Origin of the sequence: Pseudomonas sp. GM30 (genome assembly GCF_000282275.2) — a bacterium.
Taxonomy (GTDB): domain Bacteria; phylum Pseudomonadota; class Gammaproteobacteria; order Pseudomonadales; family Pseudomonadaceae; genus Aquipseudomonas.
Window position 1 is genome coordinate 56396 of record NZ_AKJP02000003.1, and the last position, 57671, is coordinate 114066.

At 61.5% G+C, this 57671-nt stretch carries 47 protein-coding genes (2 of these 47 running past the window's edge); 29 read left to right on the forward strand and 18 right to left on the reverse strand.

What is annotated here, in order from left to right:
* The 3 genes in view from PMI25_RS02535 to PMI25_RS02545 are tightly spaced (at most 12 nt apart) and all read right to left on the reverse strand, a layout consistent with a single transcriptional unit that may run on beyond the window.
* Positions 1-469: the 5' portion of a DUF4136 domain-containing protein gene (locus tag PMI25_RS02535; protein ID WP_007963019.1), read on the reverse strand. Its footprint begins 143 nt before the window's first position; 469 of the gene's 612 nt are visible here — the first part of the coding sequence; its start codon is at positions 467-469; its stop codon lies off the left edge, out of view.
* Positions 470-481: 12 nt separating this feature from the next.
* Positions 482-1231: a methyltransferase gene (locus PMI25_RS02540; RefSeq protein WP_007963020.1), complete on the reverse strand. Its 750-nt coding sequence runs from the start codon at positions 1229-1231 to the stop codon at positions 482-484.
* A complete protein-coding gene (locus tag PMI25_RS02545) occupies positions 1231-1533 on the reverse strand; it encodes a MazG-like family protein (protein WP_007951009.1) in 303 nt (100 codons plus the stop codon). Before PMI25_RS02545 ends, PMI25_RS02540 begins: the two co-directional genes overlap by 1 nt.
* Positions 1534-1772: 239 nt before the next feature.
* On the opposite strand from PMI25_RS02545, the gene PMI25_RS02550 reads away from it, so the two are divergent.
* Both PMI25_RS02550 and PMI25_RS02555 read left to right on the forward strand, forming a co-directional pair.
* On the forward strand, positions 1773-2066 hold the full coding sequence (locus tag PMI25_RS02550; protein WP_007963021.1) for a hypothetical protein: 294 nt from the start codon (positions 1773-1775) through the stop codon (positions 2064-2066).
* Positions 2067-2217: 151 nt separating this feature from the next.
* On the forward strand, positions 2218-3567 hold the full coding sequence (locus tag PMI25_RS02555; protein WP_007963022.1) for an MATE family efflux transporter: 1350 nt from the start codon (positions 2218-2220) through the stop codon (positions 3565-3567).
* Here PMI25_RS02555 and PMI25_RS02560 read toward each other — a convergent pair.
* The 7 genes from PMI25_RS02560 to PMI25_RS02590 all read right to left on the reverse strand — a co-directional run bounded on the left by PMI25_RS02560 (position 3561) and on the right by PMI25_RS02590 (position 11129).
* Positions 3561-4436, reverse strand: a complete 876-nt coding sequence (locus tag PMI25_RS02560) for an alpha/beta hydrolase (protein WP_007963024.1) — start codon at positions 4434-4436, stop codon at positions 3561-3563. The two genes, PMI25_RS02555 and PMI25_RS02560, sit on opposite strands and share 7 nt — an antisense overlap.
* A 12-nt stretch (positions 4437-4448) precedes the next feature.
* Complete coding sequence (locus PMI25_RS02565) at positions 4449-5243, reverse strand: DUF4123 domain-containing protein (RefSeq protein ID WP_007963026.1); 795 nt, start codon at positions 5241-5243, stop codon at positions 4449-4451.
* Positions 5240-6577: a contractile injection system protein, VgrG/Pvc8 family gene (locus PMI25_RS02570; RefSeq protein WP_007963028.1), complete on the reverse strand. Its 1338-nt coding sequence runs from the start codon at positions 6575-6577 to the stop codon at positions 5240-5242. Before PMI25_RS02570 ends, PMI25_RS02565 begins: the two co-directional genes overlap by 4 nt.
* 230 nt (positions 6578-6807) lie before the next feature.
* Positions 6808-8721 (reverse strand): arginine decarboxylase, encoded by a 1914-nt coding sequence (gene speA / locus PMI25_RS02575; RefSeq protein WP_007963030.1) that lies wholly within the window; start codon positions 8719-8721, stop codon positions 6808-6810.
* A gap of 219 nt (positions 8722-8940) precedes the next feature.
* The gene (locus tag PMI25_RS02580; protein WP_007914613.1) at positions 8941-9312 is read right to left on the reverse strand and encodes a translation initiation factor Sui1; all 372 of its coding nucleotides are present in this window, start codon (positions 9310-9312) and stop codon (positions 8941-8943) included.
* 188 nt (positions 9313-9500) lie between these two features.
* Positions 9501-10058, reverse strand: a complete 558-nt coding sequence (locus PMI25_RS02585) for an NUDIX hydrolase (RefSeq protein WP_007963032.1) — start codon at positions 10056-10058, stop codon at positions 9501-9503.
* A 3-nt stretch (positions 10059-10061) separates the two neighbouring features.
* Positions 10062-11129: a DUF2333 family protein gene (locus tag PMI25_RS02590; RefSeq protein WP_007963034.1), complete on the reverse strand. Its 1068-nt coding sequence runs from the start codon at positions 11127-11129 to the stop codon at positions 10062-10064.
* A gap of 426 nt (positions 11130-11555) precedes the next feature.
* Between PMI25_RS02590 and gcbA the strand changes: the two genes are divergently transcribed.
* The 12 genes from gcbA (at position 11556) to PMI25_RS02650 (ending at position 27785) form a co-directional block, all read left to right on the forward strand.
* Positions 11556-13226, forward strand: a complete 1671-nt coding sequence (gene gcbA / locus PMI25_RS02595; RefSeq protein ID WP_007963036.1) for a diguanylate cyclase GcbA — start codon at positions 11556-11558, stop codon at positions 13224-13226.
* Between the two features lie 954 nt (positions 13227-14180).
* On the forward strand, positions 14181-15224 hold the full coding sequence (locus tag PMI25_RS29820; protein WP_443200886.1) for a methyl-accepting chemotaxis protein: 1044 nt from the start codon (positions 14181-14183) through the stop codon (positions 15222-15224).
* A gap of 252 nt (positions 15225-15476) precedes the next feature.
* The gene (aroQ, locus tag PMI25_RS02605) at positions 15477-15929 is read left to right on the forward strand and encodes a type II 3-dehydroquinate dehydratase (RefSeq protein WP_007963039.1); all 453 of its coding nucleotides are present in this window, start codon (positions 15477-15479) and stop codon (positions 15927-15929) included.
* Between the two features lie 48 nt (positions 15930-15977).
* Positions 15978-16442: an acetyl-CoA carboxylase biotin carboxyl carrier protein gene (accB, locus tag PMI25_RS02610; protein WP_024164417.1), complete on the forward strand. Its 465-nt coding sequence runs from the start codon at positions 15978-15980 to the stop codon at positions 16440-16442.
* Positions 16443-16459: 17 nt separating this feature from the next.
* Positions 16460-17818 carry an acetyl-CoA carboxylase biotin carboxylase subunit gene (gene accC, locus PMI25_RS02615; RefSeq protein ID WP_007961940.1) on the forward strand — a complete coding sequence of 453 codons (1359 nt, stop codon included), beginning with the start codon at positions 16460-16462 and terminating at the stop codon, positions 17816-17818.
* A gap of 236 nt (positions 17819-18054) precedes the next feature.
* Positions 18055-18933: a 50S ribosomal protein L11 methyltransferase gene (prmA, locus tag PMI25_RS02620; RefSeq protein WP_007961942.1), complete on the forward strand. Its 879-nt coding sequence runs from the start codon at positions 18055-18057 to the stop codon at positions 18931-18933.
* 30 nt (positions 18934-18963) lie between these two features.
* Positions 18964-20256: a DUF3426 domain-containing protein gene (locus PMI25_RS02625; RefSeq protein WP_007961943.1), complete on the forward strand. Its 1293-nt coding sequence runs from the start codon at positions 18964-18966 to the stop codon at positions 20254-20256.
* A gap of 185 nt (positions 20257-20441) precedes the next feature.
* The gene (gene dusB, locus PMI25_RS02630) at positions 20442-21452 is read left to right on the forward strand and encodes a tRNA dihydrouridine synthase DusB (RefSeq protein WP_007961945.1); all 1011 of its coding nucleotides are present in this window, start codon (positions 20442-20444) and stop codon (positions 21450-21452) included.
* Positions 21449-21769, forward strand: a complete 321-nt coding sequence (gene fis / locus PMI25_RS02635) for a DNA-binding transcriptional regulator Fis (RefSeq protein ID WP_003221275.1) — start codon at positions 21449-21451, stop codon at positions 21767-21769. Before dusB ends, fis begins: the two co-directional genes overlap by 4 nt.
* Before the next feature lie 82 nt (positions 21770-21851).
* Complete coding sequence (purH, locus tag PMI25_RS02640; RefSeq protein ID WP_007961946.1) at positions 21852-23459, forward strand: bifunctional phosphoribosylaminoimidazolecarboxamide formyltransferase/IMP cyclohydrolase; 1608 nt, start codon at positions 21852-21854, stop codon at positions 23457-23459.
* Between the two features lie 156 nt (positions 23460-23615).
* The gene (gene purD, locus PMI25_RS02645; RefSeq protein ID WP_007961947.1) at positions 23616-24911 is read left to right on the forward strand and encodes a phosphoribosylamine--glycine ligase; all 1296 of its coding nucleotides are present in this window, start codon (positions 23616-23618) and stop codon (positions 24909-24911) included.
* A 99-nt stretch (positions 24912-25010) separates the two neighbouring features.
* Positions 25011-27785, forward strand: coding sequence for a hybrid sensor histidine kinase/response regulator (locus PMI25_RS02650; RefSeq protein ID WP_007961948.1), 2775 nt, complete (start codon positions 25011-25013; stop codon positions 27783-27785).
* A gap of 21 nt (positions 27786-27806) precedes the next feature.
* Here PMI25_RS02650 and PMI25_RS02655 read toward each other — a convergent pair whose 3' ends face one another.
* Together PMI25_RS02655 and PMI25_RS02660 are read right to left on the reverse strand one after the other, a co-directional pair.
* On the reverse strand, positions 27807-28532 hold the full coding sequence (locus PMI25_RS02655; protein ID WP_007961949.1) for a hypothetical protein: 726 nt from the start codon (positions 28530-28532) through the stop codon (positions 27807-27809).
* Positions 28533-28589: 57 nt separating this feature from the next.
* The gene (locus PMI25_RS02660; RefSeq protein WP_007961954.1) at positions 28590-29381 is read right to left on the reverse strand and encodes a hypothetical protein; all 792 of its coding nucleotides are present in this window, start codon (positions 29379-29381) and stop codon (positions 28590-28592) included.
* 256 nt (positions 29382-29637) lie between these two features.
* Here PMI25_RS02660 and PMI25_RS02665 point away from each other — a divergent pair, with 256 nt between their 5' ends.
* The gene (locus PMI25_RS02665; RefSeq protein WP_007961956.1) at positions 29638-30234 is read left to right on the forward strand and encodes a MarC family protein; all 597 of its coding nucleotides are present in this window, start codon (positions 29638-29640) and stop codon (positions 30232-30234) included.
* A 99-nt stretch (positions 30235-30333) separates the two neighbouring features.
* Here the strand turns inward: PMI25_RS02665 and PMI25_RS02670 are convergent, their stop codons facing one another.
* The 6 genes from PMI25_RS02670 to PMI25_RS02695 all read right to left on the reverse strand — a co-directional run bounded on the left by PMI25_RS02670 (position 30334) and on the right by PMI25_RS02695 (position 42938).
* Positions 30334-37386 carry a glycosyltransferase gene (locus PMI25_RS02670; RefSeq protein ID WP_024164418.1) on the reverse strand — a complete coding sequence of 2351 codons (7053 nt, stop codon included), beginning with the start codon at positions 37384-37386 and terminating at the stop codon, positions 30334-30336.
* Between the two features lie 406 nt (positions 37387-37792).
* Positions 37793-39493, reverse strand: a complete 1701-nt coding sequence (gene cobJ, locus PMI25_RS02675) for a precorrin-3B C(17)-methyltransferase (RefSeq protein WP_007967898.1) — start codon at positions 39491-39493, stop codon at positions 37793-37795.
* Positions 39493-40227: a precorrin-2 C(20)-methyltransferase gene (locus PMI25_RS02680; protein ID WP_007967900.1), complete on the reverse strand. Its 735-nt coding sequence runs from the start codon at positions 40225-40227 to the stop codon at positions 39493-39495. The genes cobJ and PMI25_RS02680 overlap by 1 nt, the downstream gene beginning before the upstream one ends.
* Positions 40224-40850 carry a precorrin-8X methylmutase gene (locus PMI25_RS02685; protein WP_007967902.1) on the reverse strand — a complete coding sequence of 209 codons (627 nt, stop codon included), beginning with the start codon at positions 40848-40850 and terminating at the stop codon, positions 40224-40226. The genes PMI25_RS02680 and PMI25_RS02685 overlap by 4 nt, the downstream gene beginning before the upstream one ends.
* Positions 40843-42141, reverse strand: coding sequence for a precorrin-3B synthase (gene cobG, locus PMI25_RS02690; protein ID WP_338011271.1), 1299 nt, complete (start codon positions 42139-42141; stop codon positions 40843-40845). Before cobG ends, PMI25_RS02685 begins: the two co-directional genes overlap by 8 nt.
* A 158-nt stretch (positions 42142-42299) precedes the next feature.
* Entirely contained in the window at positions 42300-42938 is a 639-nt protein-coding gene (locus PMI25_RS02695) for a hypothetical protein (RefSeq protein ID WP_007967907.1), read from the reverse strand.
* A 266-nt stretch (positions 42939-43204) separates the two neighbouring features.
* Between PMI25_RS02695 and PMI25_RS02700 the strand changes: the two genes are divergently transcribed.
* The 14 genes from PMI25_RS02700 to urtA all read left to right on the forward strand — a co-directional run.
* Positions 43205-44416, forward strand: a complete 1212-nt coding sequence (locus PMI25_RS02700; RefSeq protein ID WP_007967909.1) for a bifunctional cobalt-precorrin-7 (C(5))-methyltransferase/cobalt-precorrin-6B (C(15))-methyltransferase — start codon at positions 43205-43207, stop codon at positions 44414-44416.
* Positions 44409-45506, forward strand: coding sequence for a cobalt-precorrin-5B (C(1))-methyltransferase (locus PMI25_RS02705; RefSeq protein WP_007967910.1), 1098 nt, complete (start codon positions 44409-44411; stop codon positions 45504-45506). Before PMI25_RS02700 ends, PMI25_RS02705 begins: the two co-directional genes overlap by 8 nt.
* Entirely contained in the window at positions 45503-46231 is a 729-nt protein-coding gene (locus tag PMI25_RS02710) for a cobalt-precorrin-6A reductase (protein WP_007967912.1), read from the forward strand. Before PMI25_RS02705 ends, PMI25_RS02710 begins: the two co-directional genes overlap by 4 nt.
* A 255-nt stretch (positions 46232-46486) precedes the next feature.
* The gene (locus PMI25_RS02715) at positions 46487-46777 is read left to right on the forward strand and encodes an addiction module antidote protein (RefSeq protein ID WP_003221244.1); all 291 of its coding nucleotides are present in this window, start codon (positions 46487-46489) and stop codon (positions 46775-46777) included.
* 98 nt (positions 46778-46875) lie between these two features.
* Positions 46876-47274, forward strand: a complete 399-nt coding sequence (locus PMI25_RS02720) for a DUF2946 domain-containing protein (RefSeq protein WP_007967916.1) — start codon at positions 46876-46878, stop codon at positions 47272-47274.
* A gap of 47 nt (positions 47275-47321) precedes the next feature.
* Positions 47322-47801: a copper chaperone PCu(A)C gene (locus PMI25_RS02725; RefSeq protein WP_007967917.1), complete on the forward strand. Its 480-nt coding sequence runs from the start codon at positions 47322-47324 to the stop codon at positions 47799-47801.
* 21 nt (positions 47802-47822) lie between these two features.
* On the forward strand, positions 47823-48269 hold the full coding sequence (locus tag PMI25_RS02730) for a DUF2946 domain-containing protein (protein WP_007967918.1): 447 nt from the start codon (positions 47823-47825) through the stop codon (positions 48267-48269).
* 85 nt (positions 48270-48354) lie between these two features.
* Entirely contained in the window at positions 48355-50475 is a 2121-nt protein-coding gene (locus PMI25_RS02735) for a TonB-dependent copper receptor (protein WP_007967919.1), read from the forward strand.
* Positions 50476-50628: 153 nt separating this feature from the next.
* Positions 50629-52002, forward strand: coding sequence for a PepSY-associated TM helix domain-containing protein (locus tag PMI25_RS02740; RefSeq protein ID WP_007967921.1), 1374 nt, complete (start codon positions 50629-50631; stop codon positions 52000-52002).
* A gap of 155 nt (positions 52003-52157) precedes the next feature.
* Positions 52158-54281 (forward strand): TonB-dependent receptor, encoded by a 2124-nt coding sequence (locus PMI25_RS02745; protein ID WP_007967922.1) that lies wholly within the window; start codon positions 52158-52160, stop codon positions 54279-54281.
* Between the two features lie 114 nt (positions 54282-54395).
* Positions 54396-55184 (forward strand): ABC transporter ATP-binding protein, encoded by a 789-nt coding sequence (locus PMI25_RS02750; RefSeq protein WP_007967924.1) that lies wholly within the window; start codon positions 54396-54398, stop codon positions 55182-55184.
* The gene (locus tag PMI25_RS02755; protein WP_007967926.1) at positions 55181-56128 is read left to right on the forward strand and encodes an ABC transporter substrate-binding protein; all 948 of its coding nucleotides are present in this window, start codon (positions 55181-55183) and stop codon (positions 56126-56128) included. Before PMI25_RS02750 ends, PMI25_RS02755 begins: the two co-directional genes overlap by 4 nt.
* Positions 56125-57135 (forward strand): FecCD family ABC transporter permease, encoded by a 1011-nt coding sequence (locus PMI25_RS02760; protein ID WP_007967929.1) that lies wholly within the window; start codon positions 56125-56127, stop codon positions 57133-57135. Before PMI25_RS02755 ends, PMI25_RS02760 begins: the two co-directional genes overlap by 4 nt.
* Positions 57136-57458: 323 nt before the next feature.
* On the forward strand, positions 57459-57671 hold the 5' end (the start) of the coding sequence (gene urtA / locus PMI25_RS02765; RefSeq protein ID WP_007967930.1) for an urea ABC transporter substrate-binding protein. 1053 nt of this gene lie beyond the right edge of the window; the window shows 213 of its 1266 coding nt (coding positions 1-213); its start codon is at positions 57459-57461; the stop codon falls past the right edge of the window.

Consider the following 57671-nt stretch of genomic DNA (forward strand, 5'->3'; position numbering starts at 1 on the left):
GCACCACCACGACCTGCTCCTGATAAGTACGCACAATCGGCACGGTGTTGTACATGCCGTAACCGCGACCATAACGATCATAGCCGCCGTATCCGCCGTAGTAGCCGTAGTCGTCCTGCACCTGACGCAACCGGGTTTCCAGACGCAGATTGGCGCTGACCAGCAAATCGGCCGGACGATTGTCGTGCAACGGGCGCAACCCACGCTGATCCAGCGCATTGCTCACCGCTTCGGCCACTTGCGCCGAATCGGCCCAAGCCGTGCCCGGCGGCAATTGCCCGTTGAGCCAGGCCCAACTGCGATAGCGCCCGTAATCGCGTGGCGGCGCCGGGTAGGCGCTGCGATCAAACGTATTGGCCGCTTGCGGCGGCGCCGGCGGCAACGGCCGCGACTGCGCCACGTAGGGGTTGCTGCCCTGGCAGGCGGCCAACCCCAGACAGGTCAGCAATAAACCGGATTGAGCTTTCATAGGGTGCTCCGATCAGATCGGCCGGCAGATCCAGTGCAAGTAACGCCCAAGCCCGGCGAAGCTTGGGTGGCGACGGTGAGCGAGCTCCATCTCCAGCAAATCCACCAGTTCGGCGCGGGCCTGGAATTCCACGGGCATGTAGTCGTGAAAAACCCGGATCCCGCTCTGGGTTTCGACCTGCCACAAGCCTGCGAGTTGCGTTGCCAATTCCCGCGGATCGAGCGGTTGCTGCGGGGTCAGGCTCTGCTTTTCACCGGCCATGGTGTTTTTGCGCATTTTCTTGAAATGGCCCTTGAGCAGGTTGCGATAAATCAGCGCATCACGGTTGTAGAACGCCAGCGACAGCCAGCCACCGGGTTTGGTCAACTGATGCAACACCGGCAGGATCGCGTGGGGTTCGGCCAGCCATTCGAGCACCGCGTGGCAGATCACCAGATCGTAGGGTTCGGTGAGCTGACCGAGCAGCTTCTGCCACGGCGCCTGAATGAACGTCGCGCTCTGCCCGGCTTCGGCGAAGCGCTGGCGGGCACCTTCGAGCATCGGTTCGGCCGGTTCGGTGAAGGTCACTTCATGGCCGCGTTCGGCCAGCCACAGCGACATGTGGCCCAGACCACCGCCAATGTCCAGAACGCGCAATGGCCGATCCGGCAGCGCTTCGGCTAGGTCGGCCTGCAGCACCGCGAGGCGAATCGCACCTTTGGCGCCGCCGTAGATTTTTTCGGCGAACCGGGTCGCCAACTGATCGAAATGCCGGTCGCTCATCAGCTGAACCGCCGTTCGCTGTCGGCGAGCTTGCTGCGCACCACTTCATTCATGTCCAGCCCCAACTCGCTGCACAGCAGCAACAGGTACAGGACGATGTCGCCGACTTCCTGCCCGGCATGCGCCAGTTTGTCCGCCGGCAACTGGCGCGACTGGTCTTCAGTCAGCCATTGGAAGATCTCCACCAGCTCGGACATTTCCACGCTGGCGGCCATGGCGAGGTTTTTCGGGCTGTGAAATTGCCGCCAGTCATTGCGGTCGCGAATGGCGTGCAGGCGTTCGGTCAGTTCAACAAGGTTCATCGGGTTCTCCTGAAGGCGTATAGCTTCGGGGGGTTGTGCGTTGAAGGCAAGGCCCATGTTGGAGCTGCCGCAGGCTGCGATCTTTTGATCTTGCCCTTGAAAATCAACAGCAAAAGATCGCAGCCTGCGGCAGCTCCTACAGATTTTCCGTTCGACGCAGCATTGGGCCATACTCCTGACAGGGAACTCGGCCACCTGCGTTGTGGCCCAAGGCTCAGCTCTTTCATCAGGATGAACACATGCAGGTAGAAAGCTTTTTCGAATGGCTCGGCCAGGCACTCGGTTCGATCATCCGTTTCATCGTCGATGGGCTCAGCGGCCTGTTCAACATTCTCAGCAACGCTGGCGGCAACTTTGTCGATGGCTTGGCGAAGACGCTGGGCATGGACACCTCGATCATCAGCATCCTCGCGCTGATCGTCGGTTTGATGCTGTTGTGGTCGGCGATTCGCGCGTTCATGAATGCATCGATCATTGCCGGGATCATCTGGCTGCTGCTGGGGTTGTGGTTGCTGAGCTGGATCATCCATTAGCCCTCGTAGGAGCGAGCCTGCTCGCGAAGGCGTCAGATCAGCCAAAACTGCTCTGAATGACACACCGCTGTCGCGAGCAGGCTCACTCCCACATTGGTTGCATCGCAGGCCGCACGAATCGCTACAATCCCCGCTCCCCCAAGGAGCCCGCATGTCCAACCTGATTGCCGACTGGCGCGACCGTCCGACTCACCGCAAGGTCTGGGCGCTCGCCGCGCCGATGATTCTTTCCAATATTTCCGTGCCGCTGGTGGCGCTGGTCGACAGCACCGTCATCGGTCACCTGCCCCACGCCCATCAATTGGGCGCGGTGGCGGTCGGCGCCAGCCTCTATACCTTTCTCGCCTGGGCCATGGGCTTTCTGCGCATGGGCACCACCGGGTTTGCCGCGCAGGCCGCCGGGCGCAGCGATGGCGCGGCGTTGCGGCAGATTCTGTTGCAGGGTCTGCTGCTGGCGCTGGGACTGGCGATCGTGCTCGGCACTCTCGGCGTGCCGTTGAGCGGCGTGGCCCTGCACTTCATGCAGCCCTCAGCCGAACTCGATCAACTGACCCGCGAGTTCTTCCACACCCGGTTATTCGGTCTGCCGGCCGCGCTGGCCAGTTATGCGTTGGTCGGCTGGTTTCTCGGCACCCAGAACGCCCGGGCGCCGCTGGCGATTCTGTTGAGCACCAACCTGATCAACATTGCTCTGAACCTGTGGTTCGTGATTGGCCTGCAATGGGGCGTGGTCGGCTCGGCCCGGGCCTCGGTGATCGCCGAGTGGAGCGGCGCCCTGCTCGGCCTGTGGCTGACCCGTGGCGCGTTGCGCGCCTATCCCGGGCACATCGTCTGGGGAGCGTTGAAGCTGTGGCGGAGCTGGCGCCCGTTGCTGGCGGTCAATCGCGACATTTTCATCCGCAGCCTGGCGCTGCAATCAGTGTTTTTCCTGATCACCGTGCAAGGCGCGCGATTGGGCGATGCCACGGTGGCGGCGAATGCGCTGCTGCTCAACGGCTTGCTGTTGACCGCGCATGCACTGGACGGGCTGGCGCATGCGGTCGAAGCCTTGTGCGGACATGCCATCGGCGCCCGCGACCGGCTCGCGCTGCGCCGTTCACTGGTGGTGGCCGGCGGCTGGTCGTTGCTGGCCAGCCTCGGTTTTGCCGCGCTGTTTCTGTTAGGCGGGCATTTGTTTATTGAGATGCAGACCGACATCCAGAGCGTGCGCGACACCGCGTTCATCTATCTGCCGTATCTGGCGGTACTGCCGCTGATTGCGGTGTGGAGCTACTTGCTCGATGGCCTGTTCATCGGCGCCACCCGCGCCCGGGAGATGCGCAACGGCATGCTGCTGACCGTCGCCCTGCTGCTGCCGTTCGCCTGGGCATTACAGGGACTGGGCAATCATGGGCTGTGGATAACGTTCCTGCTGTTTATGGTCTTGCGCAGCCTGACCCTCGGCGCACTGGCCCTGTGGCTGCGGCGCAACGACGGCTGGTTCAGCGGCACCGCTCACTGAGCCGGTGTGTGTTTGACGAATGCGACGACTTGATCGAGTACCGGCGCCAAGCGCCGAAGTGGCCGCGACAGGGCCGCCACCAGCGTCACATGATTGGGGCGCGAGTAGTACAGATCCTGCACCGGCACACCGGCCTCGCGCAGTTTGCGCGCCAGGCCTGCGGTGTTGCGCGTCGGGTTGACCAGATTGTCCCTGGTCGCGGCGATCAGCAGCGCCGGAGGCTCGCCCTGCCTGACATGGTTGATCGGCTGCGATTGCGGCGGTGAGTCCGGCCAGAAGAACACCGGACGCACCTGCGGATTCTCGATTGGCAGAAAATCATACGGCCCGGCCAGGCCGATCCAGCCGCTGAGGTCTTTTGGCGACATGCCCACCGCACCCAGCAGACCCGGATCCAGCGCCAGCATCGCCGCGTTGTAAGCGCCGGAACTGTGGCCCATCAGGTACAGGCGTTGCGGGTTGCCGGAGTATTCGCGGATATGCGCCCGGGTCCAGGCCACCGCCCGCGCCGAATCTTCAAGAAACAGCGGATAGCGCACTTGCGGATACAGCCGATAATCCGCCAGCACCGCGACAATCCCCCGCGACGCCAGCGCCTCGCCGACAAACGCGTAATCGCCGCGATCACCGCTGTTCCAGCTGCCGCCGTAGAAGAACACCACCACCGGTGCGCCCTCCAACGGCTGGCGTGGCACGTAGACATCGAGTTTCTGTCGCGGATCATCGCCATAGGTTATTCCGACGGTTCTGTGGAACGTGTCGTCGGGGGTCAGTGCATTGAGCACCTTGACCGGAGAACATCCTGTCAGCACCAGCAGCAGGAATCCGCCGAGGATTGCGCCGAACCGTTGCCAGCGAGGATTTGCCATGAATGCCGCACCTCAGGGTTGATCTGTCTGCCAGTGTTGTCGCACATGATCGAGGCGTTCCTGCTGGCTCAGCCCGTCCGGCACGCCGGGCAGTTGCGACCGCGGATGCTGCAAGCGTAGCCACAACCAGCCATCCAGCACCGCGCGGTCACTGAAACCCAGGCTCAGCCCCTCCTGCACATGGGAGGCCATGCGCGCGTAGTCGGTTCCCAGGGATTGGCACCAGCGCCAGATGTGTTGTTCCAGCAGGCAGCTTTGCAAACGTTCGCGCTGACGATGGGTGAGGCTTTCGTCGATCCCCAGCGGCTCGACCGCCCACTGCGGATTGCGCAGTTGCTGCCAGCCCTGACTGCCGATGGCGAGGTCGGCCCAGGTGCCGCCGAACCAGCGCAGCAGGCGGATCGGCCCGAGCCAGCGACTCAAGTCGGCGGCATCGCAGGCATCGAAGAAATAACTCGCTGTCTGCCGGTTGTAGTAACCGAGCAAGGCGCGGTGATTGAGTCCGAACGAAACCGTCAGCATCCGCCGCAGGTGACGCAGCAGTATCGGTGGCGAGGCATCGCTGGCAAGCAGCAGCCCCCGCCAGGTCTGCGGATCGCGATGACACAGTGCAGCCAGTGCCGGGCTCGCGTGCAATTCGACCAACAGCGGCCCTTGATCGCTCACCGCCTGAAACTCGGTGCCCTCGAACAGCCGCGTGCAATGTACACCGGCGAAGCCCTGACGCAGTGTCGCCAGCGCCTGCTGTGTATCGGCGCCATCGAGCAACAGCCACTGTGCCTGCTGGGCAAACCCGACGCCGCTCAAGTGGCGGTGCCCTGATCCAGCGAGGCGACCAGCCGACAACTGCAGATCGACGCCGTGCAGTGGTTGTAACTGCCACCGCCGGGCATCAGGCACAACAGCAACAGCGGTTCGGCGGACTTGAGCCATTGCGCCAGACCTGCGCTCGGCAGCACGTCCGGCAGTGCCAATGCCTCTGCGCAGTCCTCGATCAGCACCGGTTCCTGCAGCACGCCACTGATGACTGGCTGATCCGGGTCGCCCTCATGAAAACTCACCACCACCTCGACACCTTCACGCAAGGATGCCAGCGACGCGTCGCTCAACGCCGCCGCGAGCGGTAGCCAACAGTGGCTGGCGGCAGCGCCTTCGCCCTGATAGACCCAGTCGAATTGGACGGCCACCGGCCGCTGATCGTCGGGCTGCGGTTCATCGACCGTCACCACCCAGGCACGTTGCAGGCTGTGCATGCGCGGTCTGGCACAAGTGCTGGCCGGCATGGGCAGTGGCGCCTGGGCGCTGGCAACGATGCGGTTGCTGTAAGACGGCTCGCTGCCGGCGTCGGCACGATGTTCGATCCGGCTCAGCAACCAGCGGCGGTTGCACTCGGCAAGGGGATGCGCGGTCAGCGTCAGCCACTGTGCGCTGCGCAAGCTCGGCAGATCGCTGTGGCCATAAGCTTTGCGGGTGCCGACGGTTTGCACGTGCGCATCCGCGGCCTGCACCTCTATCTGCCAGCGTCTTACCGAAGGCGCGCTCGCGCCGGCGTCCACAGAGGCCGCACCAGACACGGGCAACCGCACCGGATCATCGGCGAAGACCAGACAGTGTCCGTTGGGACGATGTTCGAAGTAATAATGAATCCGTGCCTGCGCGCACAGCCGCTGCACAAATTGCAGGTCCGATTCACGGTATTGCGTGCAAAAGGTCCGCACCGGGTAGTCGCCGTGCAAATCAAAGCGGCATTGCGTGCCAGTGATTCCATGCTCCTTGAGCACCTGCGCGAGGATCTGCGGCACACACTGACTGCTGAAAATCCGCTGACTGAAACGCAGTGCCAGACAGCTCAGCTTCGGCTCCAGGGTCACTCGACACAATCGACAACCCTCACCGTGCTCATGCTGGACCACACTCTGCAACTGTCCGCTCAAGCCATTTGGCAAGGGGCCGAACTGCAGGAACGCCGAGCGATACAGCAGACCGGCCAGATTCAATTGCGGATCATCGATCAACAGATCGACGGTAAAGACAAAGGGTTCGCTGATGCCCTCACTTCCGGTAAAGGCCAGCACCTCGAAGGGGTCGGGCAGCCCCGCTACATCGAGACGAAACGACGGCTCGTTGACTGATTCGAACATGGGCGGATCTCTACAGGAGGGGCGGCCGGGGATTCTCGCCGAGAGCCAGAGCCGAGTAGAGAGCTGAAGTACAACTTAGGAAATGACCTACGCGAAAAGCAGACCGTATGACTCTACGGACTGTGCCAGGCAGTCATTTCTCGGGAAATTTGGGAGATGTCCCACCGGGTCATCCGAATTTTCCACAGTTTGAGGGAAAATTTCAGACAACCCGGTGCAACAGACCTGACTCAGGAAGACAGGTAGGAGGAACGGGTCAGACCCAGACGCAAGGCATCGAGGAACTGCGTGCGTTCGCTGGCACTGATCCGGGCACTGGCGCACTTGTCGCGGTAGTGGGTCATCAGTTCTTCCGGCGACAAGTGCACGTAACGCAGCATGTCTTCAATGGTGTCGTGGGTTTCGATACCGGCGTGGTACACGCTGCCATCGGCGTTCTGGTAGATGTTCACCGAGTCGGTGTCACCGAACAGGTTGTGCATGTCGCCGAGGATTTCCTGATAGGCGCCGACCAGGAACACGCCCAGCAGATAGTCTTCACCTTCATTCAGACCGTGCACCGGCAGGCTGGTCTCGATGCTCTGCTCGTCGACGTACTGGTTGATCTTGCCGTCGGAGTCGCAAGTCAGGTCTTGCAACACGGCGCGACGCAGCGGCTCTTCGTCCAGACGATGCAGCGGGATGATCGGCAGTACCTGATCGATCGCCCAGGTGTCCGGCAGGCTCTGGAATACCGAGAAGTTGCAGATGTACTTGTCGGCCAGCTTGTCGTTGAGTTCGTCGAGCACCTGACGGTGCGAACGCTGACGCGCCTTCAACGAGTTGTGCAGGCGGCGGCACACAGCGAAGTAGCATTGCTCGGCCAGGGCTTTTTCCGCCAGGGTCAGCTTGCCGTCGGCGTACTGCGAAGCCACGTCGCTCATGTAGTGGGTGGCGCGCCAGTAGGTTTCGGTGACCATTTCGATGTCGGTCGGGCCGAGCAGGTCCACCAGCCACTGCACGGTTTCCGGCAGCGCTTCCTTGTTTTCGATCTGCGGCACGTCGTCGTTGTGTTTCTCGACGTCGGTCACCTGCACCACCAGCATCGCGTGGTGCGCGGTCAGCGAGCGGCCGCTTTCGGAGAAGATGTGCGGATGCGGCAGGCTCTGCGCGTCGCAGAACTCCTTGAGCATGCCAACCACGACACCGGCGTAGTCGTCCATGTCGTAGTTGATCGAACTGGCATTGCGCGAGTGGGTACCGTCGTAGTCGACACCCAGACCGCCGCCGACGTCGATGTGATCGACCGGCAGGCCCAGGTTGCGCAACTCGCCGTAGTAACGGATGGCTTCCTTGAAACCGTGCTGGTAGTCAGCCAGGTTGGCGATCTGCGAACCCATGTGGAAGTGCAGCAGACGAATGCCCTGATCCAGGCCCGCGGCGCGGAAGCGCTCGACCACCGACAGCAGTTGCGCCGCCGACAGACCGAACTTGGATTTCTCGCCACCGGTGTCCGCCCACTTCGAGGACGCCAGCGACGACAGGCGCACGCGCAGACCGACCTGTGGCTTGACCTTGAGCGAGGCGGCTTCTTCGATCACCAGACCGACTTCGGATTCTTTCTCGATGACGATGAACACGTTGTGGCCCAGCTTCTGGCCCATCAACGCCAGACGGATGAACTCGCGGTCCTTGTAACCGTTGCATACGATGGTGCCGCCCTTCGGGGCCAGCGCCAACACCGCCAGCAGCTCAGGCTTGGAGCCGGCTTCCAGACCGATGGAAACGTTCTGGGTGGCGATGATGTTCTCGATCACCGCTTCCTGCTGGTTGACCTTGATCGGGTACAGCGCGGTGTACTTGCTCTGGTATTCCAGGCGCTCGATGTTCGAGTCGAAAGCACCGGTCAGCTGACGGACACGGTCTTGCAGGATGTCGGGGAAACGCACCAGCAACGGCAAGGACAAGCCGCTCTTGCGCAGTTGGTCGACTTGTTCGAACAGGTCGATGGGCGAACTGCTCGGGCCGTTCGGACGAACTTCGACGCGACCGGCGTCATTGATCGCGAAATACCCGGCCCCCCAATGGCGAATCCCGTAAACACTGCGGCTGTCCGCAACTGTCCATTGGCTGCCATCGTCTTTACGTGTGCGTCGTACGGACATCGAAGTCCCCTATAAAGAAGTCATAGTGCGTCGCCTGATCGCAGGCCGGCGCAGTCTAAAGAATGAAAATGACGGTTCGTCAGCGCGGCGGTAGACCGCGCTGACCGCGTGTAGTTTAGAAACCGGTCATGAACAGGCTCTGTGAAAACCATGGAGACGACGCCGGATCTGAACTGCTTCAGTGCCGGATCAAGCCGCAGATGGATTTCACAGAGGCTGCTAGCCGCCGGACTTCTTCGCTTTGAAACCGTGTTTGATCAGCTCTGCCAAGAGTAGCTCGACATGATCGCCCTGGATTTCGATGATCCCGTCCTTCAACGCCCCACCGGTGCCGCAACGTTTCTTCAACGTTGTCGCCAATTCCTTGAGGGCGTCTTCGGCCAGTGGCACGCCGGTGATGGTGGTCACCGTCTTGCCGCCACGGCCCTTGCTCTCGCGACGCACGCGGGCAATGCCGTCCCCGGCCGGGATCACGGTTTGTTTGCAGATACAGGCGTCCACCGGTTTACTGCATTCCGGGCAATGACGACCTGCGTCGGTGGAAAATACCAGGCCACCAAGGGCGGCGAAGGATGCGGCTTTTTTGGCCACCGGCAATCCTCTTGGGAGGACAAAGACTGATCGCGACCTTGGGCAAGGTCATCGACCGCGAAGCCCCACTCAGGCAGGGGCAGCGCTACTGCACCGTGCGCTTGAACAAAAGCAGGTCGGTGCAGCTTGAAAAGGTCGCGCAGTGTAACGGCAAAAAGCGCAATTGCTAAGAGCCAATCGGCGCCAATTTATGTGTTCTTTGCGACGTCGCTTTGCTGCGCCTTCAGATAGCGCTTCAAGGCTGCCAGAGAGTCCGGGCAGTAAGGCTTTTGCTGGATTTCCAGCAATACCTGTTCGACCGGAATAAAGCGTGCTTCCAGCACTTCTTCCGGCTGCAGTTTCAGCGGGCCGTCCCACACCGCGGAAAACGCCGAGCACCACAGTCGATTGCCGGTGTCCTCGAAGAAGAAATGATCGTGGGCGGTCAGTTCCACCCCGCTCACGCCCAATTCCTCTTCCAGCTCCCGCGCTGCGGATTCGGCGTAGGTTTCATCGGCCTGCACCATGCCGCCGGCCGCTACATCCCAGTAACCGGGATAGATCGCCTTGCTCAAGGTGCGCCGATGCACGCAAAGCTCACCGGCGCTGTTGAACAGCATGATGTAGGTGCCGCGCCCGATCAGCCCGCGCTCACGCAGATCGGCCCGCACCAGAGCGCCGAGCAGGTTGTCCTGCTCGTCGACCCAGGCGATCTGTTCGGCATCGGAGGCGGCGCGGTGGGCCGCCTCTTTGGCACTCTCGACCATGACTCAGCCCTGATTGAGCAGTTGACGCAGATCGATCACTGCGGCGTTGGCCCGGGAAATGTAATTGGCCATGACCAGCGAGTGGTTAGCCAGCACGCCGAAGCCGCTGCCATTGAGAATCATCGGACTCCAGACCGGCTCCTGCGACGCTTCCAGTTCACGGATGATCTGGCGCACGCTGACCGTGGCGTTCTTCTTCGCCAGCACATCGGCAAAGTCCACTTCGATGGCGCGCAACAGGTGCGACAGCGCCCAGGCCTGACCGCGTGCTTCGTAGAACACGTTGTCAATCTGCATCCACGGAGTCTCTACGACTTCCTCGTCAACTTGCGGGACTTCGCCAACCGCCGGCACTTCGGTTTTCAGCGCGGTGTTGAGTTTCACCCGGCCGACACTGGCGGACAGGCGTTGCGACAGCGAACCCAGACGGGTGCCGACATCGCCCAGCCAGTTGTTGAGGTTGTCGGCACGGGCGTAGAACAAGGCGTTTTTCTGCGTAGGATCAGACAGGCGCGCCTGGTAACGGCTCAGGGAATTGATGCCTTCCTGGTATTCCGATTCGCTCGACGGCAGGATCCAGCTCTTGTTGTCGAAGTTGAAACGCGGTTCGGCCTTGGCCAGATCAGCATCTTCGGCCGACTGCGACTGCGAGCGGGCGAAGTCTTTACGCAGGGCGCGAGTCAGGTCACGCACCTGCACCAGCACGCCGTATTCCCAGCTTGGCGTGTTGTCCATCCACAGGCCTGGCGGGAAACGGTCGTTGGAAATGTAGCCGCCCGGTTTGTTCAGCAACGTACCGGCAACGGTCTTGAGGGTTTCGACCGTGGTGTAGCCGACGACCATCTGCTTGCCTTCTTTCTCGGCAGCCGCCTGGGCGTTTTGTGCCACCGGAAACAGCGCCGGCTCCTGGCTCCAGTACCAGCCCAGGCCGATGGTCACCAGCAGATAAATGCCGATCAGCGTGGCCAGCGCGCGGCTGAACAACAGCCCGCCCACATAGCTGCGGGTGGCCGACTTCGGCTCAGCGGCACGTTCAGGCGCGCTGCCCGCGCGGTTCTTCCAGTCCAGCATGGCGATATCCTTTCAATCACTTGGGTTCAACGGTTCGACCACAACCATACAACAACGTGCCAAGGCCGGCACCCGCCATTGAAGAGAAGCAGAAAATCCACGGAAGGCCCGACATCGAACTGCGAATTCTCTAGGGGTTTCCCTGATACACCGTCACCAACTTGGCCCCGAATCAGACATTTGCAGATCAGCGCCTGTGCGCAGCACAGCGTTGTGCACAAAGGCTTTTTCACTTATTGAGCAGCACGACACGCCCGGTTTTCGGGAGTCTCAACGACGAACAGGTCCAATCCGAGACCACCCGGTCAGAAACTGAATTGTGCAGCGCCGCAGATTATTGACGCACGACACTCATATAAGGGAAAAGAGGTGCTAGCATAGAGCCACCAGTCGATCTCAGCATGCGCCCTAACTAGTAGTCAGGATATGACCGAGCCAGAAGACCCCAGCCGTGAGCGCCTCAAGCACCACTTTGCCCAGCGGGTAATTCATCAGGCACGTCAGATTCTTGAGATATGGCAGCGCCTGCAACGCAGTGAGTGGTCCACTGCCGATCTCGCCGAACTGAGCGAGGCCAATCTGCGCCTGCTGCGGTTTGCCGAGCGTTTCGAGCAGCCCGAACACACGCAACTCGCGCGTCATATCGGTCAGTCGCTGGAAGCGGTGGACGCCAATCGCGGACGCCTGAGCAGTGGCCTGATCACCGACCTCAATCGCTTGATGCAGCGCCTGTCACGCACCGGTCTGCGCCATGGCGATCAACTCGACCAGACCTTCCTGCCGCCGCTGCGCAAGCCGATCTACGTGATGTTGCAGGATCACGACCGCGCCGAGCGGCTGGCCAAGCAGCTGGAGTTTTTCGGCCTGACCGCGCAGGCGCTGGACAGTGTCGCGGCGTTTCGCTCCTCGATGGTTGAGCGCTTGCCCGCTGCGATCGTTATGGACGTGGACTTCAGTGGCGCCGGCGTCGGCCTGCAACTGGCTGCCGAAGCCCAGGTCGGCCTGGAAGAACCGCTGCCGCTGCTGTTTTTCAGCCTGCACGAAACCGACACCCCGACCCGCCTCGCTGCCGTGCGCGCCGGCGGCCAGGAATTCCTCACCGGCACCCTCGAAGCGTCGAGCCTGCTGGAGAAGATCGAAGTCCTGACCTGCGTCGCCCAGTATGAACCTTATAAAGTGCTGATCATCGACGACTCCCGCGCCCAGGCCTTGCACACCGAGCGCCTGCTGAACAGCGCCGGAATCGTCACCCGCACGCTGATCGAACCGATTCAGGCAATGGCTGAACTGGCGGATTTTCAGCCGGACCTGATCATCCTCGACATGTATATGCCGGCCTGCACCGGCACCGAACTGGCCAAGGTCATCCGCCACAACGACCGCTACGTCAGCGTGCCGATCATTTACTTGTCGGCCGAGGACGATCTGGACAAGCAGCTCGACGCCATGAGCGAGGGCGGCGACGATTTCCTTACCAAACCGATCAAGCCTCGGCATCTGATTACGACTGTGCGCAACCGCGCCGCCCGCGCGCGCAACCTCAAGGCACGGATGGTCCGCGACAGCCTCACCGGCCTGTACAACCACACGCACATCCTGCAATTGCTCGAAGACTGCTCGTTCCGCGCCCGTCGCGAGAACAAGCCGCTGAGCTTTGCCATGCTCGACATCGACCACTTCAAGCGAGTCAATGACAGTCACGGCCATCCGATGGGCGACCGAGTGATCAAGAGCCTGGCGCTGTTCCTCAAGCAACGCCTGCGCAAGACCGACTTCATCGGCCGGTACGGTGGCGAAGAATTCGCCATCGTCATGCCCGACACGGATATAGAAGCGGCGCACAAAGTGCTCGACGAGATCCGCCAGCGCTTCGCCGAAATCCACTACCCGGCGCAGCCGCACGATTTGTGGTGCACCTTCAGCGCTGGCGTGGTGGAAATGCACGATGATTCCGACAGCCTGATGATGGCCAGCCAGGCCGACGAAGCGCTGTACCGCGCCAAGGGTGCCGGACGCAATCGAGTACAAACCGCGCGCGACTCAAAGCAAAGTGCCACCTTTTCATCGGAATCCACTGATTCGGTCATAACCCTGTAACAGAACCGCAATAAATTCAGGCGCTTACCATTTCTGCCGTTGGTAGCCGTCATGCGCCTGAAGTTGCTCACCAATCTCAACACTTTGTTGCTGGTCGCCGTTTGCGTGGCGCTCGGCGCGACGCTGTGGTGGTCGCAAAAAGCCCTGGAGCGTCCGTATCTGTTGATGGAGCGCTACCTGGGCCTGTCGCAGCAATTTCAGAATGACGTGGCACGCAATGTCGAGGATTACCTCGCCAGCGGCGACGCCCTGCGCCTGAGCAGCGCCAGCCAGGCCATCGACGGCCTGCAGAAGGAGCTCGGCGAACTGCCGCCGACGCTCGCCGAAACCCTGCGCCCGAGCCTGTCGAGCCTGGAAGAATTCAGCAAGACCGACCTGCTCGCGGCCGGCAAACTGGCCGGTGATCCGCAGGCATTGTTGCTGCAGGCCGAACGCGAGCTGAGCGCCAGCCTCGATCAACTGAGCACCTACGCCAACGGCAACGCGACGTACCTGACGCCGCTGCTCGCCGCCTCCCAGCATCTGGGCAAGCTGTCGCTGGCCCGCGACAAACTGGTCAGCAGCGGCCGCAGTGAACTGGCGGCCGATGTCGAGCGTGAAGTCGACAACATCCGCACCCAGGCTCAAGCCATCGACGCTTTGCCTCTGCTCGGCGTGGTCGCCACGAATGAATCCGGCAGTGATGATTTCGCCGCGATGATGGGCATCGAAAGCACAGAAAAAGCCGCCGCCGAAGACGCCGGGGTCGGCCTCAAACGCGAACTCAACAGCCTGCTCGGTCGCTACCCGGCGGAGCTGGCACGTACCCGCGAGCAGATCCAGAAACGCACCGACCTGAGCACAGCCACCCACCTGAAGATCGCTGCCGTGCAACAGGCGATCGCCGGACTGGAGCCGGTAGTGCGCGCGCAGCACGGGCAGATCCAGAGCGAAGTGCGCCTGATGCAAGGCGTGATGATCGGCCTGATTCTGCTGATCGCGCTGTTGATCGACACCTTGCAGCGACGTCTGGCCCGCACCTTGACCAATCTTGCTCCGGCGCTGTCGACCTGGGCCGAAGGTGATTTCAGTCGCGACATTCAGTTGGGCAAGACCAACCGCGAACTGCATGACATCGAGGCTTCGCTGAACCGCCTGCGCGCGTATCTGGTGGATCTGGTCGGGACGATTCGCGGTAATGCCGAACAGGTGGCCGGCAGCAGCCGTACGCTGGCCGAACTGAGCAACGACCTGCACAGCGGCGCCGAGCATCAGGCGGGCGACACTGCGCTGATCCGCGATTCGCTGGGTGAGTTGGAAGCGACGATTCAGCAAGTCGCTGGCGATGCACGACAGGCCGCCGATGCCAGTCGCCATGCGGGCCTTGCCGTCGAGCACGGACAAGCTGTGATCGGCCAGAGCCTCACCGGCCTGCACGCGCTGGTCGGCGAAGTGCAAGGCAACGCGCAGATGATCGAGCATCTTGCCGAAGAGTCGGCGACCATCGGCGGCGTACTGACGGTGATCCGCTCGATCGCCGACCAGACCAACCTGCTGGCGCTGAACGCGGCCATCGAAGCGGCGCGGGCCGGGGAAATGGGCCGTGGTTTTGCGGTGGTGGCCGAGGAAGTGCGCTCACTGGCGCAACGCACGGCGGGCGCCACGGCGGAGATTCAGACGCTGATCGCCGGCCTGCAAACTGCTGCCCGACAATCGGTCGAAGGCATGCGCGCGCAAGTCGAACACGCCGAAGCCACGGCCAGTCAGGCACAAGCGGCGGACGGCGCACTGGATAAAATCGTCGGCGCGATCCAGACCATTTCCGACACGGCGATCCGCATCGCCGACATCACCGCCCAGCAAAGCGGCGCGGTCAGCGAGATCCGTGACCACAGCGAGCGGATCCATCAATTGGGCGGCGATAACCTGCTGCGCATCGGCGAAGGTCGCGAACAGGGCGAGAACCTGCTGCTATTGGGCGGACAACTGCATACCGCCGTGCAGGCCTTCCGCGTCTGATAAACCGCTATCGCGAGCAGGCTCACTCCTACAAGGGAACACATTTCAACTGTAGGAGTGAGCCTGCTCGCGATAGCGTCGTTCGCATCAGCGCAAATCTTGCGGAATGACCGGATCAAATCACTCAGTCACAAATTTCGCGCAAACATCGGTCATCGTGCTGGCTATTGCAGAGAACTGGACAGTCACAAAGTCTTTGCGGCATAGTCGCCGGGTTCTGACGACTGCTCATTCATAACAAGGAACACGCAGATGGCAACGCTACTGGTGCTGCACGGCCCCAACCTGAACCTGCTCGGCACCCGCGAACCCGCCACTTACGGTTCAACGACCCTGGCGCAGATCAATCAGGATCTGGAGCGCCGCGCCCGTGAAGCCGGCCATCATCTGCTGCACCTGCAAAGCAACGCCGAGTACGAATTGATCGATCGCATCCACGCCGCTCGCGGTGAAGGTGTCGATTTCATTCTGATCAATCCAGCAGCTTTTACGCACACAAGCGTCGCATTACGTGACGCGCTGCTGGGAGTGAGCATCCCATTCATCGAAGTGCATTTGTCCAACGTGCACAAGCGCGAACCTTTCCGCCATCACTCTTACTTCTCCGATGTAGCGGTGGGAGTGATCTGCGGCCTTGGCGCCAGCGGTTACCGACTGGCCCTGGAGGCCGCACTAGAGCAGCTTGAAACACAGGCAACGACTTGAACCACAAGCGTTAAACGCCCCTGACCGACCCTTGGGAGTTGATGATTCATGGATATCCGTAAAGTTAAGAAACTGATCGAATTGCTGGAAGAGTCCGGCATCGACGAGCTCGAGATCAAGGAAGGCGAAGAGTCCGTACGCATCAGCCGTCACAGCAAGACCCCGGCTCAGCAGTACTACGCTCCGGCGCCGATGCAGGCTCCGGCCGCTGCACCTGCCGCCGCTGCTGCTCCAGTGGCTGCTGCCGCTCCGGCTGCCGCTGCTGCTCCTGCACTGAACGGCACCGTGGCCCGCTCGCCAATGGTAGGTACCTTCTACCGTAAATCTTCGCCAACCTCGCCAGCCTTCGTTGAAGTCGGCCAGACCGTGAAGAAAGGCGACACCCTGTGCATCGTCGAAGCCATGAAGATGATGAACCACATCGAAGCTGAAACCAGCGGTGTGATCGAATCCATCCTCGTCGAAGACGGCCAGCCGGTTGAGTACGACCAACCGCTGTTCACCATCGTTTGAACTGCGGAGAGCCTTTGATGACTGCGAAGTTGGAAAAAGTTCTGATCGCTAACCGCGGTGAGATCGCCCTGCGGATTCTGCGTGCCTGCAAAGAGATGGGCATCAAGACCGTCGCCGTTTACTCCAAGGCCGACAAAGAGCTGATGCACCTGGGTCTGGCAGACGAGTCCGTCTGCATCGGCCCGGCGTCCGCCGCTCAGTCTTACCTGCACATCCCGGCCATCATCGCGGCCGCTGAAGTGACTGGTGCTACCGCCATTCACCCAGGCTACGGTTTCCTCGCGGAAAACGCCGATTTCGCCGAGCAGGTCGAGAACTCCGGCTTCGCCTTCATCGGCCCGAAAGCCGAGACCATTCGCCTGATGGGCGACAAGGTATCGGCCAAGCACGCGATGATCGAAGCCGGTGTGCCAACCGTTCCAGGTTCCGACGGCCCGCTGCCGGAAGACGAAGAAACGGCGCTGCGCATCGGTCGTGAAGTCGGCTACCCGGTGATCATCAAGGCCGCCGGCGGCGGTGGTGGTCGCGGCATGCGCGTGGTGCACAAGGAAGAAGACCTGATCGCCTCGGCTAAACTGACCCGCTCCGAAGCTGGCGCGGCGTTCGGCAACCCGATGGTCTATCTGGAAAAATTCCTGACCAACCCGCGTCACGTCGAAGTTCAGGTACTGTCCGACGGCCAGGGTCACGCCATCCATCTGGGCGACCGCGATTGCTCGCTGCAACGTCGTCACCAGAAGGTGCTTGAAGAAGCGCCGGCACCGGGCATCGACGAGCAGGCGCGCCAGGAAGTTCTGGCTCGCTGCGTCAAGGCGTGCATCGACATCGGCTACCGTGGCGCTGGTACCTTCGAGTTCCTGTACGAGAACGGTCGTTTCTACTTCATCGAAATGAACACCCGTGTTCAGGTGGAGCACCCGGTTTCGGAAATGGTCACCGGTATCGACATCGTCAAGGAGATGCTCAGCATCGCCGCTGGCAACAAGCTGTCGTTCACGCAGGATGACGTGGTGATCCGCGGTCACTCGCTGGAATGCCGGATCAACGCCGAAGACCCGAAAACCTTCATGCCGAGCCCGGGCACGGTCAAGCATTTCCACGCCCCGGGCGGCAACGGCGTTCGCGTCGATTCGCACCTGTACAGCGGTTATGCAGTTCCGCCGAACTACGACTCGCTGATCGGCAAGCTGATCACTTACGGCGCCACCCGCGACGAAGCCATGGCGCGCATGCGCAATGCCCTGGACGAGATCGTGGTGGACGGGATCAAGACCAACATCCCGCTGCACCGTGATCTGACCCGCGACGAAGGCTTCTGCAAAGGGGGCGTGAACATTCACTACCTCGAGCACAAGCTGGCTGGCGAGAAGCACTAAGCTTCAAGTCCGCACCTGACAAGGCCGCCTTCGGGCGGTTTTGTTGTTTCTACAGATTACAAAAAACCTGTGGGAGCGAGCTTGCTCGCGAAGGCGGCACATCAGTCAGCATCAAAGTGACTGGCAATCCGCTTTCGCGAGCAAGCTCGCTCCCACAAAAGCTTTGCGCTCGCGTAAACTTGCGCGCTTCTCGCTGGCCGCTAGGCTGCAATCATATTTTTTCAAAGGTGCCCGCCATGCCTTGGCTGCAAGTACGTCTCGCCATCAGCCCGGAACAAGCCGAAACCTACGAAGACGCTTTCCTTGAAGTCGGCGCCGTTTCGGTGACCTTCATGGACGCCGAAGATCAGCCGATCTTCGAGCCGGAACTCAACACCACCCCACTGTGGGCACACACGCACCTGCTGGCCCTGTTCGAGGGCGGCACCGAGCCTGCACCGGTGCTGGCGCACCTGGAACTGCTGACCGGCAGTCCGCTGCCCGAGCATCACAGCGAAGTCATCGAAGACCAGGACTGGGAACGCAGCTGGATGGACGGTTTCCAGCCAATGCGTTTCGGCCAGCGCCTGTGGATCGTGCCGAGCTGGCACGCCGCGCCCGAGCCTGACGCGGTCAATCTGTTGCTGGATCCGGGCCTGGCGTTCGGCACCGGCACCCACCCGACCACCGCCCTGTGCCTGGAATGGCTTGACGGTCAGGACCTGAAAGACTGCAACGTCCTGGACTTCGGCTGCGGCTCGGGGATTCTGGCGATCGCCGCCCTGCTGCTCGGCGCGAAAGAAGCGGTCGGCACCGACATCGACGTGCAGGCGCTGGAAGCCTCCCGCGACAACGCCGGGCGCAACAACATTGTCGATGAGCTGTTCCCGCTGTACCTGCCGGAAGATCTGCCGCAGGTCAAAGCCGACGTGCTGGTCGCCAACATTCTGGCCGGCCCGCTGGTTTCCCTGGCGCCGCAGCTGTCCGGCCTGGTGAAAACCGGCGGTCGTCTGGCGCTGTCAGGCATCCTCGCCGAACAAGGTGAAGAAGTCGCTGCCGCCTATGCGCAGGACTTCGACCTGGACCCGATCGCCAATCGCGATGGCTGGGTGCGTATCACCGGCCGTCGGCGCTAGAATGACCGCCTGTATAAACCGGATCGCCGCATGACCGACAGCTTCGTCACCCAGTGCCCGCATTGCCAAACCAGCTTCCGCGTCAGCCATGCCCAATTGAGCGTGGCCCGTGGGGTGGTTCGCTGTGGCTCCTGCCTGCAAGTGTTCAATGCCGCCAAACAGCTGCTGGAACAACATGCCGGCAAGGAAGCGGTCACCCCGGTGGCGCCGGCCATTGTCCAGCCAGCACTGTCCCAGCCGGTGGTCAGCGAGCCGCCGCCGGTAGTCGAAGCGCCCGTCAACGACGAACCGCCCGCGCCGCGCGCCATCAGCCAAAAGCAATGGAGTGCCAGCGAGCTGGACCTGGACAGCCTCGATCTGGACGAAGAGCTAGCCCGCCTCGAACAACGGGAAATCCAGCCGACCACCGAATTCGGTCGTCAGCGCGAGGAGTCCCTGAGCGCCCGCCGCGACAGCCCTGAAGCCGATGAAACGGAGTGGCGCGACAGCCTGTTCAGCGCCCGCGACGATGAACGCCTGCCCGAGCCCGAAGATGAAATCGAACCCGAAATCGTCGAAGCCGAACCGGTAAAGACCGAGCGCACCGAGCCTTCGTTGTCGCTGGAGCCGGTGGATCTGGACGATGAACCGCCGATCCCGCAACTGCGCCTGCACGACCCGATCGATCCGAATGCCCGCCGCGAACGCCTGTCGGCCAACATCGAGCCGGACGATGACGAGTTGCCATCGGTCGAACCGCTGCGCAAAAAACGTCAACGTGCCGAACCCGGCGTGCGCGCCGAAGTCCTGCAGGATCTGACTGACGACCCGCTGCAACTGGACTGGCAGAAGCGCCGCTCGCCCTGGGGCCGACGCCTGCTCTGGGGCCTGCTGGTACTGTTGGCCGCCGCCGGTCTGGCTGGTCAGTACATTGCCTATCATTTCGATGAGCTGGCGCGGCAGGATCAGTACCGCCCGTGGTTCCAGCAGTTCTGCCCGCAGATCGGCTGCACGGTGCCGTCCAAGGTCGACATCGGCAAAATCAAAAGCAGCAATCTGGTGGTGCGCAGCCATCCGGAATTCAGCGGGGCGCTGGTGGTGGATGCGATCATCTACAACCGTGCGACGTTCTCCCAGCCGTTCCCGCTGCTGGAGTTGCGCTTCGCTGACCTCAACGGTCATCTGATCGCCAGTCGTCGCTTCAAACCCGGCGAATACCTCAACGGCGACCTTGAAGGGATGGCGGAAATGCCGCCGCAGACGCCGATCCACATCGCGCTGGATATCCTCGATCCAGGCCCCAAAGCGGTGAATTACAGCCTGAGTTTCCACTCGCCCGAGTGAATCGCTTCATCGCTACAGGTTTGACGGCAGTTTTCTGACTTCGCCTGCGTTCACCAAACCGCTGGTAATAACAGAATAACTGTTCAGATTTTGTTCAATTCAGCCTTTATCCAGTCATCGAGAGCGGGTATCATGCCAACCCTTTTTCGAACTCTCATGATCCGGCCCCACTTCAGGGAAGTCCTATGTCGGCGGTACGCATCGGCCCATATACATTGCAGAACGGTTTGATTCTCGCCCCGATGGCGGGCGTCACCGACCAGCCCTTTCGTCAGCTGTGCAAGCGTTTGGGCGCAGGGCTTGTAGTCTCGGAAATGGTCACTAGTGACATGAGCCTGTGGAATACCCGCAAGTCGCGCATGCGCATGATCCACGAAGGCGATCCCGAGCCACGCTCGGTACAGATTGCCGGTGGCGACGCGCAGATGCTGGCGGACGCGGCACGGGCCAACGTCGAACTGGGCGCACAGATTATTGATATCAACATGGGTTGCCCGGCAAAGAAGGTCTGCAACAAGGCCGCCGGCTCCGCGTTATTGAAAGACGAAGCACTGGTGACCGAGATCCTGCAGGCCGTCGTCGCTGCAGTGGATGTGCCGGTGACCCTGAAGATCCGCACCGGTTGGGATCGCGACAACAAGAACGGTCTGACCGTGGCGAAGATCGCCGAGCAGGCCGGGATCACCGCGCTGGCCGTGCATGGCCGCACGCGCGCCGATCTGTACACCGGCGAAGCCGAGTACGACACGATTGCCGCAATCAAGCAGGCGGTGTCGATCCCGGTGTTTGCCAATGGCGATATCGATTCGCCGGAAAAGGCCCGTTACGTGCTTGACGCGACCGGTGCCGATGGCCTGCTGATAGGCCGGGCTGCCCAGGGGCGGCCATGGATTTTTCGCGAGATCGAACACTTCCTGCGTACCGGCGAGAAATTGCCGGCGCCGGAGCTGAGCGAAGTGGAACGCATCCTGCTGGAGCATCTGGCCGCACTTCACGCCTTCTATGGGGATGTGATGGGCGTGCGCATTGCCCGCAAGCATGTGGGCTGGTATCTCGCAACCTTGCCGGGCGCCAGGGAGTTTCGCGCCCACTTCAATCGTTTGGATGGTACGGAAACACAATGCGCCAACGTTCGGGAGTTCTTCGCCGAGCGTTACAAGAGCCTGACAGGGGACGAAGAAGGGGTGGCCGCATGACGATGATGACCGAGACTTTAGTGAGTGGAACAGCACCCGTGAGCGACAACGTGAATTTGAAACAGCACCTCAATACCCCGAGCGAAGAAGGTCAGACCCTTCGCGGGAGTGTCGAGAAGGCGCTGCACAATTATTTCGCCCACCTTGAGGGCGCGTCCGTCACGGATGTGTACAACCTGGTGCTCTCCGAAGTCGAGGCTCCCCTGCTCGAAAGCGTGATGAACTACGTCAAGGGCAACCAGACCAAGGCCAGTGAGCTGCTGGGACTCAACCGCGGCACGCTGCGCAAGAAACTCAAGCAGTACGATCTGCTGTAAGCATTCAATCAAACCAGAAAGGCGCCCGCGTAAAACCGGTCGCCTTTTTTGCTGACTTCCCTTGCTTTTGATGGAAATTGAGATGACCGACCAGACTACCCGCCTGCCGATCCGCCGCGCCTTGATCAGCGTTTCCGACAAGACCGGGATCCTCGAATTCGCCAAGGAGCTTGAAGCCCTGGGCGTCGAGATCCTCTCCACCGGCGGGACGTTCAAGCTGCTGCAGGACAACGGCGTTGCCGCAGTGGAAGTCGCGGATTACACCGGTTTCGCAGAGATGATGGACGGTCGGGTGAAAACCCTGCACCCGAAAATCCACGGCGGGATCCTCGGTCGTCGCGGCATCGACGACGCGATCATGAACGAACACGGCATCAAGCCGATCGACCTGGTTGCGGTCAACCTCTATCCGTTCGAAGCCACCATCAGCAAGCCAGGCTGCGACCTGCCGACCGCCATCGAGAACATCGATATCGGCGGCCCGACCATGGTCCGTTCGGCAGCGAAAAACCATAAAGACGTAGCGATCGTGGTGAATGCCAGCGATTACGCCAGCGTTCTGCAAAACCTCAAGGCCGGCGGCCTGACCTACGCTCAGCGTTTCGACCTGATGCTCAAGGCGTTCGAACACACCGCCGCCTACGACGGCATGATCGCCAACTACATGGGCACCGTGAATCAGGCTGCCGACGTGCTGAGCACCGAAGGTCGCAGCGAATTTCCGCGCACCTTCAACAGCCAGTTCATCAAGGCTCAGGAAATGCGCTACGGCGAGAACCCGCACCAGAGCGCGGCGTTCTACGTGGAAGCCAAGCCGGCCGAAGTCGGCATCGCCACCGCGACCCAACTGCAAGGCAAAGAGCTGTCGTACAACAACGTGGCCGACACCGACGCCGCGCTGGAATGCGTGAAGAGCTTCGTCAAGCCGGCCTGCGTGATCGTCAAGCACGCCAACCCGTGCGGCGTGGCCGTGAGCCCGGACGCCGAGGGCGGCATCCGTCAGGCCTACGAACTGGCCTACGCCACCGACACCGAATCGGCCTTCGGCGGCATCATCGCCTTCAACCGTGAACTGGATGCCGAGACCGCCAAGGCGATCGTCGAGCGTCAGTTCGTGGAAGTGATCATTGCCCCAAGCGTCAGCGCAGAAGCTCGCGCCATCGTCGCCGCCAAAGCCAACGTGCGCCTGCTGGCCTGTGGCGAGTGGTCGGCAGACCGCGCTCCGGCCTGGGACTACAAGCGCGTCAACGGTGGCCTACTGGTGCAGAGCCGCGACATCGGCATGATCGGCGCCGATGACCTGAAGGTGGTGACCAAGCGTGCACCGACCGAACAGGAAATCCACGACCTGATCTTCGCCTGGAAAGTCGCCAAGTACGTCAAGTCCAACGCCATTGTCTACGCCAAGAACCGTCAGACCATTGGTGTCGGCGCCGGCCAGATGAGCCGCGTAAACTCCGCGCGTATCGCCGCGATCAAGGCTGAGCACGCGGGTCTGCAAGTGGCCGGTTCGGTGATGGCCTCGGACGCGTTCTTCCCGTTCCGCGACGGTCTGGACAACGCGGCCAAGGTTGGTATCACGGCGGTGATCCAGCCAGGCGGCTCGATGCGTGACGCTGAAGTGATTGCCGCCGCTGACGAGGCTGGCATCGCGATGGTCTTTACGGGCATGCGCCACTTCCGTCACTGATTCCACTCGAACCAAATGTGGGAGCTGGCTTGCCAGCGATAGCATCCCCTCGGTCCAACTGATGAACCGAGTCGCCTGCATCGCTGGCAAGCCAGCTCCCACAGAAAAGCGCCCTTGCAGCGCTCAACAGAATTAGCGTCATCCGAGGTTTTTGAAATGAATGTTTTGATCATTGGCAGCGGTGGCCGTGAACACGCCCTGGCCTGGAAAGTGGCTCAGGATCCGCGCGTGCAGAAGGTTTTCGTCGCGCCGGGCAACGCCGGTACCGCGATTGAAGCCAAGTGCGAAAACGTCGCCATCGACGTGCTGGCCCTTGAGCAACTGGCCGACTTTGCCGAGAAAAACGTTTCACTGACCATCGTCGGCCCGGAAGTGCCGCTGGTGGCTGGCGTGGTCGATCTGTTCCGCTCCCGTGGCCTGGACTGCTTCGGCCCGACCGCCGGCGCTGCACAGCTGGAAGGCTCGAAAGCCTTCACCAAGGATTTCCTCGCGCGTCACAAGATCCCGACCGCCGACTACCAGAACTTCACCGAGATCGAGCCGGCCCTGGCTTACCTGCGTGAAAAAGGCGCACCGATCGTGATCAAGGCCGACGGCCTGGCCGCCGGTAAAGGCGTGATCGTTGCCATGACCCTGGCCGAAGCCGAAGATGCCGTGCGCGACATGCTCGCCGGCAACGCGTTCGGCGATGCCGGTTCGCGCGTGGTCATCGAAGAATTCCTCGACGGCGAAGAAGCCTCGTTCATCGTCATGGTCGACGGCAAGAACGTGCTGCCGATGGCCACCAGCCAGGACCACAAACGTGTTGGCGACGGCGACAGCGGCCCGAACACCGGCGGCATGGGCGCCTACTCCCCTGCCCCGGTGGTCACCGCCGACGTGCACCAGCGCGTGATGGACCAGGTGATCTGGCCGACCGTGCGCGGCATGGCCGAAGAAGGCAACGTCTACACCGGTTTCCTGTACGCCGGTCTGATGATCGACAAGGCCGGCAACCCGAAAGTCATCGAGTTCAACTGCCGCTTCGGCGATCCGGAAACCCAACCGGTGATGCTGCGTCTGCAGTCGAGCCTGGTGCTGCTGGTCGAAGCCGCTCTGGCGCAAGCGCTGGACAAGGTGGAAGCCCAGTGGGATCCACGTCCGAGCGTCGGCATCGTGCTGGCCGCCGGCGGCTACCCGGGCGACTACGCCAAGGGCGCGGTGATCAACGGTCTGGACGCAGCCGCAGGCCTGGAAGGCAAAGTCTTCCACGCCGGTACGGCGCTGAAGGATGGCAAGGTGGTGACGGCCGGTGGTCGCGTACTCTGCGCCACCGCCATGGGCGCCAGCGTCAGCGAAGCGCAGCAGCAAGCCTACAAGCTGGCCGCTGCCATCGACTGGGCAGGCTGCTTCTACCGCAAGGACATTGGCTACCGCGCCATTGCCCGTGAACGTGGCGAAACCCAGGAATAAGCTGTCCTTCACGTCCGGCGCGGGATGCAGTCCCTCGCCGGGCTGTTCCGCCGCCGCGCATCGTTATATTCTGGCATCAACCTACGAAGGGATTTCGCCGTGCGCTGGCTCAGGATTGCCATAAGTTTCACCGTCACGTTGCTGACCTTGTTCTGCATGCTTCCGGCTATGGCCGCGCAAGGCAGTGGCTGGTCGGTATTGCTTGACGATCAGGGCAATCTGCAACTGAGCGACATCCGCTCGGCACGCTACACCAATCAATTCAGCCCTATCGAACTTGATCGCCTCACGGCGGCCGAGCCCGATGGCGCACTCTGGCTGCGTTTCAAACTGGCCCCGGGCAAGCACGAGCAAGTGCTGCGAATCTTCGCCCCGGACCTGTCCAACCTCAGCCTCTACGTGCTGGACGGCGACAAGCTGATCGAGCAACGCACCTCCGGCACCCGCCAGCCGCAGGTCGAGCGGCCACTGCCGAGCAGCGACTTCCTGTTGCCGCTGCCGCAGAGCGACAAGTCCCTCGACGTCTATCTGCGGATGGTTTCCGACCATCAGCTACGCCCGCACATCACCCTGCAATCGGCGGTGATGAGTGCCGCCAACCAGAACCAGACGCTGATCTTCGGTCTGCTGTTCGGCTGCCTCGGCATGTTGCTGCTGCACAATCTTGTGCGCTACGCCTACTCCCGCTCGCGCAGCAGCCTATGGCTGGCGGTCTGCGAAGGACTGCTGGGCCTGAGCCTGTTGCTGTTGCTCAACCTCGCCGGCCCGTGGTTGCCGAACTGGCACGCGATCCAGACCCCGGGCGCTTATCTGGCGTTGCTGCTGACCGCCCCGGCCGGGCTGATGTTCGCCCTGCGATTTTTCGCCCCGCTCGGCCCGCACCCGCTGAACAAACTGTTGCTGGGCGACATTCTGTTCATCGTGATCTGCAGCCTGCTGCTGTTGTTCGTCAACACCCTGCCGCTGAACATCATCACCTACGCGCTGGTGGCCCTGGCCGGTCTGAGCATGCTTCTGGTCGGCTTCTATCACTGGCAGAAGGGCTACCGTCCGGCGCGGCTGTTCGTTGCCGGGATGGTGGTGTTCAACATCGGCACGCTGATCATTTTGCCGGCCCTGCTGGGGCTGACCCTGGTGGCGCCGCAAGGCCTGATCATGACCCTGATGGGTTTCATCTGCATCAGTGGCTTGCTGATGAGCATCGCCTTGGGTGAACGCCAGCGCAGCATCACCGAAAGCCGGTTCAGCATCAGCCGCGATCTTGCCGCGAGCAATGCCGAGATCAACGCCAAAGCCGAATTCCTCGCCAAGATCAGCCACGAAATCCGCACCCCGATGAACGGCGTGCTGGGCATGACCGAACTGCTGCTGGGTACGCCACTGTCGGTCAAGCAGCGCGATTACGTGCAAACCATCCACAGCGCCGGCAACGAATTGCTGACGTTGATCAACGAGATCCTCGACATCTCCAAACTCGAATCCGGGCAGATCGAACTGGACGATGTGCAGTTCGACCTCAACGCGCTGATCGATGACTGCCTGAGCATCTACCGGGCCAAGGCCGAACAGCAGAACGTCGAGCTGATCAGCTTCATCCAGCCGCAGGTGCCACGGGTCATCAGCGGCGACCCGACCCGCTTGCGCCAGACCCTGCTGAGCCTGCTGGAAAACGCCCTGAAGAAAACCGACGAAGGCGAAGTGCTGATCGTCGTCGCCCTCGACGAGCGCAGCGTCAAACCGCGCCTGCGCATCGCCGTGCAGGACAGCGGCCAGCCGATGGAGGCGGAAGAGCGCGATGCGTTGCTGCACGCCGAACTGCACAGCAAACACTTCCTCTCGGCCAACCGTCTGGGCGGCAATCTCGGGCTGGTGATTGCCCGGCAACTGATCCGCCTGATGCACGGCGAGTTCGGGATCAAGAGCGGCACCAATCAGGGCAGCACCTTATGGCTGACCCTGCCGCTGGATCCGGATCGCCTCGAACACCCGACCTCCGACCTCGACGGCCCGTTGCAAGGTGCGCGGGTGCTGGTGGTGGACGACAACGACACCTGCCGCAAGGTGCTGGTGCAGCAATGCAGCGCCTGGGGCCTGAACGTCAGCGCCGTACCATCGGGCAAGGAAGCGCTGGCGCTGCTGCGCACCAAGGCGCACCTGCGCGACTACTTCGATGTGGTGCTGCTGGACCAGAACATGCCCGGGATGACCGGCATGCAACTGGCGGCCAAGATCAAGGAAGACCCGAGCCTCAATCACGACATCCTGTTGATCATGCTCACCGGCATCAGCAACGCGCCGAGCAAGATCATCGCGCGCAATTCGGGGATCAAACGCATCCTCGCCAAACCGGTGGCCGGCTACACGCTCAAGACCACCCTCGCCGATGAGCTGAACCAGCGCAACAAGGGTCAGGTGGTGTTTCAGCCACAAGTGCTCACACCGGCCACGGCAGCCAAGGTGCCGAGCGACTTCCGCATCCTCGTCGCTGAGGACAACACGATTTCGACCAAAGTGATTCGCGGCATGCTCGGCAAACTCAACCTGCAACCGGACACCGCCAGCAACGGCGAAGAAGCCCTGCAGGCGATGAAGGCCCAGCGTTACGATCTGGTGCTGATGGACTGCGAAATGCCGATCCTCGACGGCTTCTCGGCGACCCAGCAATTGCGTGCCTGGGAAGTCAGCAATCAGCGCATCCGCACACCGATCGTCGCGCTGACCGCGCACATCCTCGCCGAACACAAGGAACGTGCGCGCCAGGCCGGGATGGACGGGCACATGGCCAAACCGGTGGAGCTCTCGCAACTGCGCGAGCTGATCGAACACTGGGTAGCCCAGCGCGATCAGCAGAACCGCACGGCCTCGACCTTCTGAGCAGGCCTGCCCGGTTGCGCCTCAATCGGCTGCGCAAAGCTGCCTGACTGCCCCTTCATCGGGCAACGTCAACCGCACAACGTTGTCCTTCAACCTGTCCCTGATTTTCAGAGCAACGGCGGCGCGTGCCGGAGCATAGAGGGCCTCAGACAAGTAGGCGCCGGCGAAACGCATACACACGTCGCCGCGCACATCCTCGGCCTGAAACAGCTCGGCCAGGGGGTTGCCGCCAAGCACCCGATCAGTCGCAAGCTCAAGATAGACACTGGTCAAGGAGGTCGGCGTGTTCGCGACGACCACCAGCAGGCGCACAGCCGTGGCGGACGCAAGCCCATCTCCGGACTCGGACGCCAGGATGCTCTTCTGGATGTGCCTGCGCAGCAAAACCATGGCCGGCTCGGTGCCGGACAGGCCTGCCAGACGTCGCAGCGCTACAGATGCAGCGCCGCTGTTATCCACAGCGTCGCTGAACATCGCGGCGATGACCCAATCACCGAGCGACTCGACATTATCCTTTCCGATGGACCATTGCCGTCGAGTTCTGGAGTGGCGCAGCCAATAGTTATCCAGCAACTGCACATACGCGCCATACCAGTCGATCTCCGCCGTCTTTTCGATTTTTTTATTGGCCGCCAATTGCGCCAGCAACAGGCACTCGATCAAATCGTCATAGTGCGCCAGCTCATCCGTTGCCGGAATCAGCACAACGGCGCCGCCAACAATCAATACTGAATATTCGCCATTCATACCAACGCTCCCAATAACAAAAAAGACAGCCGAAACCGGCTGCCTTTTTTTGATCAATCAAATTTCGATATCGACAATCTTGTCACTGTGAGCGATGAGCTTATTTTTAATATTTTCACGAACCAAGTCCGCTTTTAATGTGTTTTTGACAAATACCGTTTCGCCTTGATACAGGTTTACATTACGCACGTCGACGTCAACAAACAGCACTTGGGTAGAGGTATTCTTGCGCTGGAAACGTACGGTGCCCAGGGCCATGATCGCCTCACCGTTGACTTCAACGCACGCACCCGCGGAAATTCCACCCACACCGTGTTGCAGCAGATTGCGCTCATAAGCCGTCAGCGCAGCAGTATCACGTTTTTGCAGGGCGGCAATCGCATCTCCCGCCACCTTGAGCATCAACGCCGTAGCCGGGCCTGGCAGTGCAGCGCCGGCAATTACGGAGCCGAGAATTTCCAGTACCAGCTTATCCATACGCACGCTGGTGCCCGCGACGTGCAGGTCGCTGTAATACTTGGTGACTGGCGTCCAGCCGGCCTGGGTCATCACCTCACGAAAACGCAGATACCACTCTTTACCCTGCTCTTCGGCCGGGTATTGTTTGTTGGCTGCAAGCGTGGCGAAGAGGAAGGCGTTTTCCGCATCGGATCGGTTTTGGGCGCTGATTCCGCCCGCAAAGCCCAGCGAACCTTCTCCCACAACAGAGCCCTTCGACGGTGCTTCTACGTCGTCCCCTACAGCCATCAGGGCGCGAGGACGAATTACCAACCGGTCGTCGATCTCACACTCTTCAATCGCTTTAACACAAGAAGCAATATAACTTTCGCGAACAGCTTGATTATGCATAATAAAATCCTTATTAATTATCAGACAAGTCCCTCTTGAACTTGCAAACAAACAATAACCAAACAAACATACAACCACAAACCAGAATCTGTAACATCATATCCAAACAACAAAAACAACTAACAAACGACAACAACACTACGATTAAAATAAAATCCGGAAAAATGAACTGCCGTGCGCAGCATTTTCTGCGCACACAAGCAACTAAGCGACTGATAGACTCGCTGCCACCCCTCTCCGGATGCGAGCCGCCCTCATGCTCCACGTGTTATTCAGCGTTTACCTGAAGATGCTGGTGCTCTACAGCCCGTTCTTCGTATTGTCCTGCTTCATCAGCCTGACCCGGGGCTACTCGCGCAAGGAACAGCGGCGCCTGGCCTGGAAAGTGGCGATTGCCACGCTGGTCTCCAGCGTCCTGCTGTACCTGTTCGGACGGGTGATTTTCGATGTGTTCGGGATCACTGCGGACGCATTCCGCATCGGTGCCGGCAGCGTGCTGTTCATCTCGGCGCTAGGCATGGCCCAGGGTAAGCCGGTGGTGCAGAGTGACAACGTGCAGCAGGACGTAACGATCGTTCCGCTGACCATCCCGCTGACCGTCGGCCCCGGCACCATCGGTGCGCTGCTGGTGATGGGGGTCAGCCAGCCGCATTGGGACGACAAATTGACCGCGATCATGAGCATCACCCTGGCCAGCTTCACCGTCGGCGTGGTGCTGTATCTGTCCAATCACATCGAACGGGTTCTGGGCGATCAGGGCCTGCAGATCGTCAGCCGGCTGATGGGCCTTTTCGTCTGCGCACTGGCGGCGCAAATCATCTTTACCGGGATCAAGGGCTACCTGGTGTCCTGAGGGAAAGTCAGAAGGTGTAAACCTTATTCAGGACGAGACAGAATCAGGAAAAGGGCCTGTGCAGTAGTCTGCGCAGGCCTTTTCAGTTGCCCTTCTGTTTTACGCCGGCACAGCGCTCAGCAACTGCGCAAGCGTTGCACCACCGTCGGCATCATCGGCTCCGACGATTTCCCGCAGCCTCTGCACCAGACTCGATACCGCATGGGAACGCCCGCCCTCGAACCCGAGGAAGACGTCGCCGCGCATCGCCGGATCCACCGAGCACACATCCCGCAGGATCAGGCTGTGCTGGCGATCCGGATCGACGATCAGCAAGTGCTCGTCGACGAACGACAGTTGCAGTGTTTGCGGTGCTTCCAGCGCCCAGACCAGCTTGCCGGGAATCGCCGGGACCTCGCCCAGTGGGTGACGGCAATCGACGATCACTGAATCCAGCCGCAGCCAGCAGGCCCTCGACAGGTGATACGTCACACCGCCCTGCCCCAGGCGCAACACCAGACAGCTCACGTCATCCGCGATCAATGGCAACAGGTCTTCGACCTTGTTCTGGCCCTCGACCACCAGCACTTCGGCGTCGCGCCGCATGTATTCGAACGGGCCGATGCTTTGCTGACCGGGGTAGACGTGTACGCGGTGTGCCTGAAGCTCGTGCAACAGCACATGCCGATGACGGGTGCCGAGTAATTCGCAATCGTGCGGCAGGTCCTGTCCCGCTACCCGGATCAGTTGTGCATTCGCCACGTCGAACCATTGCAGGTAGCCCGCGCCGGATTCCACGGCGATGTAGGGCTCATGCTCGGCGGTCTCCAGCAATGCCTGCAGAGACTCCGGCAAATGCGCCGCGTGCCCGCTTGCCCAGTGATGATCGACGCCAATGATTCGCTCAGCTTCCTGATATCGCAGCTTGAGTGACACGCCGTCGAACGATGTCCCGCACAGACCGGAGCCGTCATTGCGCACGGCGCTGAACCGCCAGTCGTCCCACTCGGCCTGCGGTGCGGGCAGCAAGTCGCTTGCCAGTAACTGTGCGCCGTCGCCGAACGCTGGCTCGAGTTGCCGGCTGTCGAAGAACCGCTGACTGCAAATCTCACCGCTGGCGACATCGAGCAGCCAGACCGCCTGGTTGTCCGGTGTGACCCCGAGCAGGCGCATTTCCCGTTCATGCCCGGGGTCACACAACAGCAGACGGTTATCCACATACCAGGCGCACAGGCTGCGATCACCGGCAGCGTTGCGCAGACCCAGAATGGCGAAACTGTTGACCGGGTACTTCGTCTCCAGCGATTCGAGTGCTTGCCACCAATGTGCACGTCCCTTGAGCCAGCGCTCACTCAAGCCACCCAGCTGCACTTCACCCTCTGCGCTCAGATTGAAGAACAGACCGTCGTCGGTCAGGGCCAGATACCCGTCCTGTACCGGCACCACGTCATTGAGCCCATCAGGCTGCAGCCACTGATGCGTCCATTGCGCCGGCCAGCGCTCGCTGCCAGCAGACCCGCGGCGTTGCACCTTGCACAGTTTTTGCGCCCGCCGATCGTAGATGAAGAACAGCTCGTGCTCATCGTCGACCGGTAGGAGCAACAGTTCACCCAAATGCTTGATCGAATCGGCCCAGCCGCGGGTATGCCCGAAGGCAAACGGATGAATGCACAACAGGTCACGGCTGCGAATCCAGACCAGGTCGCGCTGGTCCGGATCGAACGCCCAGCAGACCGACACGTAAGCGGCCGGTTGCCAGTCGACGGTGCTGACGCCTGCGCGCTCGGGCACTGGCGATAATTTGAAATATCGACCAAGCACCACCGACCAATCCGTCAAGGTCGGGTGGGCGAACACTCGGCGGCCCAGATCACGGTCAATCTCTCGGGTAACTGCCACCAGTTGCAGCAGGCCCTCATGGATCAGGTAGTTGAGCTGCGTGATTTGCTGATCGGGACCCAGCCATTGCTGTTCGATATGAAGCACGCCTTGAGCATCGACATCGATACGCCGAACGCTGCACTGCCCCTCCATCACCAGCAACCGGTAACGGTATTTGAGCAGACCGCTGACAGCGTCGACCTGCCAGATATCGTAGTTGTGCACCTCATAGAAAAAGGCAGAATCGCCGACCACCGCCGCCAGCAGCATTTCATCGGCCGCCAGTACCTCTTCACTGCGAATGTACAGAAAGCGATCACCGGCAGCGTCGTACCAGGCGGTGGTGTGACGCGGCTGACCCTCGGGTTCGAAAGGAATCGGAAAGTGATGAACCGGTGTGTACGGCAGCACCAGCCGATGCTCCCGCGCCAGCATCTGGTAATGCGTGAGCAACGACTGCTCGTTCTCCCCGACTGGCGCGCTCTGCCCGACAATGTCCAGTCGCCTGTCACTGCGGTTGACCTTGAACAATTGCTGCCCATCCAGCTGGAGCATGACCTCATGCCGTCCTTTGCCGTCGAACGTCACCTGCACGCCAGCCACAGAAAGAACCCCGCCGACGTCGATCCGCACATCGCTCTCGGTGGCCCAGGTGGCTAGCAGATTCCAGCGGCACAGCTGCAGGCTGGGCGACTGCAACTGGACATTGACCCCGCGATTGAGGATCAGTGAACAGGCGCCGCCCGCACCTTCGATGCGGTACGACACCTTGTCGTGCCAGACGGGGGGCATCATTGGCACCGCCAGCGCACGTTCTCGGGCATCCAGCCGTACCTCGATCACGGTTGGCCGATACGACGGTGCCAGACGGTTGACGATGTAGTGCACGGGAAAGGAATAGAACGAAAACAGAAACCGCCACTGGCCAGCCGCATCCTTCTTCTCCAGCTTGCGGGCTGTATCGAAGCCGGTGTCGTGACGCAGTGTCGAGAATGGCAGCGCCTTGTATTCGTAACCGTAGTACGTGGTCGGCGTGCACGGCAGGACAACCAGTTGCGTGGGCGGTGGATCAAAACGGATGTAACCGGGCAGACCCAGTTCACGCCGCAGATCGAGCGCCTGTTGATCATCCGGATTGAAATCCGGCACTCCGAAATGATCGCGCAGCCGATACACCTTCGGACTGTCGAGCACCATCCTGGCGCGAGTGAAGTCCAGGCCATGGACGACGAGCGAGGGGTGAGCGACCCATGCCCCAAGCCCATCGTCATACCGATAACCGACACCCCGACAAGCCCGCTCCAGATCATCGAAAAACAGCCCGACCTCCTGCGCCTGCTCGGCGATCCTGGCAAACCCCTGGGCCAGGGCCGCCACCCCCACGGCCAATCCGCCCAGAATCACTCCGGCCCCGCCGAGCACGGCTGCCGCAGTCGCCGCGCCCGCCGTGGCGGCTCCCAGGCCACCGGCGGTCAACGCCAGACTGGCGGAGTCGAAGGCCAATTGGGTACCGAACTGCGCGCGCTCGATCTCATTGTCCGCGGTCGCCAATTGATAGATGTCGAAGCCGACATTGGCCAGCCCCAGCACCGCGCCCACGCCTTCGTTGGCAACATGTCCCAGCGCCTCGCCCACCACCGGCGCACAGGTACGGGCGATGATCTTATCTTCATTGAGTGCGGTTTTGATCAGACTGATCAGGCCGGCGACGTCCGTGACATTGCCGTGCACCAGTTGTGCGTAATTGACGTAAGCGTGCAACCGCACGGCGGTGGTCAAGGTGCGGTCATCCCCCTCTCGTCCACGCAGGACGTTCATCAGTGCCTGAATCGTGAAGCCGGTATTGAGGGTGTGAACGGCACCCGCCTCTGCCATCTGCGGCGCGGCTCGAGTGCCAAGTGCCGAAAACTGCTCCGACAGGTAATTTCTGATGCGCAGCAGACGATGATCGGTGCTGACCACCTGCACCACATGCTCGGCCTGCGACGGATCGATCAGGTTGATCCGGTACTCGCCAGTGGGCGTTATCTCCAGGGTTTCGAAGACCGGCACCAGCGGTTTTGCCGAAACATGCAAGGCCTGTAAAGCGTCAGTCGCCAGGGCAATCTGTTGTCCCCACCAGTGACTGTCCAGCTCGCGCAGGCTGCGTCCCAGATGCGGATTGCTGACCAGCGAATGGCCGCGGGCACTGCTCAGGCGCCGACGGATCGGCCGCTGCGTCTGTTCCGACAGGACATTGTCGGACTCCAGCAGTTGCCCGACATGAAATCCGCCAGACAGGTTCAGAGCCGATATCTTCTGCCCCTGCAGCTCGATCAGATCAAACGTCGGGCGGGTGGCGTCGCCATAGGCCGCATAGTATTTCGCCATGCCCTGCTTCTGAAACAGGTCGGTCAGTGCCCGCTGGAACTGGTCCGTCTGGCTGAACTCGAACACGCCGAAATTGGGATCATAGAAGTGATAGGTGGCGTGTTCACCCTTGTAGATTTTCGCCACCAGCATGGCGTGGTTGTCCGAATTGAGCATCAGCGTGCGCGAGCTGGCGAACCCTTCCAGCGTTGCGCCAAGCTGCTGCAGTTCGACACGTCCCAGCGGCTTGCCGATGTCGTGCAATTGCACGTCGCGCAATTCCTCGAGTGCTTCCAGAAATACCATTGAATCGGGTTGATGCGGCTCGGCAGTGGTCAGGAAAAATCGCTCGCGCAAACGTCGCGACGCTGCATCGCCGTGCTCCAGAGCCGCGCTCATGATCAGCGCCAGCGGGTAACAGCGGCCACCGGGATCACCCGGCCCCTGGAGCAACAGATCCTGCGGCACCAGCTTGACGTCACTGGCCTCGATTTGCCCCAGTACCTGACCCAGCCGCAGGATCACCTGCTCACGATGCTCACGGGTGGCGATGGTCTGGATATGGGCAACATGACGCCCCCATTGAAACAGCGTATGCGCCTGCGACAGCGCGGCTCGTTTCAACGTCAACGCGCTGTCCGACGACACCATCGGCTGGTCGACATGGCTGGCGAGACCGGCCATGAATTGCGGCGCCCGATGCTGATACAGATGGCGTTCAATGGCCGCATAACGCACTGACGCTCCCACCTCGGCAACGCTGTTGGCGAGGTTTTCGAGTTCGGCGGCAAGTTGCGTGAAGCTTGAGTTATCCAGTGAACGTGCGCCGAGCAGCTGTCCCAACACCACTCGTTGCAAAGGGCTGACCTGGAAGAACTGCAGCGAACCCTCGGCAATACCGCTTAGCAACTCATCCAGCGCCAGTCCCTGAATCCGCGTATCGCTGAGCGACGCCGGAGCTTGCAAGTTGACAGGCTGGGCCTTGATGGCCTGACGTTCATCGAAACCCAGCCCCGGCCCTGCGGGAAAAATCAGCGGACCGTTATGACCTTGCCTCATCGCCGCCAGGAACGGTGCACCGAGTCGGTCGATCATTCCTTGCAAGACCTCCGTCAGCAGCACCGGCCGCCCCTCGATGATCGGCCAACCCTCTTCGAACGTCACAGTCTGCTGCTTGAGCAAGGCTGCAACATCACCGTTGTAACGGACACTGAAGCGTCCTTGTCGCCAACGCTGCTGCTCGTCGATGACCCATTGTTCGTCATCGCCGGCGTTGTCTTTCCAAGAGTGATCCTGCTCCTCCTCGGTCTTGTCATTGATCATCCAGAGCGGTTCTATGGCAGTCTCGAGGCGCACGGTCTCATCTTCACGCGGGACGAAGTTGTGCCGCTCATAATCGCGCATGCCAGCACGCATCGCGGTCGGGCCAGTCAGAAAAATCGTCCATTCGCTCTGCGGACGGATGCCGTCTTCAAAATGCCCGGCGACCGCCAGAATCAGTTCGTTAGCCGTAGAACCTTCGATCGAGGACAGAGCAGAAATGGGGCCGCAGTTTTCCTCGAATACCTCGCGCGCAAGCGTCGACATGCCGTGGAAATCGCTCAGCGCAACACCGCGCGTGGCCGCCAGTCGAGCCGTCAGGTCGATGAAGTCATAGTTGAAGCGAAACCGGTCGATCACGCTTTTGAGCATCGGCGATCGGGCATGGGCCATCAGAAAGGAATTGCTCAGAGAGCCCTGCACAGCAACTGCTCGCAAGTCCTGTGGGCGCACGAGCAGCTCGGCTGGCGCCTGGAACACTTCATTCAGCGCCGGTTGCTGCCGGGCAAACGTCTCAAGCGCGGCGCGGTGTTGCTCGGGAATGCTTGCCAGATAATCAGTGTACTGGTGGCGCAGCGCCTCGCGTGCAGGCATCCAGTGCCGATTGTGATCGAGCAGCAGTTGCAGAACGCCAACGCGTGCCCGTGGGTCAAACCCGCTGATATCAACGCCGCCCAGGGTCTTGACCAGTGGCGGCAGATTATCAACATCGGCATAACCGCCGCCCTCATCGTACAGGGCCTCGGCGCGCACCACATCGGAAGCAGCGGCCAGATTGCCGCGCAACCGGATTTCGCGCTCGTAGATATCCTGCAACTGCAGCGGAGTATCCAGGGCGTTCAAATCGCGCAACTGCAGGTCGCCTCCTGCGAGCTCGAGCAGACTGCGGCGGTTTTGCTCGATCAACGTCTCCAGTTGCGCGGCGTCCTGCCCATAGGCGCGAGCCAACAGATCGATCCGTGCTTCATCGGCTGAAAGTCCCTGCGCCAATGCGGCATCGATGTGCATGGACATCTGTTGTTTAAGGACGATGGCCCGTTCTTCGTACAGCGTGCTCAGCTGGTCTGTGGAAACACTGTCGCTGCCATCCTGTTGCAGGGCGTCAGCCTTGGCCGCCTCGACGATCAGCTTGTTGGTTTGCCAGGCCAACAACGCGTCGCTGTCATACCAGAGATGCAGACTGTAACCTTGCCCGTTCAGCACCTGTTTCCAGAGGTTGAGGTAGTCACGCTGTATCTCGCCCACTCCACCACCGAGCCAGATAAAGTGCAGATTCCTGGGCACGGCAGTCGGGGTGCTCTTCGCGTAAGCCAAACTGTTTTGCAACCGGGTTTCGAAGGCTTGAATGCTGTCATAGATACGCAATAACCGTGCAGGCTGGCTATCAGGCTGGTGTTCGCGTGGAGCACCAATCAACTGGCCGATCGACTGTTTGAGCAGTGCCAAGGGCTCGATCAGTCGTGGTGAATCGAGTAAGCCGATACAGGCAAAGTAATAACGCAACACTGACTGATAAGAATCACTATTGCGGTGCGCCGACATGGCCTGTTCCAGATCAGCCTGTTTGAACAAGTTGATGAATTTGACAAAACCGCTGGCGTCTTGAGGTCTTCGATCCTGCATGAAAGTTGCTCCTTTGCCCTGACCATTAACGAGTGCCCGCTGGCACCTGCATGGAGAGCAAACTAACTTCTGACAAATCGGAGCTCAAACTTCAAAACTTTCAACACATGTCAAAATCGACCACTAAAAAGCAACTGATAGCGCATGTAACAGCAACCAGTTATTTCGATAATCAATGTACAAATCAAACATACCTGAGCAGAACGCGACATTATCAGAACTGGAAATTCAGGTCTGTTTATCAGCATTCAAGATAAGTCGAACAGAATGTAACCAACGAGAATACTCCCACGCAAAAGCGGAGCCGATCCTACAAGTCCCATTGAACAATATGACGCGGTCAGATCCGGAAACAATCGCGCGGAAAAATGCGCATGGCGAGAGAGGTTTCTCTCTCGCCACTCCTTCATGCCTGCGGTTTTTCGCCGTACCAGCGCGGCGTGTAGACCCACTCGCCACCTTCAGCCTTGGGAAAGGTGCACGTCGTCGAAGAACCAACCAGCACCATGGTGCGCATGTCCACCTGATCCGGGGTCAGTTGCCCCAGTGTCGTCACGCGCAGGGTCTGCCCCGGACGACCGATGTCGCGCCCCAATACCACGGGCGTCGCCGCAGTGCGATGTTGCGCGACGATTTCCAGCGCGCGCCCCAATTGCCAGGGACGCGCGCGGGAGATCGGGTTGTAGAAGGCCAGCGCCAGATCGGCCTCGGCCGCCAGATCCAGACGCTTTTCAATGATCGACCACGGTTTGAGGTTGTCCGACAGCGACATCACGCAGAAGTCATGTCCCAATGGCGCGCCTGCTTGTGCGGCCGTGGCGAGCGAAGCGGACACCCCCGGCAGGATTTCCAGCTCGACGCTGTGCCAGGCTGGATCGGTCGACTCGTGCAATGCTTCGAGCACCGCTGCGGCCATGGCGAACACGCCGGGGTCGCCGGACGAGACCACGATCACCGAACGGCCCTCGGCCGCCAGCCGGAAGGCGTGGCGGGCACGCTGCATTTCTTCGCGATTGTCGGTGCAGTGCTGCACCTGATCATCGCGAAACGGGCCGGCCATGCGCACATAGGTTTCATAACCGAGCACATCGGTGGCCCGCGCCAGTTCCGCCTTGACCGCAGGCACCATCAATTCGGCAGCGCCAGGGCCGAGGCCGATCACCGCCAGGCGCCCACGTTGACGACCGATCTGCGCGACGTCCAGCGGCTGTTCGGCGCGCGCAATCACCAAGCCGTTGGCACTGCTGATCGAGGCCTGCGGCAGTGCCTGACGAGCCACCTCGTCGAGGTCCTTTTGCGCCGCGACAAAGCGCAGCGGCACACCCAGTTCGAGGGCGGCTTCACGCAATTTCGCCGACGCCATTTCAGTATCAGCCGCCAGCAGACAGGCCAGCGACTGCTGCGCAACCCCGGCCTGCTGCAACGCGGCGCGCACGGCATGCGGCAGATCGTCCAACTGCGCACTCACCGCCACGGCGACGCTGCGCGGATAGATCAGCAACTCGTTGGCGCTTGCAACACGCTCGGCACTGCCGACATGAATCGAGCGCTGCGCCTGCGGGTCTTGCGGCAACTGCGCCTGCTCCAGCCACGGCGCGGCACCTTCGATGCGCACGCTGTGCCCGGCCAGCAGATCGGACACAAAACGCTTGCCCAGCTCCAGATCAGCCAGCGCATAGCCGTTGGGTGGATTGAGCAGACAAGTGCCAAAGCGCAACTCGCCACTGGTGGTGATCGCCGCCGCGACTTGCAATGCGGCACCGATTTCCCGGGCCATGACGTTCACCCCGCCGAGGCCGCCGAGCAGCGGCACCACGGCGCTGCCGTCTTCGGCCACGGCGAGCACCGCAGGCTCGGCACCCTTCTCCAGCAGCACCGGCGCCAGGGTGCGGATGACAATGCCGGCCGCGCACAGGGCAATGATCGGCGTGTCCTGCTGATACAACTCACGCAGCGTCGCGCCGAACTCCTGATAGGTGCAGTCGGCGCCTTCAACGCGTCCGGCGAGGCCGTGGATCTGCGCCGTCGGATACAGCTGCTGGATCCGCCGCGCGGTGGCAAGCGCGCCCTGTCCGAGGATGACAATGGCCGGTGTGGATGGCGTCATCAACCTTGCCACCGTTCGCCCGGGACGATGATCAGCGAGAAGTACGGCGAGGACATCGGCTCGACCTGATCCAGCGGCACGATCTTCTGATTGGCCATGGTCGCGCGTTCGACGTACAGCGCACGCTCGGCCAGACCGAGCTCTTCGAGCACCGCACGAACTTTGGGAAAGTTGCGCCCCAGCTTCATGATCACCGCCGCATCGGCGTCGGCCAGGCGTCGCTTCAGATCCTCGTGCGGCAGCACGCCGGAAAGCACCGACAGGCTCTGGTTGCGATACACCAGCGGCGCGCCGAGCACCGAGGCGCCGCCAAGCATCGAGCACACGCCCGGCACCACTTCGGCTTCATAGCGCGTGGACAACCGATCGTGCAGATACATATAGGAGCCGTAAAAGAACGGGTCGCCTTCGCAGATCACCGCCACATCACGGCCGGCGTCCAGATGCGCAGCCACGGTCTCGGCGGCTTCATCGTAGAAATCGCTGATCACTTGCTCGTAGGACAGCGGCGCCGGCAGCACTTCGGTGGTCACCGGGTACACCAGCGGCAGCAGATTCTGCGCATCCTGCAGATGCGCTTCGATGATGCCGAACGCGTTGCCTTTCTTGCCCTTGGCAACGAAGTACGCCACCACTGGCGACTCGCGCAACAGACGCAGGGCTTTGACGGTGATCAGTTCCGGATCACCGGGGCCTACACCGAGGCCGATCAGACGTCCTTTGGCCTGCATCATTCGATCTCCGTGGCGAGGGCATTGACTGCCGCGGCGGCCATGGCGCTGCCGCCGAGCCGGCCTTGCATGATCACGAACGGTACGTCGCGACTGTCAGCCGCCAGCGCCGCTTTCGATTCGGCGGCGCCGACGAAGCCCACCGGGAAGCCGAGGATAAGCGCCGGTTTCGGTGCGCCGGCGTCGAGCATTTCCAGCAGGTAAAACAGTGCGGTCGGCGCGTTGCCGATCACCACCACGCTGCCTTCCAGGTGTGGACGCCACAACTCCAGCGCCGCTGCCGAACGGGTGTTGCCCAACTCACGGGCCAGCTCCGGCACGCTGTCATCGCGCAGGGTGCAGATCACTTGATTGTTCGCCGGCAGACGGGCACGGGTCACGCCTTCGGAAACCATCCGCGCATCACACAGGATCGGCGCGCCGGCTGCCAGTGCATCGCGCCCGGCCTTGCCGGCACCTTCGGAAAATTGCAGACCGTCAATGGCCTCGACCATGCCGCAGGCGTGGATCACCCGCACCGCGAGTTTTTCCAGATCGGCCGGGATGCGCGCCAGATTCGCCTCGCTGCGAATGATCGCGAAGGAGTTGCGATAGATCTCCTGACCGTCGCGGATGTAATCAAGCATCAAGGGGGCTCCGTGAGCGGGCGTCGAGCAGGGTCGCGGCCGCTTCAATAGTAAGGTTGCGTGCGTGCAGCGCGCCGAAACCCGGCAGCGCTGCATCGCGAAAATAGAGGTCGTAATGACCAGGGCTGACCGCCAGCAATGTCGCCGGGGTGCGATGGGCTGCAGCGCAAGAGCGCGGGCAACCGGACAGGTGCACGTGCTGCGCCTGTGGCAACAGCGTCGCCAGCCGCCGGGCATCGTGTTTGGTATCGGCCAGGCCTTTGCCGCAGCCACTGGAGCCGGTGCAGGCGATCAGCCGGGACAGCGGCTCGCTGGCGTCGGTCAGCCAGGGCAATTGCGTCAGATTTTCCAGGACTTGCGCCGCGTCGGCGGGCTTCACGTTCGGCAACAGCAGACTTTGCCAAGGGGTGAAACGCAGGGTGCCGTCACCGTACTCGCGGGCCAGTCGGGCCGCGCCACGCAGCATGGCCGGATCGAGACGGCCGAGTGCCGGTACCGCGCCGACATACACCCTATCGTCAGCATTTTGCCGGTGAACACCGATGTGCAGCGCATTCGCCAGCGGCGTGCGCTGTCGGGCAATGGCGGTGTTGATCGCCACGCGTTCGCGTAACTGTTCGAGAAAGGCCAGCATCGGCCATTCATTGAGCAAATGGCGCATGCGTGTCTGCTCCGGGCGAGCCCGCTCAAGGAACAACTCCAGCACCGCGACCACCAGCGCATGGCCGTTTTCCACGGTCACGGCACCGGCCGCACGATCAGTCGGGCAGCCGGCCAGACCGAACGCCAACAAGACTTCACCGTCACGCTCGAACGCCGAGAGCCACAGATCGTGCGGATGCTCGAGCATCGCCAACGCCTCCCCGCCGTCGAGTTGCACGGCGAACTTGGCGCTCAACTCGTGAAAGCGCGGATGCGTCTGCAGGGTCGCCAGAATCTGTTCGGCCAGTGGCCGGGTATCGAACAACAGTTGCCTATCGATCCCGGCACTCGGGCTGAGCATCAGATTGCGTACATCGTCACCCGGCGCAGTTTGCGGCCCCAGACCGGCGGCCAGCAAACTGTCGATCAATGCCGCTGACTGCTCGCCGATGCCGCGAATCTGCAGATTGGCGCGGTTGGTCGCTTCGATCGCGCCACTGGCAAAACGCTCGGCAGCATCAGCCACCGCGTCAGCCTGATCAGCAGTGATCGAGCCACCATTGAGCTTGATCCGGCAAATGCCGCCGTCCAGCGCCTGGACAATACGCAGCAACCCCGGACAAGCCGAGGGGCGCAAAGCGGTGGACAGAGGACGTTCGTTCAAGGGATGACCGGCTGGCTGGCAGCGCTGTGGTGGGCGAAAGGTCGCCATTATGCCTGCTTTGCCCGAGCGCATGAAAATGCCTGCCGGTCGGAAACTACACTGATGGCACTTTTTCAACGTAAAAGTGCTTCATCGCACGGAGTTCAAAGTTCGTAGTCTTCAAAATCGAATGCAACCCCCTCCAGGGCTTTCTGCACACTGAGGCGGCGGGCATCCATGACACGGCGGCTGATCACCACCTTGCGCACCATTACATCTAGTTGAGTCATGACTTGCGAAACATCCCAGAAAAAATACTCAGTATTCATACTCGATTTAATAAAGCGGATATTGGTGACGAGCAACTCCATATCGCCGTTGGGGTTATAGCTGACCGGCATGATCTTGAAATCAAATAGCTTGCCACTGAGGCCTTTGACTTTTTTCAAAAGTTCCATGTCCCTTTCCAGCGCAACCAGTCCACGGTCAACCCCGTCCACTTGATCACGACTGAGCAATGGCGATGCAACTTCCTCCCAGAGCCTGCGCACATTGCCATTGAACTGCGGCTGCACATGCTCTATCGGCCGATGATCGCGATTCCAGCCATGTGACCACAGGAGATCGGCGAAGTAATCGATCCAGCGTCCCGGTTGCGTCTCACTTTTGTAAGTGATATCTGCCTGGCGTTGTGCCAGATAAATACAGTTCAAGGCGAATTGGTAATCCTCGCGAGACTGTCCCTGAGTTCCGGCCAGCAATATGTCGCCGACTAAAGTCGCGTTATGTTTTATGTCATGCATGTTTTCCAACCTTATTGCAGGTGGACGCCAACAAGGCGTCCGTCAATTAGTTACCGAACACTTACGCACGGCTTACAAGTTTTTTCAGCTATAACTTTTAAAACTTGATAAAAACAAAATAACAAAGGAGCTCAATTCGCCAACCCGTTTTGAAACACATAACATTTCAACCGTTGCCAGCGTCTGCGACAAGGCGTCAGCGCCAGACAACAGAAGCCGCGCTATCATGCGCCGCTTGAGCGGGCACGAGCGATGTGAGGAACGGCATGACACCCTGGCTGACGGTAGTGGGAATCGGTGAAGAAGGCTTCAAGGGCCTGGGTAAAAATGCCCGGCGCGCCCTGATGGGCGCCTCGCGGATCATCGGTGGTCAGCGGCAACTGGAATTGCTGCCGGTGTGCATTCGCGGCGAACGCACTTTGTGGCCAAGCCCGTTTTCCCTCGCGCCGGTTTTGCAGCAACGCGGCGAAGCCGTGTGCGTGCTGGCCAGTGGTGATCCGATGTTCTACGGCGTCGGTGCCAGCCTCGCGCGGCAGGTGCCGAGTGCCGAGATGCTGATCCTGCCCGCGCCATCCTCCTGTTCGCTGGCAGCTGCCCGCCTCGGCTGGCCGTTGCAGGATGTAGTGACATTGTCGCTGGTCGCGCGACCTTTGGCGGCACTCAATGCGCAGCTGTTCAGCGGGGTGCGCCTGTTGCTGTTGAGCAATGACCGGCAAAGTCCGGCGGCAGTCGCGGCGCTGCTGCGCGAGCGCGGTTTTGGCGGCAGTCGCCTGAGCGTTCTGGAGCACTTGGGGGGCGATGCCGAGCGGCGCATCGACGGTACAGCCGATGACTGGAGCGATCCAACGATTGCCGATCTGAATGTGATCGCCATCGAATGCCTGGCCGATGCGCAGGCACCACGCCTGTCGCGTCTTGCCGGACTGCCCGACTCGGCATTCCAGCACGACGGTCAACTGACCAAACGCGATGTCCGCGCCATCACCCTCGCCCGCCTCGCACCGATCCCCGGCGAATTGCTGTGGGATGTCGGCGGCGGTTGCGGCTCGATCGGCATCGAATGGATGCGCGCGCACCCCAGCTGTCGGGCCATCGCCATCGAGGCGGATGAGGGCCGACAGGCGTTGATCGAACACAACCGCGACGCATTGGGCGTACCCGGCCTGCAACTGGTGCGCGGTCGCGCGCCACAAGCCCTCGCCGACCTCGAGCGCCCGGACGCGATCTTCATCGGCGGCGGCGTGACCCGTGAAGGCGTGTTCGAAACCTGCTGGGAGCAACTCAAACCCGGCGGCCGACTGGTGGCCAACGCCGTGACCCTGCAAAGCGAAGTCACGCTGATGCACTGGCGCGAACGCCACGGCGGCGAACTGACGCGCATCCATGTCGCTCAGGCGCAACCACTGGGCGAGTTCGACACCTGGCGTCAGGCATTGCCAATCACTTTGCTGGATCTGGTCAAACCCCTCGATGCGTGACGAAACTGCCGAACAACCTGCCCCGCTGCGCAGCGGTCTGACCACCGGCAGTTGCGCCACCGCCACCAGCCTCGCCGCCGCCCGCCTGCTGCTGGGCGGCACGTCGGCGGACGCCGTGCAGATCGTCCTGCCCAAGGGCAAACAGGTACAGATGCGTCTGGAGTTTTGCCGCTTGACCGACGGCGGCGCCGAGGCCGGGACGATCAAGGACGCCGGCGACGACCCCGACGTGACCCACGGTGCGCTGCTCTATTCCCGCGTGCGCTTGCAGGCCGAACCGGGGATCAGTTTCAAGGCTGGCCTGGGGGTTGGCACCGTGACCCGGCCGGGATTGGTGCTCGGCGTCGGTGAGCCGGCGATCAATCCGGTACCGCGCAAGATGATCAGCGACCACCTCAACCTGCTCGCCGCCGAGTGCGGTTATGCCGGCGGTTTCGAGGTGACGGTCAACGTCGAGGGCGGCGAGGCGCTGGCGCTTAAAACCATGAATCCGCGTCTGGGCATTCTCGGCGGACTGTCGATTCTCGGCACCAGCGGCATCGTCCGGCCGTTCTCCTGCGCGGCCTACATCGCCTCGATTCACCAAGGCATCGATGTGGCGAAAACCAATGGTTACCTGCACATTGCCGCGTGCACGGGCAATGCCAGTGAAGACACCATGCGCCGGGTCTACGACCTGCCGGAAATCGCCCTGATCGAAATGGGCGACTTTGTCGGCGCGGTGCTCAAGCACCTGCGCAAAGTGCCTGTGGATAAACTCAGCCTGTGCGGAGGCTTCGGCAAGATCAGCAAACTGGCGGCCGGGCACATGGATCTGCACTCGCGGCATTCGAGCATCGACCTGCCGCAACTGGCCGAATGGGCGGCGGCGATTGGCGCCGATCAGGCGTTGCAGCAGAGCATTCGTGAAGCCAACACCAGTCAGCAGGCCTTGGCGATGGCCAGTGCGGCGGGCATCGCTCTGGGCGATGAAGTCTGCCGCCATGCGCTGAATTTCGCCCGCAGCGTGGTGCCGGCGCAGGTGCAGGTCGAGGTGTTTGCGATTGATCGTCAGGGCGGCATCGTCGGCCATGCCGGAGGTTTTGCATGAAGCACATTCTGTTGCTTGGCGGCGTCACCGAGGCGTTAGCCATCGCCCGTACGCTTGGGCCGCAACACATCTACAGCCTGGCGGGCGTGGGCCGGGTGCCGACCGATCTGAGCTGCCAGGTGCGGGTCGGCGGCTACGGCGGGGCCGAAGGTCTGGCGCGGTTCATTCGCGATCAAGGCATCGACTTGCTGCTCGATGCAACCCACCCGTACGCCGCACAAATCAGCCACAACGCCGCCCGCGCCGCGCAACTCGCCGGCATCCCCTGCTGGGCCTTGCGCCGCCCCGCGTGGCAGGCGCAGCCGGGCGACGACTGGCGTGAAGTCAGCGACTGGGCCGAACTGACCGCAGCCCTCGAACCCTTCCGCCGCCCGCTGTTCACCCTTGGCCGCGAACCGCTGCAGCACCTCGACGAAATCCCCGCCAACCAGTTCTGGACCCTGCGCGCCCTCGACGTCTACCCCGGCAACGAACGCTGCGAAGTGATCGGCGCTCGAGGGCCATTTCTGCTTGAGGAAGAACGCGCGCTGTTCGAACGCCGACAGATCGATGTGCTGATCAGCAAGAACAGCGGCAGCACCGCGACCGAGCCGAAGCTGGAAGTGGCGCGGGAGTTGGGGGTGCCGGTGATGGTGTTGAAGCGGCCGGAGTTGGCGGGGGTTGATCGGGAGTTTGTGACGACGGATGAAGTCCTCGCTGCCCTTGCCTCCTTCACTCGACTTTAACCAAGCGCAGATCTCGAGTACGCCTTCGCGGGCAAGCCCGCTCCCACAGTGGTCGGCGGCGACCGCATAGTTTGTGTATGCCACGGATCCTGTGGGAGCGGGCTTGCCCGCGAAGGCGCCGGTACTGTAATCCTCTCTCCAGCGCCCTACAGCTAAACCGGATGCTACGTACAACCACTTAAAGAACCACTGACTGTCTGCACTAAATGCCTGGTTTTATGCTCACCGCTTTTGAGCCCAAAGGTGAACATTGCGATGACCGAAAAATTCACCCGCTTCGACGCCGCCGAATACCTCAAAACCCCCGAAGATATGGCGGCGTATCTGGACGCTTGCTTTGATGATGATGAAGGCGATGGCGTGCTCATCCGCGCAGCATTGAATGACATAGCCCGAGCTCAGGGCATGACACAGGTGGCACGCGATGCCGGCCTGGGTCGTGAAAGTCTGTATAAAGCGCTGAGCAGCACGGGTAACCCCGAATTCGCAACTATCATGAAGGTCATGAAGGCTTTGGGTTTGAGATTGCACGCCGTCGCGGTTTGATTGATCTGCGACACCAAACCGCACGACGCCTTTTTACTTATCGGCCCTGATCAGGCTAAATAGCCCGCGCCTGATCGCCCACCCAACGGATCTGTCCCATGAACCGACACCGGCTAGCCATTGCCTGGATCGCCTGCTTTGCAGTGCTGTTCAACATGCTCGCCATGCCGATGACCGGGGCGCTGGCGCAGGCGGCCAATTCACCGGCCGAACAGTTGCTGTGGAGCAGTTTCTGCACCGGCAGCGGGACGAAGATGGTGGCGATCAACATCGGCACCCCGGAGCAGAAAGCCCCGTCCAACGACAGCCATTCCAATATGCAGCATTGCTGGTGCTGTTCGGGTTCAGCGCCGCTGGTGGCGTTACCGGGCCATACGCCGCAGCTGTATTTCGCCCGCTACGAAAGCAATCGCAGCGTGGCGCCGCCCTCGTTGCAAACTCCGACACCGCGCCAGCAATGGCCGAGCCTCAATCCTCGCGCCTCGCCTCTGGTCTGATCTGTCTCGCAATTGACCTGCGTTTCATATCGTTCTGGAGAACTGCCATGTTGAACAAACTCTTCGTCATCGCTGCGCTGTTGCTGCCGGCGTGCTTCGCCCATGCCCACGAATACAAGGCCGGCGAGCTGGAAATCGCTCACCCGTGGTCGCAGGAGCTGCCGCCCAACGCGCCGACCGTCGCGGCTTATTTCGTGATCAGCAATCCCGGCAAGACCGACGACCGCCTGCTCAGCGTCGACTCGCCAATCACCGCCGAAGCGCAACTGCACGAGCATGTGATGCAGGGCGATCTGATGAAGATGCAGCAGGTGCCCAACGTGGTGATTCCTGCCGGCGGCAAGGTGACGTTCGCGCCGATGGCCTATCACGTGATGCTGCTCCACCCGAAAGACCGCAGCCTGCTCAGCGACGGCAAACGCTTCCCGCTGACCCTGCACTTCGAGAAGAGCGGTGACGTCACCGTCGAAGTCGCGGTGCAGAAGAAACCACCGCAAGACACTCAGGCACACGATCACGCCCAGTAAACGATCCGGCTGACCACGCCCGTGCGCCCACAACGCGCCGGGGCATCCCGCCTGCATCGCCAGAGCCAGACTCTGACCCGCGGTAGCTGGATCGCCCTGTTCGCCATGTTGATGATCTTCATCGGCCCGCTGATTTCTCAGTCGATGCCGATGGATCAGCACGCCTCGACTTCCATGCCGATGAGCATGGGCATGGCGATGGACATGCCGGGCATGGATCATGCCGCGCACGGTGCACAACCGGCTGCCGAACACTGCCCGCCGCAATCCTCGCACCACGCCCTGTGGGAGAAATGCGGTTATTGCAGCCTGCTGTTCAACTGCCCGGCGCTGACCGGTGGCGGATCTTTCGCCACGTTCAGCATCGCCCACGTCAACACCTTTACCCCATCCTCCCCGCGTCTGGGCCATGCCCGGCAGACCTTCTTCCCCGGCGCCCGCACCCGCGCCCCGCCCGTCAACGCGTAAACACCGCACCATTGATTGCACACGGTTGAGAAGACAGCTTCTGGCTGCCGGCCGTGTCGTTTACGACTGTTTGATGGAAATTGTCATGTCCAGGTTTTCTGCTGTTCCACGCTCGGGTTCTGCCCAGGCGTCTTTCGCGCTGAGCGCATCGCGCATTGGTTTCTCGCACGCTACTGCCGTCCTTTGCGGCGTCCTGCTGTCGCCGTTGGTGCTGGCCGATGACCACGCCGGTCACAACGAAGAACTCAGTCCGACGGTGATCACCGCGATCGCCCCCAGCTCACCGTTGACCATCGTCACCAACCCCAAGGACCCGCGCCAACCGGTGCCGGCCAGTGACGGCGGCGATTACCTGAAGACCATTCCCGGCTTCGCCCTGGTGCGCAATGGCGGCACCAACGGTGATCCGGTGCTGCGCGGCATGTTCGGTTCGCGACTGAACATTCTCACCAACGGCAGCATGCTGCTCGGCGCCTGCCCGGGGCGAATGGACGCGCCGACCTCATACATCTCGCCAGAAACCTACGACAAACTTACGGTGATCAAAGGCCCGCAAACCGTACTTTGGGGGCCAGGCGCATCCGCCGGCACGATTCTCTTCGACCGTGAGCCGGAAAGCTTCGGCGAACTCGGCACGCGGGTGAATGCCAGCGTGCTGGTCGGCTCCAACGGCCGCTTCGACAAGGTTGTCGACGCCGCTGCCGGTGGACCATTGGGCTACGTGCGGGTGATCGGCAACACCGCGCACTCCGACGACTATCGCGACGGCAACAACGACACCGTGCCGTCGCGCTACGACAAGTGGAACGGTGACATCGCCGTCGGCTGGACCCCGGACGCCGACACCCTGATCGAACTCACCGCTGGCAAGGGCGACGGCGAAGCGCGCTACGCCGGACGTGGCATGGACGGTTCGCAGTTCCTGCGCGAAAGCCTCGGCCTGCGCTTCGAAAAATTCAACATCACCGACGTGCTGGAGAAACTCGAAGCACAGGTCTACTACAACTACGCCGACCACGTGATGGACAACTACACCCTGCGCACGCCGTCCGGCACCGGGATGATGGCCGGGCCCATGGCGTCCAACGTCGACCGGCGCACCCTCGGCGCGCGGATCAAGGCAACCTGGCGCTGGGCCGACATCCAACTGATCACCGGCCTCGACGCGCAGACCAACGAGCATCGTCAGCGCAGCGGTATGGGCATCGACACCTACAAGGATCAGCCGTACACCAAGGACGCCGATTTCCATAACTACGGCGTGTTCAGTGAGATGACGTGGTACGCCGCCGACCGTGATCGGCTGATTACCGGCGCCCGGGTCGACCGTGCTTCGGCCAAGGATTACCGGCAGAGCATTGGCTCGGGGATGACGAGCCGGCCGAACCCGACCGCCGACGAGACCCGCGCCGACACCCTGCCGAGCGGCTTCGTGCGTTACGAACATGATCTGGCCGACGCCCCGGCCACGCTGTACGCCGGCCTCGGTCACGCGCAGCGCTTCCCGGATTACTGGGAGCTGTTTTCACCGAAGTCCGGCCCGGCCGGTTCGCTTAATGCGTTCGACTCGATCAAACCGGAGAAGACCACCCAGTTCGACTTCGGCGTGAACTACAAGACCGCCGAACTCGAAGCCTGGGCCTCGGGCTACATCGGCGTGGTGCGCGATTACATCCTGTTCGACTACACGCCGACGATGATGGGCATGAGCACTTCGCGCGCGGAAAACATCGACGCACGGATCATGGGTGGCGAACTCGGTGCCGCCTACAAACTCACCGATAACTGGAAAGCCGACGCGACCCTGGCTTACGCCTGGGGCAAGAACAGCAGCGACGGCAAAGCCCTGCCGCAAATGCCGCCGCTGGATGCGCGCTTCGGCCTGACCTACAGCGAAGACCACTGGAGCGCCGGGGCGTTGTGGCGCGTGGTCGCGGCGCAAAACCGCATCGACCAGAACAAAGGCAACGTGGTCGGCAAGGACTACGACAAGAGCGGCGGCTTTGGCGTGTTCTCGCTCAACGGCGCGTACCGGATCAACAAGAACTGGAAGGTCAGCACCGGCGTCGACAACCTGTTCGGCAAGGCTTACGCCGAGCACCTGAACCTGGCGGGCAACGCCGGCTTCGGCTACCCGGCCAACGACCCGCAAGCGATCAACGAACCGGGGCGCACGCTCTGGACCAAGGTCGATATGAGTTTCTAACAGTCAAATCCCACCCTGTGGGAGCGAGCTTGCTCGCGAAGGGGACGGCACATCCAACATAGATGCAGCCTGATACGACGCCTTCGCGAGCAAGCTCGCTCCCACAAGGGTTGCAGAACAACTAAAAGATCCAAGCCATGCGGAGCAAACGTGATGCAAAAGCCCAAACCGAATTTCTACAACCTGGCCTGGCGCTGGCATTTCTATGCCGGATTATTCGTCGCGCCGTTCATGGTGATGCTGGCCCTGACCGGCATCGTCTACCTGTTCAAACCACAACTCGATTCGCTGATGTACAGCAGCCTGCTCAACGTCCCCGCCGGGCATCACATGGTGCCGGCCGATGATCTGCTGCAACGGGTGAAAAGCGCTTATCCACAAGGCCAGATCACCCAGTACCTGCCGCCGGCCAACGCCGAACGCAGCGCACAGTTTGTCGTCAAGAATGCAGATCGCGAACTCAACGTGTTCATCGATCCGTACCACGGTGACATCCTCGGCGAGCAGGATGCGAAGAAAAATCTGCAAGCCGTCGCCCGCGCCATCCACGGCGAATTGATGATCGGCACGCTCGGTGATCGCCTGATCGAACTTGCCGCTGGCTGGGGCGTGGTGCTGGTGGTGTCGGGGGTGTTCCTGTGGTGGCCGCGCGGTCAAGCCGCCGGGATTTTGTGGCCACGCCTGAACAGTCGTGGTCGGGTGCTATGGCGAGATCTGCACGCGGTCACCGGGTTCTGGGGCGCGGGATTGCTGTTGGTGATGCTGCTCAGTGGCATGACCTGGACCGGTTTCTGGGGCAAGCAGTACGCCCAGGTGTGGAACGTGTTTCCGGCCGCGATGTGGAACAACGTGCCGACCTCCAACGTCGAGGCCCGCAGCCTCAACAACGCCGCGCGCCAGACTGTGCCATGGGCGATGGAAAACACGCCGATGCCGATGTCCGGCGACCACGCCGAACACATGGCTCACGGCGGCATGCAGCACGGTCCCGCCGCACCCGCGATCAGGCTGCAAGAGGTGCAGAACATCGCCATTGAACGCAAGGTCGAACCGGGCTACAGCATCACCCTGCCGACCACCGCAACCGGTGTGTTCACCATTGCCGTGTTCGCCGACGACCCGCGCAACGACGCGACCCTGCATGTCGATCAGTACACCGGCAAGGTCCTCGCCGATGTGCGTTTCGAGCAGTACGGCGCAGTCGCGCGGGCCACGGAAATCGGCGTAATGCTGCACGAAGGCAAGATGTTCGGCGCCTTCAATCAGATCATCGTGCTGCTGATCTGCCTGATGATTCTGCTCAGCGCCGTCAGCGGTGTGGTGATCTGGTGGAAGCGTCGCCCGCAGGGCAAGTTCGGCGTACCGCCGCTGCGTCATGACCTGCCGAAATGGAAAACCGGCGTGGCGATCATGCTGGTGCTGGCGGTGATTTTTCCGCTGGTGGGGGCTTCGCTGGTGCTGGTCTGGCTGCTGGATCGCCTGCTGCTGTCGCGTCTGGGCCGCCAAGCTGAATCTGCCTCAACTTGATCGTGAAGCAGGCGAGATGCGCGTTTCAGACAGATCTTTAAACTGTCGTGACTTAAACTCCGGCATTTTTTAGTGTTACTGTATAACGCAATAGGCCGCTCTGCCCGCAACCACACGTTGCGGGCTTTCTTTTGAAGAAGTGATTCACCGTCCCGATGAACAAGTACCTCTTGTCCAGCCTCTGCCTGCTTGCCCTGAACAATGCCAACGCCGATGGCCAACCGTTGACGCTGCCCACCGGCACCATCTCCGCGCCTGCGGTTGACGAAGAAAGTGTCAGCCTGACCACGCCGACCTCCGCCGGTTCGCGCCTGAACCTGACGGCCATGGAAACCCCGGCCAGCGTCGAAAGCCTCAGCGGCGAGCAGGTGCGTGCCCGTGGCGATCGCAGCGTGCAGGACGCCGTATCGCGCAGCACCGGCATCAGCCGCACCGGCACCCCGGGCGATGGCGGCACCTCGTTGCAGGCACGCGGTTTTACCGGGCAGAGTTCGGTGATGCAGTTGTATGACGGCAACCGCATGTACACCGGCATGGGCACCGTGACCTTTCCGGTCGACACCTGGGCGGTGGATCGCGTCGATGTGCTGCGCGGCCCGGCGTCAGTGCTGTACGGCGAAGGCGCAACCGGCGCGGTGGTCAACGTGATTCCGAAGAAACCGTTCGAGGGTGAAATCGAAAATCACCTGCGCCTCGGCTACGGTTCCTACGACAGCCAGCAGCAGGCGTTCGACAGCGGCGGTTCGCTGAGCGACACCCTGAGCTATCGCCTCAATCTCAATCGTCTGCGCAGCAACGGCTGGGTCGATCGCGGTGATTCATCAAGCGATTTCATCAGCGCCGCCCTGCGCTGGCAGGCCACTGACGACCTGGCGTTCACCCTCGCCCACGACTACGGCGATCAGCGCCCGCAGAACTACTTCGGCACGCCACTGATCAACGGCCGATTGCAGGACAGCCTGCGCAACAAGAACTACAACGTGCGCGACGACCAGCAGCACTACAACGATCAGTGGACGCGCCTGACCACGGATTGGCAGATCAACGACGCGGTCAGTGCCAGCAACGAGCTGTACTACCTCAAGGCCCAGCGCCGCTGGCAGAACGCCGAAAACTACAACTTCGACCGCGACAGCCAGCAACTCAGCCGCAGTGGCTACTTCGGCATCGGCCACCAGCAGGAGCAGGTCGGCGACCGCCAGACCTTCACCTTCAAGCACTCGCTGTTCGGCCTCGACAGCCAGACCGTGACTGGCGTCGATTACAACCGCATCCGCTTCCAGCTCAACAGCAACTCGCCGTTCAACGACGTGCTGCCCAACGGTCAGCCCTTGGATCTGTATCACCCGCAAGCGGGCTATTTCGAAAGCGCCAACCCGTACCGCGACCAGTTCGACAGCACCACCAAACAGATGTCAGTGTTCGCGGAAAATCGCACGCAATTGAGCGAGCGCTGGTCGCTGGTGACCGGCGTGCGCCGCGACTACGTGCATGTGGATCGCAACAATCTGATCGACGGCAGCCAGAGCGACAAGACCCTGACCGGCAACAACTGGAAGGCCGGACTGGTGTTTGCCCTGACGCCGCAGACCTCGTTCTACGGCCAGGTCGCGACCAGTACCGATGGCATCGGCGGCCTGATTTCCCTGAGCCCGAGCCAACAGCAATACGACCTCTCGACTGCACGCCAGACAGAAGTCGGCATGAAGCAGTTGTTCTGGGATCAACGCGGCGAGTTCACCCTGGCGGCCTATCGCATCGTCAAAAAGAAGCTGCTGACCGACGATCCGGGCAACCCGACGCTCAAGCAGCAAGTCGGCCAGCAATCGTCCAACGGCCTGGAAGCCAGCCTCGATCTGCAACTGCCGCACGCCTGGCAACTGCAGGCCAACGCGGCGATTGTGAAGGCCAGGTACGATGACTTCTCCGAGGTGGTCAACGGGCAAACCCTGTCCTACAACGGCAATCGCCCGGTGGATGTGCCACGGCGCACCGCCAACCTGTGGCTGAACAAAAACCTCAGCGATGATCTGAAGGCCGGCGCTGGCGTGCGTTATGTCGATGCGCGCTACGCCGACATGGCCAACCGTAACGAGCTGCCAAGTTACACCGTGGTCGATGCGACGCTGTCGTGGCAGGCCCTGCGCAACACCACGCTGGGCCTGCAGGTGAACAATCTGTTTGACCGCCGGTACGCGCAAAGCCAATACAATGAGGGCCAGCAATGGATTCTCGGCGAGCCGAGATCGTTCTTCGTCACCGCTGATTACACCTTTTGATTCACCGGCCCCTTCGCGAGCAAGCTCGCTCCCACATTGAAATGCGATCCACTGTGGGAGCGAGCTTGCTCGCGAAGGCGTCATCAGCAACACCCGATATTTCAGAGTAAAAGCATGACCTCGCTAAATCTCGCCAACCTCGCCTGGACACCTCTGGGCCACGGCCACTGCCATCACCAGTTCCAGCTGCGTGACGCGTCCCTGCAGGTGGCCGCCGGTGAGTTTGTCGGTTTGATCGGCCCGAACGGCAGCGGCAAGACCAGCCTGCTGCGCTGTGCCTATCGCTTCAGCCAACCCGACAGCGGTGAGGTCAGACTCGATCATCACAATGTGTGGAAACAGTCCTCACGCTGGTGCGCACAACGCATCGCCGTGGTCCTGCAGGAATTCCCCGATGCCTTTGGCCTGACCGTCGAGGAAGTGGTCGCCATGGGCCGCACGCCGCACAAAGGCCTGTTCGATGGCGACACGCTGGAAGATCGCAATCTGGCGACGCAAGCGCTCAAGTCCGTCGGACTCGAAGGCTTCGAAGACCATGCGTTCGCCACCCTGTCCGGCGGTGAAAAACAGCGGGTAATCCTCGCCCGCGCCCTGGCCCAGCAACCGCAATTGCTGATCCTCGACGAGCCGACCAACCACCTCGACCCGCGCTATCAGCTCGAACTGCTGCAACTGGTCAAACGCCTGCAGATTGGCACCCTCGCCAGCATCCACGACCTGAATCTGGCCGCCGCGTTCTGTGACCGACTGTACGTGATCAACCACGGGCGCATCGTCGCCAGCGGCACGCCGCAAGATGTACTGACCACCGAGCTGCTGCGCGACGTGTTCGGCGTCGAGGCGCTGATCGACTCCCACCCCCTCCACGGCTACCCGCGAATCACTTGGATAACCCGACCATGACTGTGCGTTCCCTGCTTTGTGTCGCTCTTCTGTTGTGCAGTGCTCAAGCCCTGGCCGAAGCCACCAGATACCCGCTGACCATCCACAGCTGCAATCGCGAAGTGACCTTCAGCGAGGCGCCGAAACACGCAGTCAGCCACGACATCAACATGACCCAGATGATGCTCGCCCTCGGCCTCAAATCGCGTATGGCCGGTTACAGCGGTGTCAGCGGCTGGAAGTCGGTGACGCCCGAAATGCAGTCGCTACTCGACGGTTTGCCGGAACTGGCCGCGAAATACCCGTCGGTGGAAACCCTGCTCAACGCCAACGTCGATTTCTTTTTCGCCGGTTGGGATTACGGCATGCGCGTCGGCGGCGACCTCACCCCGCAGACCCTGCAACCGCTGGGCATCAACGTGTATGAACTGACCGAATCCTGCGCCTTCGTGATGAAGCGCCCGGCGGCGACGCTGGACGACACCTACAACGACCTGCGCAACCTCGGCAAAATTTTCGACGTGCAGGATCGCGCCAACGCACTGATCGCCGACATGCAAAGTCAGGTCGCCGAAATCCGCAAAAACCTGCCCGCCGACAAGCCGCGGGTGTTTCTCTACGACAGCGGTGAAGACCGCGCCATGACCTCCGGACGACTCGGCATGCCGCAGGCGCTGATCGACGCCGCTGGCGGGCGCAACATTCTCGATGACGTCGAGGCGAGCTGGACCCGGGTCAACTGGGAGACCGTGGTCGAGCGCAATCCGCAAGTGATCGTGATCGTCGACTACAGCGAAATCACTGCCGAGCAGAAGATCGAATTTCTGCTGAAAAACAAGGCGCTGCAATCGGTGGACGCGATCAAGAACCAGCGCTTCATCGTCATCCCTTACGTGCAGGCCACGCCGGGGATCGATAACGTGCTGGCGGTGGAAACCCTGGCCAAGGGGTTCCACGGCGAATGATCGACCGTCGCTACACCCTGCTGCTGATTGCCCTCGGTGCCGTGTTGCTGGTGTCGTGCGTGGTGTCGCTGGGCTTTGGTCCGGCGCGGGTGCCGGTGGACGTGGTGTGGCGGATTCTGCTGCACAAGTTGTTCGGCCTCGGCGTACCGGACTGGAGTGCGGGCCAGGAGCACATCGTCTGGCTGATCCGCGTGCCGCGCATGTTGCTCGGGGCGTTGGTCGGCGCCGGTCTGGCGTTGATTGGCGCGGTGTTGCAAGCGGTGACGCGCAATCCTCTTGCCGATCCGCACCTGCTCGGCGTCACCTCCGGCGCGACACTCGGCGCAGTGATCGTGGTGCTGCACGTCGGTGAAATCGTCGGCCTGCTGACCTTGCCGATTGCCGCATTCATCGGCGCATTGCTGAGCATGTTTCTGGTGCTGGGCATTGCCAACCGTCAGGGTCGGCTCGACAGCGACCACTTGCTGCTGTGCGGCGTGGCGGTGTCGTTCGTAATGATGGCGATCGCCAACCTGCTGCTGTTCATGGGCGACCATCGCGCCAGTTCGGCGGTGATGTTCTGGATGCTCGGCGGCCTCGGCCTGGCACGCTGGGAGCTGCTGACGATACCCGCGCTGAGCGTGCTGCTTGGCCTGGTTTTGCTGTTGGGCATGGCCCGACCTTTGAACGCACTGATGGCCGGCGAACAGACCGCCGTCACCCTCGGCCTGAATGCCCGGGCGGTGCGCCTGCGGGTGTTTGTGATTGCCTCGTTGATGACCGGGGTGCTGGTGTCGATCAGCGGCTCGATCGGTTTTGTCGGGCTGATGGTGCCGCACATTGCCCGGCGTCTGGTCGGCGCCGAACACCGGCGATTGCTGCCGGCCTGCGTCCTGCTCGGCAGCCTGTTCCTGGTGTGGGTCGATGTTGCTGCACGCACGATGATCGCCCCGGAAGACCTGCCCATCGGCGTCGCCACCGCCGCCATCGGCGGCCTCTTCTTCATCGGCCTGATGCGCCGCCGCTGATCCGACACAATCAACTTGTAGGAGTGAGCCTGCTCGCGATGACGGCAGCACATCCGACATCAATGCGGATGACAGAACGCTATCGCGAGCAGGCTCACTCCTACAGGGGACAGTGTTGTCCTTGAAATCGCGCCCCAATCTGGCGCGGTTGCCTGCACCAGCGCTCCCTGCGCGTGCCTTCATGGTGCACCGCGTCAACGCACAACCGCTCTAAACCGACATTTCCCTGCCCGATCCCGGCCGGGCACAGCCCTTGCAAAACACCCTTCAGTCGTCCGCATCTGCCAACCATAAAAAACTTTAACGTTCATGGAGATCGCACAATGAAGCGTCGCAGTTTGATCAAGGCTTTCACTCTCACGGCATCCATTGCCGCGATGGGCATGACCTGGACTGTCCAGGCTGCCGAGACCATCAAGGTCGGGATTCTGCATTCGTTGTCCGGGACCATGGCGATCTCCGAAACGTCGCTCAAGGACATGGCGCTGATGACCATCGACGAAATCAACGCCAAGGGCGGGGTCAACGGCAAGATG

What these genes read in the sequence shown, in the direction of transcription:
- prmA (WP_007961942.1), top strand. Translation starts at nt 18,055, where the DNA reads ATGCCTTGGCTGCAAGTACGTCTCGCCATCAGCCCGGAACAAGCCGAA.
- aroQ (WP_007963039.1), top strand. Translation starts at nt 15,477, where the DNA reads ATGGCAACGCTACTGGTGCTGCACGGCCCCAACCTGAACCTGCTCGGC.
- accB (WP_024164417.1), top strand. Translation starts at nt 15,978, where the DNA reads ATGGATATCCGTAAAGTTAAGAAACTGATCGAATTGCTGGAAGAGTCC.
- purH (WP_007961946.1), top strand. Translation starts at nt 21,852, where the DNA reads ATGACCGACCAGACTACCCGCCTGCCGATCCGCCGCGCCTTGATCAGC.
- PMI25_RS02760 (WP_007967929.1), top strand. Translation starts at nt 56,125, where the DNA reads ATGATCGACCGTCGCTACACCCTGCTGCTGATTGCCCTCGGTGCCGTG.
- PMI25_RS02555 (WP_007963022.1), top strand. Translation starts at nt 2,218, where the DNA reads ATGTCCAACCTGATTGCCGACTGGCGCGACCGTCCGACTCACCGCAAG.
- PMI25_RS02625 (WP_007961943.1), top strand. Translation starts at nt 18,964, where the DNA reads ATGACCGACAGCTTCGTCACCCAGTGCCCGCATTGCCAAACCAGCTTC.
- PMI25_RS02725 (WP_007967917.1), top strand. Translation starts at nt 47,322, where the DNA reads ATGTTGAACAAACTCTTCGTCATCGCTGCGCTGTTGCTGCCGGCGTGC.
- cobJ (WP_007967898.1), bottom strand. Translation starts at nt 39,493, where the DNA reads ATGACGCCATCCACACCGGCCATTGTCATCCTCGGACAGGGCGCGCTT.
- PMI25_RS02660 (WP_007961954.1), bottom strand. Translation starts at nt 29,381, where the DNA reads ATGCATAATCAAGCTGTTCGCGAAAGTTATATTGCTTCTTGTGTTAAA.
- PMI25_RS02665 (WP_007961956.1), top strand. Translation starts at nt 29,638, where the DNA reads ATGCTCCACGTGTTATTCAGCGTTTACCTGAAGATGCTGGTGCTCTAC.
- PMI25_RS02560 (WP_007963024.1), bottom strand. Translation starts at nt 4,436, where the DNA reads ATGGCAAATCCTCGCTGGCAACGGTTCGGCGCAATCCTCGGCGGATTC.
- fis (WP_003221275.1), top strand. Translation starts at nt 21,449, where the DNA reads ATGACGATGATGACCGAGACTTTAGTGAGTGGAACAGCACCCGTGAGC.
- PMI25_RS02735 (WP_007967919.1), top strand. Translation starts at nt 48,355, where the DNA reads ATGTCCAGGTTTTCTGCTGTTCCACGCTCGGGTTCTGCCCAGGCGTCT.
- PMI25_RS02590 (WP_007963034.1), bottom strand. Translation starts at nt 11,129, where the DNA reads ATGCTGGACTGGAAGAACCGCGCGGGCAGCGCGCCTGAACGTGCCGCT.
- PMI25_RS29820 (WP_443200886.1), top strand. Translation starts at nt 14,181, where the DNA reads ATGATCGGCCTGATTCTGCTGATCGCGCTGTTGATCGACACCTTGCAG.
- PMI25_RS02710 (WP_007967912.1), top strand. Translation starts at nt 45,503, where the DNA reads ATGAAGCACATTCTGTTGCTTGGCGGCGTCACCGAGGCGTTAGCCATC.
- PMI25_RS02700 (WP_007967909.1), top strand. Translation starts at nt 43,205, where the DNA reads ATGACACCCTGGCTGACGGTAGTGGGAATCGGTGAAGAAGGCTTCAAG.
- PMI25_RS02545 (WP_007951009.1), bottom strand. Translation starts at nt 1,533, where the DNA reads ATGAACCTTGTTGAACTGACCGAACGCCTGCACGCCATTCGCGACCGC.
- accC (WP_007961940.1), top strand. Translation starts at nt 16,460, where the DNA reads ATGACTGCGAAGTTGGAAAAAGTTCTGATCGCTAACCGCGGTGAGATC.
- speA (WP_007963030.1), bottom strand. Translation starts at nt 8,721, where the DNA reads ATGTCCGTACGACGCACACGTAAAGACGATGGCAGCCAATGGACAGTT.
- PMI25_RS02655 (WP_007961949.1), bottom strand. Translation starts at nt 28,532, where the DNA reads ATGAATGGCGAATATTCAGTATTGATTGTTGGCGGCGCCGTTGTGCTG.
- PMI25_RS02705 (WP_007967910.1), top strand. Translation starts at nt 44,409, where the DNA reads ATGCGTGACGAAACTGCCGAACAACCTGCCCCGCTGCGCAGCGGTCTG.
- PMI25_RS02570 (WP_007963028.1), bottom strand. Translation starts at nt 6,577, where the DNA reads ATGTTCGAATCAGTCAACGAGCCGTCGTTTCGTCTCGATGTAGCGGGG.
- PMI25_RS02585 (WP_007963032.1), bottom strand. Translation starts at nt 10,058, where the DNA reads ATGGTCGAGAGTGCCAAAGAGGCGGCCCACCGCGCCGCCTCCGATGCC.
- PMI25_RS02740 (WP_007967921.1), top strand. Translation starts at nt 50,629, where the DNA reads ATGCAAAAGCCCAAACCGAATTTCTACAACCTGGCCTGGCGCTGGCAT.
- PMI25_RS02755 (WP_007967926.1), top strand. Translation starts at nt 55,181, where the DNA reads ATGACTGTGCGTTCCCTGCTTTGTGTCGCTCTTCTGTTGTGCAGTGCT.
- PMI25_RS02670 (WP_024164418.1), bottom strand. Translation starts at nt 37,386, where the DNA reads ATGCAGGATCGAAGACCTCAAGACGCCAGCGGTTTTGTCAAATTCATC.
- PMI25_RS02715 (WP_003221244.1), top strand. Translation starts at nt 46,487, where the DNA reads ATGACCGAAAAATTCACCCGCTTCGACGCCGCCGAATACCTCAAAACC.
- PMI25_RS02720 (WP_007967916.1), top strand. Translation starts at nt 46,876, where the DNA reads ATGAACCGACACCGGCTAGCCATTGCCTGGATCGCCTGCTTTGCAGTG.
- PMI25_RS02745 (WP_007967922.1), top strand. Translation starts at nt 52,158, where the DNA reads ATGAACAAGTACCTCTTGTCCAGCCTCTGCCTGCTTGCCCTGAACAAT.
- PMI25_RS02540 (WP_007963020.1), bottom strand. Translation starts at nt 1,231, where the DNA reads ATGAGCGACCGGCATTTCGATCAGTTGGCGACCCGGTTCGCCGAAAAA.
- PMI25_RS02685 (WP_007967902.1), bottom strand. Translation starts at nt 40,850, where the DNA reads ATGCTTGATTACATCCGCGACGGTCAGGAGATCTATCGCAACTCCTTC.
- purD (WP_007961947.1), top strand. Translation starts at nt 23,616, where the DNA reads ATGAATGTTTTGATCATTGGCAGCGGTGGCCGTGAACACGCCCTGGCC.
- PMI25_RS02550 (WP_007963021.1), top strand. Translation starts at nt 1,773, where the DNA reads ATGCAGGTAGAAAGCTTTTTCGAATGGCTCGGCCAGGCACTCGGTTCG.
- PMI25_RS02750 (WP_007967924.1), top strand. Translation starts at nt 54,396, where the DNA reads ATGACCTCGCTAAATCTCGCCAACCTCGCCTGGACACCTCTGGGCCAC.
- PMI25_RS02680 (WP_007967900.1), bottom strand. Translation starts at nt 40,227, where the DNA reads ATGATGCAGGCCAAAGGACGTCTGATCGGCCTCGGTGTAGGCCCCGGT.
- gcbA (WP_007963036.1), top strand. Translation starts at nt 11,556, where the DNA reads ATGACCGAGCCAGAAGACCCCAGCCGTGAGCGCCTCAAGCACCACTTT.
- PMI25_RS02695 (WP_007967907.1), bottom strand. Translation starts at nt 42,938, where the DNA reads ATGCATGACATAAAACATAACGCGACTTTAGTCGGCGACATATTGCTG.
- dusB (WP_007961945.1), top strand. Translation starts at nt 20,442, where the DNA reads ATGTCGGCGGTACGCATCGGCCCATATACATTGCAGAACGGTTTGATT.